This is a genomic window from Pollutibacter soli, from assembly GCA_029269725.1.
Taxonomy (GTDB): domain Bacteria; phylum Bacteroidota; class Bacteroidia; order Chitinophagales; family Chitinophagaceae; genus Pollutibacter; species Pollutibacter soli.
In genome coordinates, this window is the sequence record JARJHS010000003.1 from 446977 (window position 1) to 504647 (window position 57671).

The 57671-nt window shown below is 42.9% G+C and carries 39 protein-coding genes and 1 tRNA gene (2 of these 40 only partly in view); 11 read left to right on the forward strand and 29 right to left on the reverse strand.

What is annotated here, in order from left to right; translation table 11 throughout:
* The 4 genes from add to P2W82_RS10310 form a co-directional block, all read right to left on the reverse strand.
* Positions 1 to 986: the 5' portion of an adenosine deaminase gene (gene add / locus P2W82_RS10295; RefSeq protein ID WP_336515793.1), read on the reverse strand. 4 nt of this gene lie to the left of the window's left edge; only the first 986 of its 990 coding nucleotides appear in the window; the start codon lies at positions 984 to 986; its stop codon lies off the left edge, out of view.
* 70 nt (positions 987 to 1056) lie between these two features.
* Entirely contained in the window at positions 1057 to 3357 is a 2301-nt protein-coding gene (gene tamL / locus P2W82_RS10300; protein WP_336515794.1) for a translocation and assembly module lipoprotein TamL, read from the reverse strand.
* Complete coding sequence (locus P2W82_RS10305) at positions 3354 to 8426, reverse strand: translocation/assembly module TamB domain-containing protein (RefSeq protein WP_336515795.1); 5073 nt, start codon at positions 8424 to 8426, stop codon at positions 3354 to 3356. The genes tamL and P2W82_RS10305 overlap by 4 nt, the downstream gene beginning before the upstream one ends.
* Positions 8427 to 8647: 221 nt before the next feature.
* On the reverse strand, positions 8648 to 9952 hold the full coding sequence (locus P2W82_RS10310; protein WP_336515796.1) for an acetylxylan esterase: 1305 nt from the start codon (positions 9950 to 9952) through the stop codon (positions 8648 to 8650).
* Positions 9953 to 10270: 318 nt separating this feature from the next.
* On the opposite strand from P2W82_RS10310, the gene P2W82_RS10315 reads away from it, so the two are divergent.
* From P2W82_RS10315 to P2W82_RS10325, 3 genes are read left to right on the forward strand one after another with little or no spacing between them, the layout of a single operon-like run.
* Positions 10271 to 11008 (forward strand): (Fe-S)-binding protein, encoded by a 738-nt coding sequence (locus tag P2W82_RS10315; protein WP_336515797.1) that lies wholly within the window; start codon positions 10271 to 10273, stop codon positions 11006 to 11008.
* Between the two features lie 10 nt (positions 11009 to 11018).
* Positions 11019 to 12389, forward strand: coding sequence for a lactate utilization protein B (locus P2W82_RS10320; RefSeq protein WP_336515798.1), 1371 nt, complete (start codon positions 11019 to 11021; stop codon positions 12387 to 12389).
* A complete protein-coding gene (locus P2W82_RS10325) occupies positions 12386 to 12976 on the forward strand; it encodes a LutC/YkgG family protein (RefSeq protein WP_336515799.1) in 591 nt (196 codons plus the stop codon). The genes P2W82_RS10320 and P2W82_RS10325 overlap by 4 nt, the downstream gene beginning before the upstream one ends.
* Before the next feature lie 225 nt (positions 12977 to 13201).
* Here the strand turns inward: P2W82_RS10325 and P2W82_RS10330 are convergent, their stop codons facing one another.
* From P2W82_RS10330 to P2W82_RS10365, 8 genes are all read right to left on the reverse strand, one after another.
* Complete coding sequence (locus P2W82_RS10330; RefSeq protein ID WP_336515800.1) at positions 13202 to 14392, reverse strand: FG-GAP repeat domain-containing protein; 1191 nt, start codon at positions 14390 to 14392, stop codon at positions 13202 to 13204.
* A 254-nt stretch (positions 14393 to 14646) separates the two neighbouring features.
* Positions 14647 to 15423, reverse strand: coding sequence for a 3-keto-disaccharide hydrolase (locus tag P2W82_RS10335; RefSeq protein WP_336515801.1), 777 nt, complete (start codon positions 15421 to 15423; stop codon positions 14647 to 14649).
* Positions 15424 to 15436: 13 nt separating this feature from the next.
* On the reverse strand, positions 15437 to 16594 hold the full coding sequence (locus P2W82_RS10340; RefSeq protein WP_336515802.1) for a Gfo/Idh/MocA family protein: 1158 nt from the start codon (positions 16592 to 16594) through the stop codon (positions 15437 to 15439).
* A gap of 29 nt (positions 16595 to 16623) precedes the next feature.
* Complete coding sequence (locus P2W82_RS10345; RefSeq protein WP_336515803.1) at positions 16624 to 17661, reverse strand: sugar phosphate isomerase/epimerase family protein; 1038 nt, start codon at positions 17659 to 17661, stop codon at positions 16624 to 16626.
* A 334-nt stretch (positions 17662 to 17995) separates the two neighbouring features.
* A complete protein-coding gene (locus P2W82_RS10350) occupies positions 17996 to 19216 on the reverse strand; it encodes a hypothetical protein (RefSeq protein ID WP_336515804.1) in 1221 nt (406 codons plus the stop codon).
* A gap of 25 nt (positions 19217 to 19241) precedes the next feature.
* Complete coding sequence (locus P2W82_RS10355) at positions 19242 to 20321, reverse strand: aldose 1-epimerase family protein (protein WP_336515805.1); 1080 nt, start codon at positions 20319 to 20321, stop codon at positions 19242 to 19244.
* Positions 20322 to 20334: 13 nt separating this feature from the next.
* Entirely contained in the window at positions 20335 to 23058 is a 2724-nt protein-coding gene (locus P2W82_RS10360; protein WP_336515806.1) for a c-type cytochrome, read from the reverse strand.
* A 665-nt stretch (positions 23059 to 23723) separates the two neighbouring features.
* Entirely contained in the window at positions 23724 to 24161 is a 438-nt protein-coding gene (locus P2W82_RS10365; RefSeq protein ID WP_336515807.1) for a LytTR family DNA-binding domain-containing protein, read from the reverse strand.
* A 404-nt stretch (positions 24162 to 24565) separates the two neighbouring features.
* On the opposite strand from P2W82_RS10365, the gene P2W82_RS10370 reads away from it, so the two are divergent.
* Entirely contained in the window at positions 24566 to 25015 is a 450-nt protein-coding gene (locus P2W82_RS10370; protein WP_336515808.1) for a hypothetical protein, read from the forward strand.
* A gap of 418 nt (positions 25016 to 25433) precedes the next feature.
* Here P2W82_RS10370 and P2W82_RS10375 read toward each other — a convergent pair whose 3' ends face one another.
* The 12 genes from P2W82_RS10375 to P2W82_RS10430 form a co-directional block, all read right to left on the reverse strand.
* Positions 25434 to 26177 carry an RraA family protein gene (locus P2W82_RS10375; protein WP_336515809.1) on the reverse strand — a complete coding sequence of 248 codons (744 nt, stop codon included), beginning with the start codon at positions 26175 to 26177 and terminating at the stop codon, positions 25434 to 25436.
* Positions 26178 to 26205: 28 nt separating this feature from the next.
* Positions 26206 to 27063 carry an SMP-30/gluconolactonase/LRE family protein gene (locus tag P2W82_RS10380; RefSeq protein ID WP_336515810.1) on the reverse strand — a complete coding sequence of 286 codons (858 nt, stop codon included), beginning with the start codon at positions 27061 to 27063 and terminating at the stop codon, positions 26206 to 26208.
* A 5-nt stretch (positions 27064 to 27068) separates the two neighbouring features.
* Positions 27069 to 27842 carry a LamG-like jellyroll fold domain-containing protein gene (locus P2W82_RS10385; protein WP_336515811.1) on the reverse strand — a complete coding sequence of 258 codons (774 nt, stop codon included), beginning with the start codon at positions 27840 to 27842 and terminating at the stop codon, positions 27069 to 27071.
* Positions 27843 to 27861: 19 nt separating this feature from the next.
* Positions 27862 to 29130 (reverse strand): MFS transporter, encoded by a 1269-nt coding sequence (locus tag P2W82_RS10390; RefSeq protein WP_336515812.1) that lies wholly within the window; start codon positions 29128 to 29130, stop codon positions 27862 to 27864.
* A 6-nt stretch (positions 29131 to 29136) separates the two neighbouring features.
* On the reverse strand, positions 29137 to 31986 hold the full coding sequence (locus tag P2W82_RS10395; protein ID WP_336515813.1) for a glycoside hydrolase family 2 protein: 2850 nt from the start codon (positions 31984 to 31986) through the stop codon (positions 29137 to 29139).
* Positions 31987 to 32077: 91 nt separating this feature from the next.
* Positions 32078 to 32863, reverse strand: coding sequence for an SDR family NAD(P)-dependent oxidoreductase (locus tag P2W82_RS10400; protein WP_336515814.1), 786 nt, complete (start codon positions 32861 to 32863; stop codon positions 32078 to 32080).
* A gap of 12 nt (positions 32864 to 32875) precedes the next feature.
* Positions 32876 to 34066, reverse strand: a complete 1191-nt coding sequence (locus tag P2W82_RS10405; protein ID WP_336515815.1) for an enolase C-terminal domain-like protein — start codon at positions 34064 to 34066, stop codon at positions 32876 to 32878.
* A 9-nt stretch (positions 34067 to 34075) separates the two neighbouring features.
* Positions 34076 to 35404: an endo-1,4-beta-xylanase gene (locus P2W82_RS10410; protein ID WP_336515816.1), complete on the reverse strand. Its 1329-nt coding sequence runs from the start codon at positions 35402 to 35404 to the stop codon at positions 34076 to 34078.
* A 42-nt stretch (positions 35405 to 35446) separates the two neighbouring features.
* Positions 35447 to 36931: a RagB/SusD family nutrient uptake outer membrane protein gene (locus tag P2W82_RS10415; RefSeq protein ID WP_336515817.1), complete on the reverse strand. Its 1485-nt coding sequence runs from the start codon at positions 36929 to 36931 to the stop codon at positions 35447 to 35449.
* Between the two features lie 41 nt (positions 36932 to 36972).
* Positions 36973 to 39966, reverse strand: a complete 2994-nt coding sequence (locus tag P2W82_RS10420; protein ID WP_336515818.1) for a SusC/RagA family TonB-linked outer membrane protein — start codon at positions 39964 to 39966, stop codon at positions 36973 to 36975.
* Positions 39967 to 40176: 210 nt separating this feature from the next.
* Entirely contained in the window at positions 40177 to 40908 is a 732-nt protein-coding gene (locus tag P2W82_RS10425; RefSeq protein ID WP_336515819.1) for an IclR family transcriptional regulator, read from the reverse strand.
* A 278-nt stretch (positions 40909 to 41186) separates the two neighbouring features.
* The gene (locus P2W82_RS10430) at positions 41187 to 42455 is read right to left on the reverse strand and encodes a polysaccharide pyruvyl transferase family protein (RefSeq protein WP_336515820.1); all 1269 of its coding nucleotides are present in this window, start codon (positions 42453 to 42455) and stop codon (positions 41187 to 41189) included.
* A gap of 228 nt (positions 42456 to 42683) precedes the next feature.
* On the opposite strand from P2W82_RS10430, the gene P2W82_RS10435 reads away from it, so the two are divergent.
* Positions 42684 to 44588, forward strand: a complete 1905-nt coding sequence (locus P2W82_RS10435) for a glycoside hydrolase 5 family protein (RefSeq protein ID WP_336515821.1) — start codon at positions 42684 to 42686, stop codon at positions 44586 to 44588.
* A gap of 106 nt (positions 44589 to 44694) precedes the next feature.
* Here the strand turns inward: P2W82_RS10435 and P2W82_RS10440 are convergent.
* A tRNA-Ala gene (locus tag P2W82_RS10440) sits at positions 44695 to 44767 on the reverse strand.
* Positions 44768 to 45187: 420 nt separating this feature from the next.
* Between P2W82_RS10440 and rhaT the strand changes: the two genes are divergently transcribed.
* The 5 genes from rhaT to P2W82_RS10465 all read left to right on the forward strand — a co-directional run bounded on the left by rhaT (position 45188) and on the right by P2W82_RS10465 (position 51752).
* Entirely contained in the window at positions 45188 to 46243 is a 1056-nt protein-coding gene (rhaT, locus tag P2W82_RS10445; protein ID WP_336515822.1) for an L-rhamnose/proton symporter RhaT, read from the forward strand.
* Between the two features lie 19 nt (positions 46244 to 46262).
* A complete protein-coding gene (locus P2W82_RS10450; protein WP_336515823.1) occupies positions 46263 to 48383 on the forward strand; it encodes a bifunctional aldolase/short-chain dehydrogenase in 2121 nt (706 codons plus the stop codon).
* A gap of 66 nt (positions 48384 to 48449) precedes the next feature.
* A complete protein-coding gene (locus P2W82_RS10455; RefSeq protein ID WP_336515824.1) occupies positions 48450 to 49724 on the forward strand; it encodes a sugar isomerase in 1275 nt (424 codons plus the stop codon).
* Positions 49725 to 49887: 163 nt separating this feature from the next.
* Positions 49888 to 51234 carry an FGGY-family carbohydrate kinase gene (locus tag P2W82_RS10460; protein ID WP_336515825.1) on the forward strand — a complete coding sequence of 449 codons (1347 nt, stop codon included), beginning with the start codon at positions 49888 to 49890 and terminating at the stop codon, positions 51232 to 51234.
* A 185-nt stretch (positions 51235 to 51419) separates the two neighbouring features.
* Entirely contained in the window at positions 51420 to 51752 is a 333-nt protein-coding gene (locus P2W82_RS10465) for a DMT family protein (RefSeq protein WP_336515826.1), read from the forward strand.
* Between the two features lie 3 nt (positions 51753 to 51755).
* On the opposite strand, the gene P2W82_RS10470 is transcribed toward P2W82_RS10465, so the two are convergent.
* Positions 51756 to 52331 (reverse strand): YdeI/OmpD-associated family protein, encoded by a 576-nt coding sequence (locus P2W82_RS10470; RefSeq protein ID WP_336515827.1) that lies wholly within the window; start codon positions 52329 to 52331, stop codon positions 51756 to 51758.
* 113 nt (positions 52332 to 52444) lie between these two features.
* Here P2W82_RS10470 and P2W82_RS10475 point away from each other — a divergent pair, with 113 nt between their 5' ends.
* A complete protein-coding gene (locus tag P2W82_RS10475) occupies positions 52445 to 53563 on the forward strand; it encodes a PQQ-dependent sugar dehydrogenase (protein WP_336515828.1) in 1119 nt (372 codons plus the stop codon).
* 272 nt (positions 53564 to 53835) lie between these two features.
* On the opposite strand, the gene P2W82_RS10480 is transcribed toward P2W82_RS10475, so the two are convergent.
* The 3 genes from P2W82_RS10480 to P2W82_RS10490 form a co-directional block, all read right to left on the reverse strand.
* Positions 53836 to 55161: a citrate (Si)-synthase, eukaryotic gene (locus tag P2W82_RS10480; RefSeq protein WP_336515829.1), complete on the reverse strand. Its 1326-nt coding sequence runs from the start codon at positions 55159 to 55161 to the stop codon at positions 53836 to 53838.
* A gap of 318 nt (positions 55162 to 55479) precedes the next feature.
* Positions 55480 to 56559, reverse strand: a complete 1080-nt coding sequence (locus P2W82_RS10485) for an LptF/LptG family permease (protein ID WP_336515830.1) — start codon at positions 56557 to 56559, stop codon at positions 55480 to 55482.
* Positions 56560 to 56699: 140 nt separating this feature from the next.
* Positions 56700 to 57671: the 3' end of a heparin lyase I family protein gene (locus P2W82_RS10490; RefSeq protein ID WP_336515831.1), read on the reverse strand. It continues 1521 nt past the right edge of the window; 972 of the gene's 2493 nt are visible here — the last part of the coding sequence; its start codon lies beyond the right edge, outside the window; its stop codon occupies positions 56700 to 56702.

Genomic DNA, 57671 nt, shown 5'->3' on the forward strand with positions numbered 1-57671 from the left:
CCGATATATCCGTTTAAAATTTTGTGGCTGATCTTTCTGCGTATATCTTCCGTTGTGAACGCGTGACGCATCGCTTCCAGGTTACATCTAAGGAAATGCGACTGCTTCCAGTTGAAAATAGTTTTCATCACTTCATACTCTGATCCGAGGGTAACATCTGAAATCGTCCGCGCATCTGTGTTAATACTCATCGAAATACCCTGGTCAAATATTTTCGCTGCAGGATGATCATCCATCCTGTCAACGACATTCGTTTGCACGTTACTGGTAGGGCATACTTCAAGATGAATATCATTTTCCCTGAGAAAATTGATGAGACCTCCATCTTCTATACTCCTTATGCCGTGACCGATGCGGGTTGGCCTGAAATTTTCCATCGTCTCCCAAACACTTTGCGGCCCCCGCGCTTCCCCTGCATGAGCAGTACAAAATATCTTATTCTCCCGCACAAATTGAAACGCAGCGATATGACTATCTATGGGAAATCCAGCTTCATCCGCAGCAATATCAAAAGCGGTTACTTTACTACCTTCAAAATCTTTTACAAGGTACGCTGTTTGCATACTTTGTGACTCCGCATAGTGTCTCAGCGTACATAGAATGATTGAAGCTTCTATCCCCGTCTCTTCTATACACTTCACCACGGTATCATTGACTGTTGATACTACTTCATGTGCAGTCAACCCCTGCATTATGTGTTGTAATGGAGCAAAACGCAATTCTGCATAAACAACATTGTCTGCCTTCAATTGACGGAAAAGATCCATAGTCACCAATTGCAATTGCTCCCTGGATTGCATCAACTCAAACCCGTTGATTGCTCTTTTTATGTAGTCCGCAAGATCGATGCATTTGGGCGGTGCTATAAAGGACTGCCTGAACGCTTCGTAAGTAGTCCCAGGTTTCAGTTCCTTTACTATATCGTAACTAAGTGAACAGTCCAGGTGAAGATGCAGCTCTACTTTAGGAAGATGAGAAAAGTTCATGTGAAAAATGGTAATGAAAAAATTCGGGCATTGAATTTAAACAGACATTTTGAAACTTTCCACAATTAAATCAGAAAGGATATCCGATGGCCAAATTATATACAAGGTTTTCGCTCCTCCACTTCGGATCGCCGAACCTGATCTGGTCAAAAACCCAACGATCGCCGGCAGCAAGATAAGGTTTACGAAGCGGGAAGGCAACATCGATCCTGAGTACAAAAAAAGAAACATCAAAACGCAAACCCACACCGGTTCCTACAGCGAGCTCGCTCATGAAATTTTTTGTGAATTTGCCCCCAGGCTTTAATGGATCCTCATTATATAGCCAGATATTTCCCGCATCTACGAATACAGCTCCGTGCACGATGGAAAATAATTTCGCACGTAATTCTGAATTGAATTCCAAACGCATATCACCTGACTGCTCTGCATAAAAATTATTCTCGCCATAATTTGGAGGAAGATAAGTACCAGGGCCCACTGATCTGCTACGGAATGCACGTATACTATTATTACCTCCGGCAAAAAATTGTTTGATAAATGGAAGCGCAAGTGAATTTCCGTAAGGAACACCGAAACCCGCAAACACTCTGTTTGCCCATAACCCGTTTCCACCTGCTTTAAGATAATACCGAAGGTCACCCTGCAAACGGAAATACTGCGAGAATGCTGCATTAAAAATCTTTGCTTCCTTTCCTGCTTTTACATTCGCACCGGAGACAAGTCCCGCAATATTTCCCGAGAGATCAATATTTCCATTGAAATAAAAACCATTCATCTGACGTGTGCCAATAAACGGATCGTATGTGTAGGTATAATTTGCTCCGAGGATAAATTGTTTTTCCACTGCTTTTTCCAGGGTCGGATTTTTTGCAGCACTATCCAGGAATTCCTGGGTAATCGCAATCGGCTGCACATAGTTTATGCTGATTGGATTCAACTGATGTTCTTTGGCTAACGATTCTTTCCATACATACCCGTACTGCGCCCGGAAAGAATTCATCGTATATAACCGTTGCTTATTCAGAATATCATATGCGAGCTGAATATTTGTTTTTGGAACAAATCCGCTGTTTGTATTAAAATTAAAAAACGGTACAACAAATTTAGGCAGACTCAGTGTAGTCTCCAGTCCGCCACGTAACGTGTTATACCCTTTAAATTGCCCGCTTACCTGTATTTCCATACCTCCGTATGCCTTCACAGTTAACAACTCACCCGCGCGGAAAGTATTTCTATTTCGCCAGCTGATACTCAATTGCGAGCCCAGGAGATTATTTGACTTCGTATTTCCATTCAGTTCTACCCGCAGGGATTTTTTTGGCAGCGGAGTTAAATAATACCAGGTGTTCAGCATTGCAGAATCGGCATCATTCGCATCTTCAAAACGGTTTTTGACAAACTTGAAAAGTCCCATAGTGATCAGGCGATTGATCGTCATGTTGTGTTTTTCGCGATCATATATATCACCTGGTTTAAACAGGATCAGCTTGTCAAACATCTTTGGTTTGTATAGATTTCGCCGGTCCACGATATGCATTCCGTTATATAAGCTTGCATTCGTTGCCACAGAATCCGAAGGTGGATTTCTTAATGAGAAATTGGTGAAGATGTACACTTCGTTAATTTTATAAGCTCTTCTCGCTACCCTTGGAGTTTCATTTTTTACATTGACATACAGATTTACTTTATGATCGCCGATCGTACTGTCAACAGTAACGATAATATAGTCCGGATTGAAAAAATAATAACCCTTCTGTTTCACCATTGCATCAATACGCTCGCGTTCACTTTCGATCACATCGAAATCATAATTCTTACCCACTTTAAGGAGGCTCTTTTTTTCCGTTGCGCGGACTTCCTGGTTGAGCGCTGCCGTTCCACTATCAAAATAAACTGCATTAATGATATATTGATCACCAGTTTCTACCGTGAAAACTGATCTTGCCTTTTTCCCCTTCACAATAGTATCACCCGTAACAACAGAATTGAAAAACCCCTGGTTCTCCAGGTGGGATTTAAGCACATCCCTGTTAAAACCAAGATCAAGCTGACTCAGCAACACAGGTGCTTCACCTGTATTGTATTTTAATTTCCCAAGCAGCGAAGTTTCTTTTTTCGGTTTGCCTACAGCATTATAAATCCAGAGTTTGATCGGCATGCCCAGTACGCGGCGATTGGGCTTCGGGCGAACAAGCGATTCAAGTTCGCTGCGCAAAGCTTTCTTTTTCTTTTTTTTAACGGGACCATCAATTTTCACTTTTGTACCTGTATACAATGCGTCACCGGCTGGAATATTTTTTGTTGAACTGCAGGATACTGCAATGATCATTACAACGGGAACAAACCATATCAAAAATTTTCTGATCATAAGCCTTCAGACAGCTCCTTCTTCTGCTCGCGGGCCTTTCTGCGTTCTGCCCTGCGTTTTTCCTTCGCCTTCTGGCTCATGAATACTTGCCGGAACTTATTATAGTCTACAGTGATGATAAAACCAAGCCCGGTTTCAATGATATACCCCTCGAGAATTCCTTCGTAAACATTTTTCCGGTAACCCCGTATCATATATCTGCCGTCCTGGCTCAATGCGTAATTCAATGAAATGTTTCCCGCTACATTTGTGGAACGCTGATTGCTTCCCTGTACTCCTTCCAATTCAAAATTGCTGCCGACGGTCACAGTAAGGCGATCGTTAAGTAATCGTTTTGATAACTCAACATTTAAATCAGTACGGTTTTGCCGACGGCCAGTGGTATAATCCTCTGTTGATGCAACATCAAAATTCACGTCAACTCCCTGTACCAAACTTGCTGCGAGTTGATTCAGCTGATCAGTAAGTATTTTACTTACACTTGTGCGTGCAAACGATTCAGCAGAACCTGCAGTACTCGCCTGGAAGGGCGTTTCACTTACAAATCTTTTCAGAAGCAATAAAGCAAACACCTGTTTATTCAATTCTGAGGGTTCACGCCTGATCAACTCAAGTTTGTCCTGCACCGTTTGTACAACTTCCTTTCCGACAGTAATGTTGTCGTTTTCAGGAAGCGTAATATCAAATGAAATATCCGGCTTCATCAACTCACCTTTCATAATCAGGCTCACGCGGAAGGGAAGTTTCTGCCGGTAGGTGTTGCGTAAGGTAGCGTCAACACCCTCAAGTTGGTTTTCCACAAGATCTAACGGCGATGAATCAACTTTGTACACGGCCGTTATATCAACATCAGCCTCGGTTGCCTGCCCTTTCCAGATGATTTTACTTCCACTGTTGATATCGAATTTCCTTTTGATAAAATTGAATGTCAGCTCATATGTTCCTTCAGAAATCTCATAGGATCCCGCAAGGGTTAACTCACCACCCGGATCAATCGCACCACTCAGTTGCCCCTCTCCTTTCATTCGCAAATAATCACCATTACCTTCATCCACCACAAGCGTGAGAATCGCCTCTTTATTTATAGAAATATTTACGTTGATATCCATTCCCTGGAGCTCGGTCATAGCCATCGTATCTGCTAATATTTTATAGCTCGAGTCAATCCTCACGGAATCCATATCAAGAAACCGTACCACACCTTCACGTTGCTCGATCCCGGGCTCTGCAGAAGGAAGAACAACAGTAAGACTGGTGTTTTTATTAATCGTGATACTACCATCTACAGCCGGTGCAGTCGCTGTTCCTTTTATGGTAAGCCGCGCATCAAAATTTACCTGGCCATAATACAGCTTGTTGTCTTTTTTCGATGTGTTCATCGCTTTAAAATCATCAGCATTCAGTGCCAGATCAAACCTGTAATTGCGGTAATCATCAGTAAACGCAATTCCATTTAAAATGGCCTTGTTTCCTGTAGAGTCGTTAATAGTGAAATTCTTCAACTCCACTCCACGATCCGTAAAATCGATTCCCTGTTTGTCAAGACTGAAATAACTGTTCAGTAATCCAAGATTGAACCTTGTTTCATTAAACAATAATTTCCCATCGACAGAAGGATCAGAAAGGGTGCCGGCAATTTTCAATTTGCCATTCAGGTATCCTCTTGCATCGCGAATCATTCGCTGCGTCACACCTTCCAGTGTACTCAATTGTATTGCGCGGAAGTCAGCATCGAGATTCAGTTTGCCTTCACCGCCTGGTACAACCTGGTAATCACCAGTCACAGCAACATCATTTCCTTCACCGGATAGAGTGATATCTGCTTTAAAAAGATTTGCCTCTTCATTTCTAACTTTCAGGGCGAGCGTACCCAGCGTGTCTTTGCTGAATGCAAGATTTTCAACTTTCAGATCACTCGTAAACATGGGTTGCCTGAGCAGATTCATCAGCAATGCGCGGCCTGTAATCTGACCATCGATGGTGACGGTGTCCTGCTGAATAATATTCATCAGTGTACTTACTTCAAAACTCTGGAAGCTTACGTCGATCGGAGCGTTGAATGTATCTGAATAGCTGTTGATACTGAGTTCTTCATTGTTTCTTGTCAGTACAAATCTGTCGATATTGATTCCCTTACTTGAATACAGAATATTGTTTCCATCGTTCATGTACCAGGTTTTGTAATTCAACATAATCGGTTCAGGCCTGATCGAAAATGCAAGCAGGCCCTTTTCCGGGGTCGCTATTTTTGTTCCAAACCTGTACCGGTCTTTTCCAGCTTTATCTTTTGTCGCTACTGATGTATTAATAGTATTGCTGTCTATAGCGGACCTGATATCTGTTCTGTACATCTGTATCGTTCCGGCACTCAATCTTTCCATAGAAATATCTACACGTAAGGAATCTTTATCAGCGCCTGCATCCATTCTCAGATCGCTCAACAGTATTGAATCGTACAATAAGCGCGGCATACGCATATGCAATTCCGGCGCAGTTTCCGATTTCAAACGACCGTTAATAGTAATTGAATCTAATCTGTTCAGATCGGGAGTAATTGAATGCAGAATGGGATGATCAATAAGTTTAGCATACAGGGTAAAATCGTACGGCTGGACAATAACGGCAGAATCGCCATCAACCGAAAAATAAGGCTTGATAGTTTGTAATATCACATCGCCCAACTCTGTCAGTTTATATGTTCCTTCAAGACCTGCATGTAACGGAGCACTTGCAAAACGAATAAACTGAGCACTATCAGTGAAACCGGCCGTCAGTTGCATGGTATCCATGAATACCCGAAGTGAATCATTTGCAATGGAAGTATTGACGAGTTCTAAATGCCCGTCAAGACTATCCGGATGGACGTTATTAAAATCTGCACGAAGAGCTCCTTTGTATACCAGTGGCGTCGTACTTAAATTCAGTGCCTTTGCATTCAATGTATCCACGTTCAGATCTGCAATAAAACGCAGGCGCCCTGCAACAGAACCTTCAGCTTTCAGGTCGAAATTCAAGTTCGGATCCTGCATGGTTGCTTCGGCCCGGAACTGCTGATCGGTAATATTTCCATTCAATGCGAGATCGCGATATCGATATTGTTTGAGATCAATGGAATCAATCTTTCCGTTTAATTCAGCATTCATCGTTGCGGGTACATAACCTTTTCCCTTAACCGAAAAATCAGCTGTTACTTCCCCAAACAAAGAATCATTTTGAATCAGTGTTCCCAGCTTGAGTTGACGGGTATACACCGAGAGATCATATACTGCCTTTACAGAATCTCTGATCTGTATAAGGTTTCCTTTTACGCCTGCATCACCGAGATCAGAATCGATGTTCAGATCCACAAAAAGTTTGTTTATTCCACCCCTGAGTTTGCCTGCTATTGAAATTTTTTCCGGTACAGTGATATTCTGAGGAAGCGTACTATCTGGCAGAAATAACTGAAGATCACGTTTACTTGTGCGGACATTTTTAATTGTAAGATCAAGTTGCATTTTCTCCGTTTCCATTACCATCGCAGCTGTTCCGCTCAGGTCCACATAGGTATTGTTCATCCCGCTGAGACGAACTTGTGGAAGATCAAGCCTTCTGAGGCTTCCGGAAATCCTGGAGTCAATGCTCCACGTTGCGTTTCTATCGCGGAACATTTTCTGTTTCGCGAGAGCCGGTACAAAAATCAATAGGTCGCTGTTCTTAACTCTCGTATCATCCAGATCAAGATGAAGATTGAGCAACCCGATATCTTTGCTTAGTGCATCGATCGAAGGCCATCGGGCAGAAATCTCTTTACTGATGTGAGTGCCCGGAGTTTGAATATCCAAATCTTTCAGGTACGCTCCTGTATTCGTATACGCGAAATCTGTATGCAGCTGCTGAATTTTCAGCCCGCTTTTTTCACTCAGTCTGGCAGAGTCCATTTTTCCGGAAATACTGTCTGAACTGAAAATGAAATCTTTCAGTTTCACCGCAAGTTCTTTTACATCCAGATGTGAATAATCGATACCGTTATTCACCGGCTTCACATTATCATCATCATACCGGATATCATTCCTGGTTAGATCAATATCTTTTGCAGTAATTATCCAGGGTGCGGTACTACTGTCTTTGGGCTCTGTCGTATTTGGGTTAACGGCCTTTACAGCCTTCCCCATTTTTACAACGATTGCTGAACTATCCAGCTTAAATTGGTTAAGGGCTATCCGGTTTTGCGAGAGGTCAAGTTTGTCAATATCGAGCACTAGCTGATTGAGATCGATGGTATTGATCATGTGCTGCCCGGCGCTCTGGTACCGCCAGTGTATATCTTTCAAACTTATTTCTCTCAATCCCAGTGTAAGCGGTACGGAACTATCGGCGGCTTCTTCGATATCAGTAACGGTATTGATCAGCGGATCATCCTGGTGCAGTTGCGCAAATAAACCATGGATGCTGATCGATGGCGCTTTATAATTCATCGAATCAGGGTTTATTCCGATTTTCTCTATTTCGGCCTGGTCGAGTCTTGCATTGAAATTATTGCCGGATAAAACATCAGTATATATGAACCTGATGTCAGACAGCTCCAGCTTGCGCAGAAAAAACTCAGGAGATTTTGAAGTCGTAGAAAGAGAAGTATCTTTTGTACCGGACGAGAACGCATCAATAATAAACTGAAAATTAAACTGGGTGTCCGGAAGTGATCTCCTGATTTTTGAGTTCACTGATTGTATACGAATCAGGTCGGCTGAAAAATCACCGTGGATGAAACTCCACATATTGAGATCTGCCCGGATCAGTCGTGCGGAGAGAAGAGTATCTTCTGTCCGATCTTCGATGTAAACATTATTCAATTCTAAAGCGGTGGGAAATTTCACACGAAGATGTCCTATCGCGACTTTTGTTTCCAGTTTTCGCGACAACCAACCAACGGCTTTGTCTTTTGCCCAATTTTGAACACCAGGGGTTTGCAGCAGCAGTAAAACAATCAGTATAAGGAGAATGAGCGACCCGATTATCCACAGCAACACTTTACCTGCACGGCGTAAGACTGTTTTTACACGTATTTTTTTGCTTTCATTGAAAGGCATATCAACTCTGCTGACGACATTTTTTTGGCTGAATCCGACCGGACAATTCTCTTTCAGAACTTACCGGTGTGCAACGATCATGCTCGATCAACAAAAGAGAGAGACAGATGATTGCAGGTTCAGTTACTGCAATAAAAAAAGCCTGCCAGTAACAGCAGACTTTTTACCGAATATTGGAATAAAACGAACCTAGCTTAAAATCAGCTTCCGGGCACACCGGTTCATGGTTTCAGGTTCATTTTTTCTAGCAGCCAGGTGGTAATAATTTCACGTTGTTCAGGGTAGGTCCAGTGACCAGTTTCAGGTGCGAGGTACAGGGATTTTGGTGCGGTGATTACATTATAGGAAGCATACATTGACGTTGGGGGACAAGTTTCGTCATTAAAGCCCCACGAATATATACCAGGAACTTTTAACAATTTTGAGAAGTTAACCACATCATAATAACATACGGTATTGATTTTGTCTTTCTTATCATTGAATGCAAGATTATTGCCAGTAAAAAAATGGGGCCAGCCTCCTGCTCTTCCGTGCAGGTAGCCGGTGACGTCACTTAGCGCCGGATAAAATGCTCCAAGAAATTTCACACGTGGATCGAGTGCAGCAGTGATGATCGATAGTGCCCCACCCTGGCTGCCTCCGGTCACGCCCAGGTTCACACCGTCAAACTGAGGCATGCTGACCAGAAAATCGTTTGCACGAACACATCCGAGATAAACTCTTTTGTAGTAAAAACGGTCCCTGTCATCCAGGTTGTAATTCCAGTACCCAGCGAATGCACCGGCACCAAGATTTGTATAGACAATCGGATCGAGGTTTACAGGTATGCCATGAATACCGATCTCCAGTGTGATTACTCCTTTTTCTGCAACTGCAATATTACCGGCATAGGGTCTAACACCAGCACCAGGCACTGTAAGCAACGCTGGATATTTTCCTGGTTTTTTAGGCACGCAAAGAATTCCATAAACACGGGCAGTAGCAGGAAAATTCTGCAGGTTCAGGTGATAGACATCAACTTTTTCAGTACACCTTTCAGGCATGAGCGTCATGCGCGCATCCATAGGGATGGCAGCCAAAGCTGCCTTTGCAGAATCCCAGAAGGCAACAAAGTCTGATGGATTAGTAACTGTAGGTTGTATTTTCTCGGGGTCGAATCCTGCTGTTCCTGCCCATTTGTAATCTTTTCCATTAACCGTTGCCGTTACAGTACAACGCAGGAAGCCAGGCGTTTTCATGGTGCCTCCCTCAAGCACCGTTTTTCCATCTTTGAGTTTTGTTGAACCAGTCTTTGTTGCAGGCATTTTCTCCGGGCCGATTTCATATCTGATATCTGCATCCGGCACGGGATTCCCATCTTTTAAAACCGAAACTATAAACTTTACCGGCTCTCCTGTCTTGTACAACCAGTTGCTGTGATCGGGTGCAACCACCACCTTGTAGAATTGTTGCTGCGGTTGCGCAGTTAGGCGCACGACTCCACTTAAAAGGAATGCCCCAATTAAAAACAAAGCATGCTTTTTCATAAACAATTTTTACTGTTTAATAGATTGAATTTCCTTCTGAATAAAATTTTATTTCAGAACAGGATATCCGGTTTTGATCTTTGTTGAAAATCAGGTTTGACTTAGGGGTATTTTTTGTAAGGGCCAGGGCTATCAGTAGTCAGGGATGACAAATTAATTGAAAAAAAAATTAGTAACCATCGGAATAAATATTTTTTTCTTTCCACCGAAACTACATGCAGATAAAAGAATGGGCAGGATTCATCCTACAGCACAGGATGGTTTACAGAGGTTAATCGCTAATTTAGATTTTACAAAAGACGATTCAGCCAAGTTATTATGATTGCAGGATTGTTTGTGCCTTGCTATATTGATCAGTTTTATCCTGAAGTTGCCATCAATACATTGCAATTACTGGAAAAATTGGGCTGCCAGGTAAAATTCCCGATGAATCAAACCTGTTGTGGGCAGCCGATGGCCAATTCCGGATTCGCGCATCTGGCTAAGAAATGCGACGATCTGTTTATTGAAAACTTCGCCGGACTGGATTACATCGTTTGCCCTTCGGGAAGCTGCACTCTTCACATAAAAGAGCATCTGCATAGCAAAACCGATGAGGCAACGGCGACAAACCTGCGTAAGGTTGTATATGAGTTAACTGAATTTCTTACAGATGTTTTGAAAATAGGTCATCTTCCTGCTGAGTTTAATCATAAAGTGAGTCTTCATCAAAGTTGTCATGGTCTTCGGGGATTAATGCTGTCACAGATGAGTGAACTGATGGCCTCTCCATTTTCAAAGCCCACACAGCTTCTGAAAATGGTAAAGGGTATTGAGCTTGTTGATCTCGATCGGCCGGATGAATGTTGTGGTTTTGGTGGAACTTTCTGTGTCACTGAAGAAGCAGTCAGTGTGAAGATGGGAAAGGATCGTGTAATGGATCACTTGCATCACCACACAGAAGTGATCACCGGTGTCGATATGAGTTGCCTCATGCATATGGAGGGCATTCTGAAACGAATGAAAAGCCCGGTGAAAGTGAAACATATCGCTGAAATATTAAATCACCAATATTAATTGTTGCAAGATGGTGAATCATGCAGACCTGTCGGAGAAGTTTAATGTTGATGAGCCGAGAGTTAACTGGCATGATGAGACTTTATGGTGGGTCAGGCAGAAAAGAGATCGTGCAGCAAAACAGATTCCGGAATGGGAAGAACTTCGTTCTGTTGCGTCGTCGATAAAAGACAATGTCCTTTCTAATCTCAGTGAGTATCTCGCAGAATTTGAAAAAAATGCGAAACAAAACGGAGTTCATGTTCACTGGGCTGCTGACGCTGATGAACACAACCAGATCGTTCTTGAAATCATTCAGAGCCATGGAATAAAAAGCATAGTGAAGAGTAAATCGATGCTGACGGAAGAGTGCCATCTCAATCCGTTTCTCATTAAAAACAATATCGAAGTTGTCGACACTGATCTTGGTGAAAGAATAGTACAGCTTGCGGAAGAACCGCCCAGCCATATTGTGTTGCCATGTATTCACTGGAAAAAAGAGGAGATCGGAGATCTGTTTCATAAACACCTTGGAACACCTGCAGGAAATGCAGATCCCATTTTTCTCACGAGAGCAGCAAGAGCGCACCTGCGTAAATATTTTCTTTCTGCTAAACTCGCTATGACGGGAGTGAACTTCGCGATCGCTTCTACAGGCGAATTTGTTGTTTGTACAAACGAGGGCAATGCAGATATGGGGGCACATCTTGCAGATGTACACATTGCCTGTATGGGGCTGGAAAAAATAATTCCTGAAAGAAAACATCTGGGTGTTTTTCTTCGCTTGCTGGCAAGAAGTGCTACCGGGCAACCCATTACATCTTACAGCAGCCATTTCCGCAAACCTGCAGAAGGACAGGAAATGCATATCGTAATCGTTGATAATGGCCGCAGCCGCCAGCTTGGTCGGCTGGATTTCAGAAATTCATTAAAGTGTATTCGTTGTGCCGCATGTTTTAATACATGCCCGGTTTACCGGCGCAGTGGCGGACATAGCTATCACACAGCGATTGCAGGCCCGATTGGTTCTATACTTGCGCCCAACCTCGATATGCGGAATTATGCAGATCTGCCCTTTGCTTCAACATTATGCGGCTCGTGTTCAAATGTTTGTCCTGTAAAAATTGATATTCATCAGCAACTGTATAAATGGCGGCAGGTACTTGTTGAAGAAGGTTATGTAACGAAGGAAAAGTCAGTTGCAATGAAGACGATGAGTTCGGTGTTATCAAATCCTTCAAAATACCGGTTAGCGGGTAGGCTTGGACGTTGGATTTTACGCAATGCACCGTTTCTTGCAAAAAACAGATGGAACCTGTGGTTTAAACATAGAGAGATGCCAGAGGCTCCAAAGAACTCTTTCAGGGAATGGTACCTGGAAAATAAAGTGAATAAAAAATGAGTTCCAGGGACAAAATACTTTCAGCCGTTAAAAGTAATCAGCCATCTCGGGTACCGATCGCTGAAATCAATATTACTGTTGCAGATGATGAAGACCTGAAAAGTAAGTATCTGAGGATATTGGAAAGCATTGGAGGGAAAGGTCAAATCGTCGATAGTTGTGATGAGATTCAAAAAATATTGTCCGCTGATTTTGACCCGTCATCAAGAAAAATTGCGGTAGGCAGGAGCTGGCCCGGCTTTGCTGAAAGCTTTTCCGCCGCCATCGATCCACATCAGTTGGAAAATGTTGAAGTGGCCATTATTGAAGCTCATTTTGCCGTTGCAGAGAATGCGGCCGTATGGGTTACTGAAGATCGAATGGGATTCAGGGCATTGCCTTTTATCTGCCAGCATTTGGTGGTGATAATTCCTGAACAGCATATTGTTGCCACCATGCATGATGCATATCAGTTTATTGGCCATCGCGAATATAATTTTGCAACCTTTATCGCGGGCCCTTCAAAAACAGCCGATATTGAACAATCACTTGTGCTTGGTGCGCATGGGCCGATTTCGATGAGAGCGTTTTTGCTCAGGCAGGAGTGAGGAGCAAGGAAACAGGAGAGGCAATAGTAAGTAGGCAACAGGAGTTTAGAGTTGGTAGTTATAGGACCGTTCGATGATAAAACCCATCCGATATTTTAATTGAACTTTAAACGTTAACCTCGGTGTATTTCTACTACAAGGATTTCTAGAAACAAAAATCTGGCAGCTCCTATTTCCTCCCCACTATTGCCTGTTGGCTGGCTGTTTCTCCTGCCTCCCTCCTCCTCACTCCTGCCTGACCTGTTCAAACACAAACACGCCCTTCTTATTCGAAATTATAATATCCTGCAGCTTGTCTTTATTGATATCTTCTACATTAAATTGAATGCCAACACCTGAGTTGTTATCAATTTCATGCCTGATCCACGAGGGCTGTCTTCCAGGTTTGAATTCGTACCAGTTCAACATTGAAGCATCATATGCGCCCCGGTCACCACCATTGTGAGCAAAATATCTTTTACCTGTAGTTAAATCAGGGTGACCATCGCCGTTAATATCTTTCAGAATAAGTGAATGAGTTTGTGAAACACTACTATCAATGAGATGAGAAATAAAGTTTGATGAAGTGCCATCGTTAACCTGCTCATACCACCAGATTCCATAGTCGTGTGCTGAAGATGCAAACACATCCATATCCTTATCCCCATCAACATCATAAACGATCATGTCGGCGCAATTGGGACCCAGCTTTGCCGGATGAAATTTCCAGTGGGATGATGATTTCGGATCTGCAGGACCTTCCCACCAGCCGGTATTGATAATTACATCCTTGCGACCATCTTTATTCAGATCACCATATCCAAGACCATGTGTGTATTTATGTGTTCCGATGTTCGGATCATTACTGATCACATATCTTGTCCAGAGGGTATCTCCCTTTTTAACAGGAGCCCGGTACCAGACCACCTCCTTTTTTTCATTATCATTACAAAGCACATCCTTTCTGCCGTCACCATCCACATCAACAAACTGAGGTGCTTCATTTCCTGCCGTCGGAAGAATCATCCGCATGGTCCAGTGTTGCTCTTTGTTCTTTGGATTTTCATACCAGACCATCTCCTGACCGGGTTGATCCATGCGGATAAGATCAATCCATCCGTCGAGATTTACATCCAAAGCAAAATTCAGAAATGTGGTGCTGTAGCCTTTGTCGTAAGTGAAAGTATCCGGAATGGCAAGTTCATGTTTTTTCCAACCGGGTGCTTCCCACCACCATGCACCCGCAAGAACATCTGTTTTCCCATCTTTGTTTACATCTGCAACGGCTACACCTTCTGAAACAAAAACTTCGCTAAGTACATTTTTTTTGAAAGCAACTGTCTTCGTCCGAAATATTTTGGTAGCAGAAAGAATCAACATTATCAATATGAATATCAGCAGATGAAAACCAGAAAACAACATGATACGTTTAAGCATATACAAAAAATTGTTTTCAATGAAATCCCTGATTTCATTGAACGGGACACTCCTATCGGAGCGGGAAATTGGAAACTCGTGTGTGATAATCTTCTACAAACAGGTCGCTACTAATGGAGCTGAAAACAAATCCAGCACAATATGATTGCATAAACAATACCCTTTGCATGAGAATTGATTTGTTTTCACGGAAACCAGATAGGCCCAGCATCCGCATGAACTTACGTTTAACTTTAAACTTTAAACCTTCAACCCTACTGCCTGATTTCAATATTCCTATACTCCACTTTCATCGGCGGACCCACATGCACCTGAACCCCCAGCAGCCCTTTGAATTTTCTGTTGATTGTATCTTCATCAGTTACATCACTCATGAGGATGTCGTTCACATAATGCTGCAAACGATTTCCTTTCACAATTAGATGAACTTTATTCCAGTCTTCATATTTAATCAACGCTTTTAAAGAATCACTGCTGCCCAACGAACCGGTCACTTTTCGCAATTGCCAGGCATTGTTTTTAACATTACCGGCAATCTGTCCGGAGTCCACTGTAACAATCTCTCCGCGATAAGCAAGCGTTGTTCGTCCGCGTTCTTCATAATTCTGACCCGTGTAACTGATCTTTCCATCGATATCGGCCTGGTAACCTTTCAAGGCGTTTGGCACATCGGGAAAAATTTCGCTGCGATAGTTGATTCCGCTGTTGCCATCTTTCGAAATTTTCACTTCGAGTTTTAGTTCAAAATCTCCGGGCTCACCACCCTGCCAGACAATAAAAGAATTCGTCTTCAATAGTGTTGCAGGTGTAATCTCTCCAACCAGGTTGCCGTTTTCTACTCGCCAGTATACAGTATCACCTTTCCAGCCATCAAGATTTTTGCCGTTAAAAATGGACACGAACGCTGAAGAATCTTTTTTAACCTCAGCCGTTGTCTCTTCCGCAGGTTTTTCCTCAGGGGATGAACAGGATGCATTTAACATGTTTAACGAAGCAAGGACTATCGTTACCGCACAACCGAATATTTTCATTTGTTTGATATTTTTATTTGGAATTCCAGACAACGCCGGTATTCTTCCAGGACTTGTCTTTGGCAGAATCGATAACCGACTGACAAACTTTTTGCGTTTCAAGTGCGTCACGGAATGTTGGCGCGCATGAACTTCTATCTTCAAGACTCTTCAGAAAATCTGCTGCCTGGTGAACAAAGCTATGTTCATAACCGATGATTAATCCAGGAACCCACCATTTGTTCATGTATGGCTGATCACCATCAGTGACCAGTATGGACCGCCATCCGCGAACTACTGAAGGATCGCGATGATCGAAATATTCAAGACGATTCAGATCATGCAGATCCCAGCGGATGGACGCGTGCTCTCCATTGATTTCAAAGGTATATAATGCCTTGTGCCCGCGTGCGTAACGTGTAGATTCAAATAAGCCGAGTGAACCATTTTCAAAATGGCAATGGAAAATACAGGCGTCATCAATTCCGACTTCCTGCTTCTTTCCGCTTACCTGGTGTACTCTTTCTTTGATAAATGTTTCAGTAACTGCAGACACATCTTTTATTCCACCGTTGAGCCACATAGCAGTATCGATACAATGCGCAAGTAAATCTCCGGTCACACCTGAACCTGCTGCATCCACATCAAGTCTCCAGGTTCCTGCTCCACCCTGTGGTACATCCGGACTGATTGTCCAGTCCTGCAAGAAATTTGCGCGGTAGTGAAATATTCGTCCCAATTTCCCTTCATCGATAAGTTGTTTTGCAAGTGTTACCGCAGGAAGACGACGATAGTTGTACCAGACAGTATTGGCAACGCCAGCTTTTTCAATTTCATGTGTCATCGCTTCAGCAGCATCAATCGTCGATGAGAGCGGCTTTTCACACAACACCATTTTGCCGGCTCTTGCTGCAGCAATCGCAATATCAGCATGCGCGTTATTCGGTGTACAGATATCAACAGCATCAATATCCGGACTTGCAACCAGTGCTTTCCAATCGGTTTCAAACGAAGCATAGCCCCATTGTTCAGCAAAGGCCTTTGCTTTATTTCCATCACGTGCGCAAACGCGCTGCAGCACTGGTTTGTAGGCAAGCTCAGGAAAAAAATGACTCACCCTGTTATATGCATTGGAATGGGTGCGACCCATAAATCCACATCCGATCAATCCGATTTTCAATTCTTTTTTCATCTTCAGGCAATAATTTGAATTGCGAAAAATTAATTTGACCATCCGTGAGCTTCTCTCACTTTGATCATCACGGCCAGGATATCATTCCAAGTTTTTTGCTGAGTCATCACTGCGTTTGGAAACATGCAACCATCCCAGCAGATGTGCATGAATTTCTTTGTGAGATTATCATTCTCATCACGCAGCCAGAATCCTGCATCACGAACAATATCCATTTTTCCATTGGGATCTGTAGCCAGGCAATGTCTTCCTGTTTTATCATGCGAACCTGTACCATGAACGGTTCCATCATTCTGTGCAACATGGAAATCGATCGTCCAGGGCCTCAGTGCTGCAGTCAGGGTCTTCATAGACTTATCAAGTGTCTCACGATCGTTCCAATCAAAGTTTTCAGGAAGAATTCTGTCCTCAGGACTATTATATCCCAGGAGAAAAAGAAAGCTATGGGCCATATCTGCCTGGTATCCGATGTTCGGACGGTTCACAGCTTCAAGTGTTTCAACCACGTGACGCCAGCTGTGCATTCCACCCCAGCAGATCTCACCTTCAATCGCAAGCTTCTCATCAAAATCAGCTGCAACATCACATGCTTCTGCAAATGTTGCTGCAATCTTCTTTGTATTGTTGACCGGATCTTTCGACCAACTACCGGGGTCACACGAAGAATCCATCCGGATCACACCGTAATGACGAACGCCAAAATCCCTCAGCAATTTTCCAATTCTGCAGCTCTTCTTTATCTGGGTTACAAACTGTTTGCGCTCTGTATCCGATCCCATGGCCGAGCCACCACCAGTGCCGCCCCATACAGGAGCAACAAGACTTCCTATATTCAAGTTCCGACCGGCAACCTGTTCAGCTAATCTTTTGATATCATCGTCACTGCTATCGATATCTGTATGTGGCAGTGAAAGAAAAATATCGATGCCGTCGAACTTAACGCCATCTACTTCTGCGGCAGCGGTCATTTCAATCATCTGATCCTGTGAAATCACCGGTTCAGAGCCTTCGCCTTTACCAACGATACCGGGCCAGGCAGCATTGTGAATTTTTGGGAAATGATTCATATGAAGAAGTTTATAGTTTTTAGTTTACAGTTGAAAGGGAGTTCATAGTTCTTAGTTCTTAGTTCTTAGTTCTTAGTTTAAACAGCCGGTTGTTCGTTGTTCGTTGTTCGTTGTTCGTTGTTCGTTGTTCGTTGAACAGCCAGTTTTCAATTCTATGTTCCCATAAGTTGTCGGTTGTCAGATCAGTCGCAATCAGTTTTTTCATTAGCAATTAGTCTCATTGCAATTTTTATCTTGCGTTGCCATAAACCTCTATTACCTATTACCTATTACCTATTACCTATTACCTATTACCTGGCTGTTCCCTTCGTCCACCGCCATTCGGCCTTTGGCCTTACTCATCCACTTCCATATCCGGATTATCCGGACCGAAATGTTTCAACATTACGATCGGATCGGTTTTGGAATGATTTGTTATCACCACGCCATCCTTCGCAGCTTTTTCTGATACAAAATATTCATCGTGCGTAAGCTGACCGTAACGTATAAGCGCCGGCGTTTCGATATCCCAGACACCCATTTTTCCATGCCCCTGCATCATGATCATTCCATATGCAGCATTGTCCTTGATCGTCACAGTTTGTCCAGGATGTACTGTGAGTTCCTTGGCACCATAGTCGTGCGATTTGTAACAGATCCAGAGTTCACGATAACCTTCTGCATCAGTTTCAGCAAAAGGTCTTACCGGTTTTGGCTCCATAAAACGATCATGCAACAGGTTAGGATCAGTATTTAGCTCCCAATCGAGTACATCAAGCAATGCCTGGTAATCACCAATACTTTCTTTCGGAGTTCCGTTCCATAAAAGTTCTTCAGGAATGACAGCATTGTTCACCAATGATTGATACATCGCAAATACATCCGACGCTTTCTGTGGCTCATAAGTACACAAACTGCCTGGCGCATGCAACAATCCCGGAGGTACATCCCAACCTGTTCCAGGCTGCAACCTTGCAGCCTGGGAGTAATTAGTGATCTTATTATCCCCCTTAGTAAAATTTTTTAGACACTCAAGAATCTGATCCTTAGTTGTGCCTGGGGTTATCCCAAAGAAAGTATATGGGAAATCACCGCCATGATTATTTACCTGCGGAGGAAAATAATAAGCTTCCGGTTTTCCAAGCTGACCAATCAATGCTGCTTTTTCATCATTGTGATGAACGTGATGCGGAAGTGGTCCGAGGTTATCGAAAAATTTAGAATACATCGGCCACAAGCCATATTTTTTCCAGAGACGATCACCGATAAGGTCGCCCTTTAATTCACCAACTGCATCTCTGAGCAAAACTCTTTTGACTTTTCCACCATCGTTGAATACGATCTGGCTCAAACCTTCATTCTCTCCGGTCAGCGGACCATTTTTCGCAGGCGTTGTGGATGAAAACCACCTTTCGTCTATACCACCCCGTACTCCCCCCAAAACATAGTAGTCATCGGGATGAAGTTTTATCCTGCGACCTGGTACGCAAAATGATCTTGGTACCCAGTTAGGCGCAAGTCGTACAATTCCTTTTCCCTGTTCTAATGCGCCTGATGCTGATTTAGCGTATTCCATATAAACAAATTCAGTTTATCGTTGATTAATTAAATGAGTTCCTGAAATCATTAAGTTTATCCTGATCATGAATCAATTCAAATTCCATTTCATATTCTCTTGATTCACTCGGTGTAAGAAAGATCAATTTATTTGTAGCTCTCGCTTCTTTCTGACCAATAGGAAAATTGGTCGCAGGCTCAAGTCCTGTAACATATTCACCATATCCCCAGTGTTGCCAATTGGTCAGACAGGGCATCTGTGATTTTTTATACCTCACTGCGAACGCAACTCCAATTTTCTGATTGAAAATTCCGCAGGTAACAATTCCATCAGCATCGGTACCAGCATCAATATAACAGGCAGCCTCACCCGAACCTGCATGCTCACTCAATGGAGGCTGGCACTGGTGGAATGAAAATTCGTTGTTGAAAATTTTTTCTGATACTGTTTCTCTTGCTTTCCATGATCCTTTCCATAATATCTCAGCGCCTTCATCCACCAGGGGCCATCCGAAGTTGAGATGATATAACAACATATGTGGAGCGTCCTGGTTTCCGGCATTGACAACTTCATCATGAATCCGTACTACAGGACTACCAAGTTCACCGGAAATCGTACGGCGCATTTCCAGTTTATGTCCGAGCGCGGAACTTTCTTTTATAATACCGCAAATTTTCATTTGCATATTTCCTCTCAGCAGGTCAGGTTGTACAATGGAAGTTATTTCAGCCGGAGTATTGCTGAACGGACCGTGAAGCCCGCGTTCACCAAATTCATCGGAATCAGGAACACCGGCATGTGATATTCCACAGGTAGTCATCAATCCACCTGCAAAACTTCTGAGCCAGGTGATACCATGATCGGAAAAAGGTTCAGGTGCCGTTATTCCAGCGTGACTAATCCATGCGAGACTATGTGCATTAAAGAAAGCGTCGACTATATCCAATCCACGATCGGGAACAACTTTAAATCTGAATCCTGTGCCGGTGTCAAACCATGCGATCCTGGTGTTACGACCGGGACCGTTATCGAGAACGGACGTTTCTATTCCACCCAACTGCGTTACATGCGCAACCCTGCCTTTCCATGCAAAGTTTTTTTCTGTTCCGGATGATAGCGCCATTTTTTTCCTGCTGCTATTTCGATGCGGTGGTCACTTTTGCTTTATAGATGGCATTGTCCTTATTTCCCCCTGCTCTCAGATAAGCTATCAGGTCTTTCAACTCATCAGGGTTCAAACCATTGATCATTCCAGGTAACATGATCGATACCGGCGAATTTTTTACATTGCTTACATCTGTCTTCGGTATCTTTTTCAGTGCTGATGGATCGAATGGATTCTGAGAAATGACATAATCATTATCCGTCTCACTCATTTGCCTTCCCATTACTGTGTTTCCAGATGTTAAAGTATACACTTTTGCTGTATACTGATCAGATATCGTTTTGTTCGGATCAATGATCGCTTCAAGCATATCTTTCGCAGAAAAGCGCGTACCCAGCTGCGTTAGATCCGGACCAACCGCACCTCCTTCACCATTCATACCATGACAGGAACTGCAGAGCGTCGCCGTAAATAAGTTCCTGCCTCTGTCATAATCACGCGTACCGGAATCTGCTTCTACTATGGGCAAGGCTTCTTCGACGGTCCATCTGCGACCGGGGCCTTTTGGTCTTTCTGCACCCGCCACGGCAAGCAATCTACCTTGCGGACTCACCAGCGCACTGCCGGAAAGGGTATCCATCGCATGGAAATCAGCTTTTGAAACATGTGCGAGCGCCATCTTTCTTGCTTTGTCAATAAATCCGATATAACTGTTTCCACCCTTATACCCGAAAGCCCCGTAAAACCATTTGAAATACTTTTCCTGTGCAGGGGCTGTCCAACCGGTTTTAGCTTCGCTCAATACAACGGCGTAATATATCTGTTGCGCTGGCGGAGTTTTAGACAGTGTAGAAGCGATATCCATTCCATACTGGAGGTTACGCATAATGAGGTCAGAAGAATTGGAAACCGTTTCTGTTCCTGTGGTATCATCAACCGCTTTCTCCATCAATGCCATTGTTTTTGAAACAGCATCAGGTGCATCGAGATACACCAGTATTTTACTGAAAGATCGGTTAAGCAGATTTGTCGGAGCCGGATAGTGTGCATCCAGTTTGGCGATGAGATCTGTTTTCTGCGCACCATCAGGTTTTCCCATCCGTGTAATTGCCAGCTCAACTGCTCTCAGGTAATCGTTTTTAAATTCCTCAGTTAGCGCAGCATAATCGATGCTCAACAATGCTTTATACAAATCATTTTTCACTGCCGGAGTTGCTGTACGCGCAAGTGCAACTGAAGCGTAGATCAGCTTAACAGGATCTTTTTCCTGCAATGCCTTTGTCTGCCAGCTGGTCAAAGGCTGATGTTCTACAGCAATACGTGCAGCATACCTGATAAAGCGATCAGGATTATTCAGATAATTCCACGCATAAGATACTGCACCGGTATCCTGTTTGGAATGGTACTGTTCAATATCATGACGCAGCTTACGGGCATCCGCACCTGCTGAATTAGCAGCGGGAGCCTGGGGTGTTGCTTCATCTTTACCAGTATAGTAAACACGATAAAGATCAGATTCAAGTCTTCTTCCACCAGTCAGGAAATACAACGCCCCATCAGGCCCGATTACACCATCAGTTAATGGAAGCGGTGAACCTGAAATAAATTCTTCTGCTTTTGCAGAATATGTGGCACCATTGGGAACAGGCTGAATTGCATAGATGATTCCAAAACTCCAGTCAAAAGCAAAAATAGATTTCCTGTATTTCTCGGGGAATTTTGCATTTCTTCCGCTTACCAGGTTTGTTGGCGATCCTTGTCCGATATTGATTACCGCAGGAAGATCATCTGCAAAAGTTGGAGGCCAACGGATACTGGCAGTACGCCATCCATATTCACTTCCGCTGGTTACATGGCAAATCCTCGTCGGTTGATACCATGGCATACCAAAATCCCATTCCATATCCGAATCGTAGGTGAACAATTCACCATCTTCATTAAATGCAAGGTCAAACGCATTTCTGTATCCAGCACTCACCAACGTCCAGTCTGTTCCTTCAGGATTTATTCTTGCAACCCAGCTGCCGGGTGCTGTGCGATCAACCGCGTGACCGTTCGGATCTACAATTTTTGGGAACAGATTATCTTCTTTCCAGGTTTTGGGAAGAAGATAAGAATTCATTTCCGGGAGATCTGTATAGTTTCCTGCAATTAAGTAAAGTGATTTTCCGTCGGGGGCGAGAATAATACTGTGCGGCCCATGCTCACCTTCGCCCTGCATGGCTTTAAGCAAATCAATTTTATCAAACTGGTCATCATTATCGGTATCGGTTAACCTGTACAAACCACTTCCCTTCTGAAAAGCGGAATCGCTGCGATGATTAACCATTACATACAAACTGTTGAATGCATACAGCAAACCCTGCGCATAACCCATCTGAACAGCTTTTACCAAAGAATCTGAAGCAGGGGTTCCTGATGACCTGATTGTAAGCTTTTCTATATCAGGTTTTACGGCTGCTGTATCGTTACTGATAGCAGGAATTTTTAACCTGTACAATGATCCGTACTGATCAGATACGATCATTCGTCCTTTATCGTCGAAGGTCATTGACACCCATGATCCCTTTTTATCTTCAGAGGGACTGTACAGATGTTGGGCGGTAAAACCCGGCGCAAGCTTCAGTTTATCGATTTTTGGATTTGAGCTCCTGACCTGCTCTTCATGCTTTTCGTTTTTACAACTGACAAGAACCATCAGTGAAGAAATTAATAATGCTACTATCAGGCGGGAAACTTTGGTACACGACCTCATTGCGTATTGGGTTTATAGCTAACAATCGGGTGCTTAAATTACTAAAGAAATCTTAAACACCTAAGAAGCGCATAAATTGCTGAATTCATTCCGGCTCTCCACCCTGTACTATCCTGCAATAGCCGCAAATCCCTGAATATTCCCACCTGTAATTGTAAAGTTTAAAGTGGGATTTTTAAAGTTCAAAGCAGAACAGCCGTTTTTACCATATTGCAGATCGTCTTTCGTTAAAAAAATGTGATAAGGCAGAAGATTTATATATTGATGCAACAGAAGAATATAATTGGTGGTCAACTTCAAAAATGACACGACAGATGGGAAAGTTGATAATGATGATGGCGGTTTTACTGCTTCTTTTCTCCTGCAGAAATAACAGGACCAGCGGAGTATCCGCGGTGAAGAGTTCAGGAATGCATTATGCCAAGTAGGTTTAACGTTCAACGTTGAACGTTGAACGTTAAACGTAAGCTCTTGCGGAGGTAAATTGTATCCGTGAACTTAACATCAAATTTTCAAATAGCTTTTGTGCAAAAGGTTCACCTCCATATTTTAAATGTTGGATGCTAAAGAGTGGACACGTCATTTTGGATAAGCCTTCTTACGTCAACCAAAACGAAGAAATCCTTCCACCGAATAGGCGTACGTTAAACGTTCTACCTTAAACGTTATACGTTAGAGATCCACTCCCGAAACCGGGGTGCCCTGTACTGGCTGATATGGACTTCCTCCTCCAGCCATTCCGGCTGCACCAGGTCCACAATAATCTTTCCGAATTCTACAACACGGAATAACCGGATAGCTTCGAAATGCAGAATAATATTCCTGTTGACGCGAAAAAAAACATTGCTTTCAACTGAAGTCTCGATATCAGTAAGACTTTGATCTATATGAAAGCGATTTCCGGAGAAATCGATTGCAATTACTTCTTTCTTTAATGAATAAAATACAGCAATCTGTTTCGCTCTTAATGGGATGAAAGTGTTGCCTTCCCTCGCGATCAGCGTTGTTCTTGGTGTGTTTGCAGAAATGTTGCGTGAAAGTGAATTCGTGTAGCCGTTAGTGTTTAGTTCACTACTGTCATTCTGGTTCATCTGAGTACTCATGTCCGAATAATTTTTCTGTTTTTTGAAAAATTCACTAGGCAGTTTTCTCAGATGGTGTACCCGGAAATAGTCACCGGTGCGATAGAAGAAAGGGGTTTCTTAGTTACTGGTACAACGATCAGATGATACAATTATTATCCTGTAATGAGTGGCCCGTTCTTTCTTTTACAAATAAACTGCACTTTAACCAGAGGCAAATACCGCTTGTGTAAATCGGAGTGAAAAATGCGTTAAAGGAATCTTAACAACTGCTTATTTCAGGTCGCAAAAAAAATAATTCGGGACTGGATTATGATGCTTGGGGATCGATTGTTTCCTGTACGATTTTTCTGGTAAAACCATCGATATAAAGCGGCTTGCTTTCACTTTTTATCCAGTATACCTTGGTAGTAAATTTTAAAATTATGAAACTACTATTCATCATCTCCCTGCTGCTCTCCGGAAGTTTTTCCGCAGATAACCTGTTCGTGCGCGACAAAGTGAAAATCAATTTCGACAAAACTTTCCCTAACGCAAATGATGTTGTTTGGGTTAAGCAGGACAACAACAATGTAAAGGCTGTACTTATCCAGGATGATATTAAAACGCATATCACTTATAACCCTGATGGTACAGTGAATCAATGCCTCCGTTATTATGCCTGTAAACATCTTCCCGCACACATTCGTGCAAGGGTGTATGAAAAATTCCCTGATTCAGAAATCATCGGCGTAACTGAAGCTTTCAGCGATAACGCATTGAACTATTACATTAATATTAAATCAAGCGCAAAAATTTACGAATTGCGTTCTGATCCATCAGGCGACATCGTGAAACTGAAAAGTTTTAAAGATGGTTCACTGGCCGGTGAGTAAAGACCAGATCCCTGCGAGTAAAACTACCAGCAAGAAAATGAAAGTAGATTCTAAAACCAACGATTGCCGTAGCCAAAATTAAAAAATGAACGCTAAATAAATGTTCAGGGTGTTAACCGTTGCCGGAGATTCATTCGCCCTGCAGACCCGGGCGAACAGAAGCCGGCAATTTTTTTGAAAATGATCTGACAAATTAAAAATGCTTCAACGAAACAAACTTCAGCTGCAAACAAACTTGCCTCCATCTTGCCTGTAGCTTTAGTTTAAATAAAAAAGACAGGACGAACCTGTCTTTTTTTTGTGACGTACCAAAAGGAAAAACCAACTCTTAATATGTGATACAGTCAACTATCTGAAATAACCCGTTTTATCTACATGGGATATTTTAATAATGATGTTTGCATTAAACGCATGGCCATCAAAAATAACCGCCCTTCTGAGTGATATCCTGGACTGACTGGCCTTCATTTACCCAGCCAAAAATCAGTTTCTCATTTTCTTTTATTTCTTCTGCCCTGATCAATACTTCATATGCGATGTTCCGCGGAACCACCAAAACGCCGTCGATATCACCGAGGATAACATCGCCCGGTTTTATGGTTACGCCTCCGATCGAAAGAGTAACCTCGTAATGGGTAATCAGGCATCTCCCAAGACTTCCATTTGAGATCCTGTATTTATAAAAAACAGGAAATCCGGCTTCGAGAATCTGGTGCGTATCCCGAATTCCACCATCAATACATGCTGCCTTTACTTTTTTTGCTTTTGCGGTTGCAGTCATTACCCCACCCCATAGCGTCGCCTGCGTGTCGCCTGTAGTATCCCAAATAACGAACGCGTCTTCCTTCATACTATCCAGCATCTTCACCCGATATTCCATCTCACCGGAGATCATAGCATTAGGCGAGCTTTTCACTGTGAATGCAAACCCGGCAACTGTCCGGTATTCCCTTAAAGGAATTATATGTCCTGGCAATGCCTGATTGAGTAAACAAAACTCCCGCAGCACATCGTTTACAGCACCTGTATACAATTGTTCAAATCGCGTTAGCAATTCTTTTTCTGAAACCGGAAATTTTTCATTTGACACTCCTTCTCGCAATTCAATTAACTGCTCAAGATTCATCATACCCACCTCTTTCTTGTATTGATCGACGCTCATAGACTTATATTTTAAAAATTACAGGTTATCATTTTGCGAAAAGCATCTGACCTTTTTTACCGGTATCAATGCTATATAATTTTCCTTCTCCTGCTTCCGTTACTACCAATCCCAGGTCACCCCTGGTATCAAAAGCACAATTTGTTGGATTAAGAGACGGGAGATGAATATGTCTGAATACGTTTCCATCTATGTCGGCAACTCTCACGGAACCTGTTCCATAAACAGCCACATATAAATTTCCTTCTTCATCAAAAGCCATCCCATCGGGCCCGCCAGGGCCCTCAGGACCACCAATAGTACACCATGGCTCTTCTTCTGACCAAAAGCCACTCTCATCGTCCCAACGACCTTTCCATAAGCGATGCTTATAGGTTTCAGCCATTATCAGATATTTTCCGTTTGCTGTAAATGCAATTCCATTCGGAAAATATTTACCTGTTGTTATTTTTTTAACGGTACCGTCTTTCATCAACACACATGCATAACCGCCTGGCTCCTTCCGTGATTCCCCCGGACAGGTGAAAACCAGGTTGCCGGCTTTGTCAAATACGAGATCATTGGGTTTATTCAGTGGCTCACCTTTCACCTGGTTTATCAAAACAGAAACCTCTTTTGTTATCGGATTAAACATCCTGACTTCACCAAAAAATGAATCGCAATACAGGATCATTCCCGACGCATCTATGGCAATTCCATTAGGCGCTCCACCTACATGGAATCTTTCTATTTTTCCCTGACGAAAGTTGACAAGGCTTTCTCCTTTCATCTCTACCAGCCACAAACTGCCGTCTGGAGCAAAAGCGGGACCTTCGGGAAATTTCAAGTCTTCAGCAAGTATCCTGATTTCCGGAATGGAAATATTTTTCATTGCCACTGTCTCCATCTGTTTCAGGCTTTGGGTAAGGGGAAATCATTATGCAGTTTTTTTATCTCCGCCGCAGTCAGCGCGCGGTCAAATACCGCCAGGCCGCTGATCTGTCCCACAAAATCATTGCCCATTTCAGAAGAGCGATGAACCGCTGCCACAGTAAAATCGGAGCCATCTTTTCCACCATCAAAAATTCCGTCATCATACCTATATGGGTTACGTCCTGCACGCTCATCAAACTCGCCATTGTAATATGACTTTATCAGGTGACCATCATAAGTGAACGCGGCAAACGTCCACTCGTTATACCCCACTTTTTTTTCCCCTATTGATACATCCATGCACCAGCGTTCGCCAGGGGTTGGCCCACCTACGCCTGAAATATGGCCACATACCTGGTCACCACTCTCATACAATTGTATATCCAGAAACAGACAATACTGGCGTTTCTTATCTGTTTCGTTCCACATACCTGCCACTGCTTCGCATTGCGAAAACGATTTCTTTTTTCTTTTCAACCAGGCCAGCACAGTCACTCCAGCATTCTGTCCATGAATATCTAACGCTCCGCATTTCTCACGCGGGATGAAAAGATATTCACCCTCCCTGATTTCGACTGAACTATTCCCGATCACACCACCTTCTACTATTTCCGGATTACCTTTTCCTTTTTCCAACTCATATACATATGTACCTCTGGAAGTAAAGGGATGTGCCCTGTTGAAATCCCAGCAACAAACCAACCCAGGGATGCTGAGAATGTTTGAAATGTCTTTATCCAGTTTATTATGCATTATCACGCTTCTTAAAAATTTATACACTGCTTACCTGGTCTTTTCTAAAAAAGAAAATAACACCGAGAAATATAAATACACTCCCGAGAAAATAGCTCACCCATAACCAGGATAACACTGCAGAAAGTCCCGTCGTTGGCTTTAATAACCCTAAAAAATAGGGTGAAAAAGCACCGACAAGAAAAGCACACATCAGCATTAATCCTGCAGCAGAAGATCTGATCGCTGGTTTAACCACTTCGAAAAGGGATGCAAAAATGTTGGAGTCGTAGGCGCCACGAAAAATTCCAAAAAGAAACAATGCGATATATGTTCCCGACGAGGTTGATGCTGCTCCCATCCAGTAAATAAATGGAGCACCGCATAACAACGCCACAGCCTGCAATACGAGACGGTTGCGTGGATTTATTTTTGATAGTCTGTCAGCGAGGGCACCACCGATAATAACACCGATAAAGGCGCCGAGATGATGATAGAACATGGAAGAAAATCCGGCATCGGTAAGGGAAAGTTTAAATTTATCTACAAGCAAGGATGGCATCCAGGTAAGGTAACCTACATTTACAAAAACCATACATGCAAATGCTGCTGTAAGTAAAATGATTGTTGGCTTTTTACCAACAACTTTTGCCGTACTCATTATGCTTACCTTTTGCACATCCTGTGCGGGCGCATCTTTTCTAAGTCTGAAAAAAATAATTATAGCAATCAGGATGCCCGCGCCACCAAAAAGATAAAATGCATTCCGCCAGCCATATTGCTGACCAATATATCCGGCAATAAGTCCGCTTAAAATAATTCCGAAATAAACTGCAGTCTGATGTATTGCCAATGCAGAAGAGCGTCCTTTTTTATGCTCTTCGCTGATCAACGCATTTGCTGCCGGAGCATAAAAAGCTTCTCCTCCACCTGTAGCAATTCCCCGCAACAAAATAAACTGAACGACAGTACTGCTGATGCCGGTAGCCAAAGTTGCAACACTCCAGAATAAAAGACTGGAACCGATGATCGATTTGCGACTCCAGCGATCTCCAATAAATCCGGCAACGGGAACAAGCAGTCCGTAAGTCCAAACCAATGAGGAAGCGATTAATCCCAACTCACTATCTGAAAGACCCAGGTCGTTTTTTATCAATGGCAGCACAACGCTGAAGATCTGCCTGTCAGCCTGGTTCAGAAAAAATGCAATCCACAACAGCACCAGCATTTCCCATTTGTAAAATCTGGAAACAGACGCGGCCTGCGCAGTTTCAGTCAGTGGGCGATATGTTTCCGGTATTCCCGACATGGGCACTTATTTAACTGATACTTTTACGGGTGAAGCATTCCACGCACTCAGTTCCAGTTTTGCATTATCCTTTTTGTCCCGCCATAATACATGCACAGTGATTTGTTTTGTTTCACCAGGTTGCAACCATATGAAATTATCCGAAGCATAAAATGCACGCTTTACACCGGTGACATCAACCTTCGTCATAAAAGCAGGAACAGGACCCGTATTTTTTATACTCACTACCAGATCAGATTCTGTTGATGAAAGTTCTTTCTGTGAAAGCAGCGTTACTGAAAGTTTAGTTTTCGTGGCTGCTGAAACCGGTTTCAGCCAGGGGCCTTTATCCAATGTTATCCAGGCAATTGGTTTGTTTATATACTCCTCGTAAAATGTTTTGTCTTCCATTTTACTCAAAGACCTTGGAAAATAAACAGAACGGGAGAAAACGGTTCCATCTTCAGCTTTCAGTTCAGCCACAATAAATATAAACCGGTCACGGTAATCTGAGGGGATCGTGAAACTGCCGGAGGCAATTTCAGTAACAGCTGTTTCGGCCGGAACAATTGCCGTGCTTTCCTTCTCCGCCAGTTTTTTAAACCGGTCGTCATATACGGTTATAGATGCCCGATAGTTAGCCCCTTTTGGTGAAACTGCGTTTGTGACCTTAAGGTTCAGATCCATTTTTTCACCGGGAGCCCAGAGAAGTCTTGGTATGTCAAGTGCGATATGTGTAGGTTCGTATGTCCTTTTCAGAAAATAATACGGCGCTCCTGCATGCCCGAACCAATCCATCATCTGGATGGCAATCACCGGCCAGTGCCGCTTGAATACCCAGGGCATCAAACCGGTTGTAACCGGGTAATTGCCCTGCATTTTTTCGGACAGGATCTGGTAAAATTCGCCGGCGCCGATTTGTGATGCTTCTGTAACGGATTCTATTGTCGGGTCATGCATATCGCTGATATGCGATGCACGACTCAGCATACGAGGTACGCGGCCCGGGCCGTATTCGGTAAAATGATGAATGAATTCGGGATGTGAACGTGCAAAACCGGTATCCCACATTCTTCCCAGTTCTTTGAATTCCTTGCTATCAACTGTTTCATAAAACAAGCCTGCTTCAGGCATACTATGCATCCCGGTTTCAGAAACCCAGGCTTCTTTTCCATAGCTTCGGTTATACCATACCGGATCCATATCCGGATACACGTGAATGCTTCCGCCATCGGGCGTTGTACGCACAAAAAAACGCGAGGGATCAAAAGTTCTCAGGTTTCTTTCCAGGATGCCAATCGACATTGCGTTTCCGTAGGAATACGGATTGAACTCATTGCCTCCACACCAGATCACCAGGGAGGGATGATTGCGTAACCTGAAAATATTCTGTACTACCTGTGCTTCCCATATATCCTGTGGGTACTCAGGTGTATCCTGGTTACCGATAGGAAAATCCTGCCACACCATAATTCCCATCTCATTACACAACTCAAATAGAGTATTGGTCTCCAGCAGACCTCCCCCCCAGATGCGTATCAGTTGAACACCCATTTCCTTTGCAGCACTTAAAGTCCAGCGATAACGTTCACGTGAGGTTTCGAGAAGAATATCCTGTGGGGTGAAATTCATTCCCTTAACAAATATCTTCCGGCCATTGATCACGAATTGCCAGTTTTCAAAATTGTCCTCTGTCCGTGGACCAGTACTCACTACCCTTTCAATTGTGCGGATTCCGTATTCAAATTCATTTTTGTCAATTACGCGACCATCTTTTTTCAATGAGAGCCGTATTTTGTATAGATTCGGTTTCCCGAGACCGTTAGGGTACCATAGTTTCGGATCCGGAATAGTAATATCTTCTTCCATCCAGTTTCGTCCCTCATATACTTTCAGCGGAAACTCTTTCTGATATTTGGGAGAACTATTTTCAACCAATTCAACAAGAACCGAAATCGTACCATCCACAGGTTTGAATTTCACACCGTATTCATTCGGATGGCGGATCTGAGCGTTAGACCAGGGATGCAATCGTTGCTGCAATGAATGTTCATTTGCCAGTACTTCAGCTGAGAGATGAAGTATTGCTTCTCTGGTGCCGATGCTTTTTGTAACCAGGTAAGGTCGCTCCAGCTGAATTTTCGGAGCGATTTCCAATCTTGCTCCCTGCCACATGCCCAACGAGAAAAATGCTTCGCCACCTGAACCGCCGGAAATGACCCACGGCTTTATGATTCTTCCGCTGGCTCTTGGATTATAACCTTTTCTTTTATTCAGATCTATTTCGCCGGTACGGGTCCTCGGTAAATTCTGATCCTGATAGTCCGGTCGATTGTTCCAGTTCCCTGCCATCAGTTCAACAACGATCCTGTTTTCTTTACCGGGTTGAATAAAGCGACTTACTTCGATATTCGGTCCGCCAAACATACCTTCGTGCACCCCGAGAAGGGAATCGTTGAGCCATACCCGTGAGAAATAATCAATTCCGTCGAAACAGAGAAAAACATACTGCTCCTTTGCAGATTCCGGTACAATAAAGGCACGTGAATAGTACCACACTTTTGCATCTGTCCACCTGTATTGTTCTGAATTTAAATGATAATATGGGTGCGGAAGTTTACCAGCCTTATTCAACGACCAATGTATGGAGTTCGGAACGGTGGTGATGAAAGGATCTTTTCGCTGTGATAGATCTTTCAACCCGGTTATCTGCGAATCCAGGTATGAAAGCTCCCATTCTCCGGAAAGATCCAGATGCTGACCAGTGGCACGGGGTGTAATATACCAGGGTTGCCAAAGTTGTTTGACTTGTTGCTGACCGAAACCTGCAAATGCATAACAGGTCAGCAGCGCTGAAAATAGAATTTTTCTGTACATCAATTTGTTTTTAAACAGGCCCTGATTATCTATCGGTTGCCGGCATTAACATTGATTCGTTGTAATGTTCCGAACTGATATTTCCATTAAATCAGGATGTATATTTTTTTGACTTTTCGTAGCCATGTTTCAGCAACCATCCCCCGTCAATTGTAATTGTTGATCCCGTCATATAAGTTGCAGAAGCAATAAGGTTTGTTATCAAAACCGCAATCTCTTCCGGCTGTCCCAGTCTGTGCATCGGAATATTCTCATTGACCAGCGCCAGTTTCTCCTCATCACGCCATACGTCTTCATTCATCGTCGTTTGAATTGCACCGATAGCCAGCGTATTCACTTTTATATTGTGTGGTGCAAGCTCCAGCGCAACGCCTTTCATTAAGGTTTCAAGCGCTCCTTTACTTGCTCCGTACACGCTCTGTCCTATACCCGGCTGTATAGCGTTGATAGATGTAATTGTATAAATGTTTCCCTGGATATTGTCCGCCACCATCATTCCTGCAATGGTTTGCGTGATAAAAAAAGTTCCTCTGAAATTGACATTCATGAAATGATCGACATCCGATGCGGTGAAATCAAGAAAATGTTTTTTGTATGAAACACCCGAATTGTTTACCAGGATATCGATCTTACCGAAAGCCTGCCACGCAGTTTTTGCAATCGTCATTGCACCTTCAGCTGTACCAATGGATCCCTGGATTAGTTGAACCTTTACATCCGATTTAATTATTTCAGTTGCTGTTTCCTTTGCAGCATCTTCATCTTCCAGGTAATGAAGAATGATATCAGCGCCTTCTTTTGCCAGTTGCAATGCAATGGCTTTTCCAATTCCTCCGGAAGCTCCCGTCACCAGAGCCTTTTTTTTTGAAAGCCTCATTCTTATTTATTTTTAAATACCACCTACAATAGGGTACCATTCCGGCCTGCGTGGATCCTGATGAAATCTCGCGTAGTAATCACCCTTTTCTTCATAGTATTTTTCGTAGAATTTCATTTTATCCTCATCAAGCGTAACACCCAATCCCGCACCTGAAGGCACTTTGATACAACCGTTTTTGTACTGCATCAACCCGCCTTCGATAATATCATCTGTCAGGTAATGATAATGCGCGTCGCCTGCAAATGTCATCGTCGGAATAGTAGACGCTGTGTGTAACATAGCAGCGAGTTCAATTCCAAACTCTGCACCACTATGCATAGCAATACCGAGGTTGAATGTGTTGCAGATCGCAGCGAGATCCTTCACGCCTTTAGGACCTTCCCAGTAATGAATATCTGTTAAAACAATATCAACAGCGCCCATGCGTATCGCAGGTGCCAGGTCATCAAACCTTGCCGGATACATATTGGTAGCAACAGGAATTCTCACCTGCGACCGCACTGCAGCATTACCCTGCAAACCCCAGGAAGGATCCTCAAAATATTCCAGGTTCAGATCTTCCAGGCGCCTACCAATCTGTACTGCTGTAGGAACAGACCATACGCCGTTGGGATCAATTCTCAATCCGAATTCGTCTCCGAGTCGCTTTCTGCACAGTTCAAGAACACGCGCTTCTTCCGATGGTTTTTCAACGCCGGCTTTCAGCTTCATAGCATTTACACCAAGTGTTTCATGCAGCTCAACACAATAGTCGGCAAGATCTTCGGCAGAGGCATCATCACCTCCGCCCGGCCGATCATATCGCCAGAACAAATAGCCAATCATCGGCATTTCCTGCCTTACGCTTCCACCCAACAAATCGCTCAAAGGCCGGTTAAGCATCTTACCCTGGATATCCAGGCATGCCATTTCTATTGCAGCGTAAAGCCTAGCATTAGAGAGATAATAAATACTGCGTAATACTTTTAATTTAATTGTTTCAAGATGAAACGGATCAAGCCCGATGATGCGCGGTTTCAATTTCTGCAAAGCACCACGCTGATCACCTCCGCCGACTTCTCCCAAACCAATGATTCCTTCATCAGTAACAAGCTCAAGTATCGTCCTTAAAAAATAACCAGGATGAACGCCGGTGTTGTGGCGCAATTGTGCATTCAGTGGAATTGCTACACAACGTGTTTTCAGATCAACAATTTTCATATTTTGTTTCTATAAGATGGTGGCTGAATGCTTACCATCTTTATTGAAAATAATTTTTTGTTTTGTAATTTTCTTACCCTGCTTAACGGTAACCTCATAAGAGCCGAAAAAACCCTTAAAACTGAAGTTATCCCCTGTATTCAGTTTCGCTTTGATATTCGTTTTCCATTCCACGTTGATCAGCTTTTTCAATTCATCATACGCTGGCTTTGGAGAAAAATCGTTGTTTACAAAACCTCCGTTCCATTTGTCTTCACCCTTTACTGCGGTACCATCTACTACATTCCACCAGATGATTGCTTCGACGGCAGGATGACTGAACCATAACCTGTAAAAATTGCGTGTCAGCTTTGCCTGGTTTTGCTGACCTGTCGCGTTGTTAGGCAAACTTGGAATCGTGATTTCAGAAATATGAAGAGGTTTGTTGTATCTACCGTACAGATCCAGAACAGCGAACATTTGCTTTGGCTGCATAGCCTTCCCTGCAAGCACATCATAGTGAAGTTGCTCATTAAAAAAATGAAACTGTAAACCGATCGCATCAATCTTTGCTCCACGAAGAAACAGATTGCGGATAAGCATATTGTAAGGACTGTATTCATGCACGTTACCCTGCCAGACTGAAGTGACTTCATTGATCATCAGCTTTGTTGATGCGGGAAATACCTTTGCAGCCTCAACAAATGAACTGTATACGTAGTCCTCAGGCATAATGACCTGGGGAAAATGATGTAGTGATTCATTCACCACGTCCCATGTCTGTATAGCAGAATTCCCGTAATGCTTTGCGATGATATCGATGCGGTTTTTTATTGCAGCCTGAATCTGCAATGTATCTTTTGACAGCCAGTCCGGCACTGAATGTGTTGGATTGTTCCACACAAGGGTATGCCCCTTGGGAGTGATGTTGTATTTTCTACAGAACCCGAGAACTACATCCGGCGGTGGTCTGCGATAAATCGGTTCACTTGTTGAATCAAAACGTAGTTTTCCAGGTTGGGGCTCCAAAGTCTTCCAGTAAAACGGTACCGTAGCAAGGTTGAATACCGATGCAAATATTTTTTCATACTCCAGGTTTTTTTCTTTGGTATCGAATCCCTGCACCATAAATCCATTCGCGCCAAAAAAAAACTCGTTGTCCAACTGGTGAATTTCAATTTCAGTTGTTCCCTTGTATTGCGGGAACTGAATTGAAAAATCAGCCATACGATTGTTTTCAATACCCTTACGAATACGCTGTTCAACGTCAGGATCATTCCATAGTGAATCCAGTGCCGTCTGCGAATGAAGAGATACTGATAAAAAAAGACAAAGAATTCCGGAAAGAAATTTTTGCATATACTTTATTGCCTTGGTTTGTAGTTGCAGAAGATGTCGTTATTAATATCCCGGATTCTGGTCAGCCACGGGATCAAGTGCTTTATTGTAATTCATTTCTGAAACCGGAATCGGCCACAGATAAAATTTATCAGCGATGGTTTTACCTTTAACTGCCTGAATGATTTCTGCTGCTTTCCCGGTTCGTTTCAATTCCAGCCATCTTTTTCCTTCGTATTGAAATTCGTACCCACGTTCTTTTATGATCAGATCGATAAAAGTCGTTGCATTATAATCTGCGATGTTGAAATCAACATCGGAAGGAACAGTTGGCAATTTGCCATACGCCCTGCGATGCACTTTATTCAGCGCTTCCATTGCTTCAGGTGTCGGTCCATTCGCTGCACGACTTGCAGCCTCTGCATAAATCAGCAACAGATCAGCATAACGGTACCAGGGCTGATCGTTTCCGGCTCCGAGGTTTCCTGAAGCGGTGGGGTCAATAAATTTTTTGTTCAGGATAGAATTCGAACCTAAACCAATATTCCAGGAATACCAGAGCCCTTTTCTCAAATCCGCATCACTCTGTCCTGCATAAACCGCATTTGTTTTATCACTGTATTGGGCGAAAAATCCACCAGCGCCATGAAATCCGGTTCCAGGATGATTGGTGAACATGGGATAATAATTTCCGAAACCTGCCTGTCTTGCACATTTCACATAAAATATTTCTTCAGTCGTGCGCACAACGTCCGGGCCGAAAATTTTCTGCCAGTCGTCAACAGTCGTTACAGGTACAAGCGAGTATTTATTCGAAAGGATAACCTCATTAGCTTTGTCACGTGCCTCACTGTTTTTTCCTAGTTGCAGATACACGTGAGCCAGTAAAGTTTTTGCAGCCCATTTGGAAGGCCTGCCACCCTGCGTCGGATTTTCAGGTAATTTATTTTCTGCATCCAGCAAATCGGCCTGGATCAATGCATAAACTTCATCTGCTGTACTGCGTTTGAGATCGCGCTCTGTCATATTCGCTTCTGTCCGAATGGGTACGCCACTCCAGTTTCTTACGAGGAAAAAATAATCAAAAGCTCTCAGGAATTTTGCTTCTCCAACAAAACGATCGATATCTGCCTGGGAAATAGAACTGCCGTTTGGCGCATTCGCGATTACGAGATTGGCGTTACGAATACTGAGGTACAACATACCCCACATAGATTGGGTACGTGTAATGTTTGTAGGATCAAGCCCGGCAAAATCATTCAATATGGCATAACTCCCGCGGCCAAACCCGTAATCAACATAGCTCTCTACCTGGGCAAGGAAAAGCGCGAGCCCTTCTCCCGTCTGGATATAAGGCACATAAATAGCGTTCACCGCAGCTTCCACTTCAGCAGCGGTATTGTAAAATGTTTCGACTGCGAGCGACTTCGGCTTTTCTTCCAGTTCTTTACTGCACGATGTAAACATCAGCAGTGTAAAAACCATCATCATTTTAATTGCAGCAGTAACCGAAGTGCGATAGCTGCCGATTATATTCTGATTTTTCATTTCTATTTTTTTCAATGGCAAAAAATGTATTATTCAATTGATTAAAATCCTGCCCTGATTCCGAATGTTACCATTTTGGAAGGAGGATAACTGTAGTAGTCAAATCCCTGTGAAGTGGAATTTGCTCCACCATTGGAATTCACTTCAGGATCCCACCAGGAGTATTTGGTGATCGTGATCAGGTTCTGACCACTCACATATACCTGAAGATTTCTGATCCAGCTCTCGGCAGATTTACCAAAACGGAAATTATATGCCAGCTGTACGTTTCTCAAACGCAGATAAGATCCATCTTCTATCCAACGGGTAGAAACATTCGAAGCTGCAGTACGACTGATGATGGGATATTTTGCATTGGTATTGGTAGGTGTCCAGTGGTTCAGGAATACATCCTTCGGCATATTCAATCCAAATCCATAATCGATCGTATTGTTGATAGAACTCACGTTGAAAAGGTCGTTGCCCTGAGAACCCTGGATAAAGAAATTGAAATCAAAATTTTTATATGACATAAATGAATTGAAACCATAAATAAAATCAGGATTCGGATCGCCGATATAGGTTTTATCATTGGCGTTGAATGCGCCATCTTTATTGATATCAACGTATTTAATTTTACCGGCATCATTATATCCGTCTTCCACATAACCCCAGAATTGTCCCACGGGGCGGCCTACCCGAAGAATATTGGCATTGTCGTTGACCGCTGTCACACCTACGAAACCGCCGAGGATATCCTCATTATTATACAGTTTCACTACTTTGTTTCTGTTGAAACTGATATTGGCATTTACATCCCACCGGAATTCCCCCTGGAAAATGCCTGCCCCTACAGTTAATTCAACTCCTTTGTTTTGTATCTCACCAACATTCTGCACCGTGCTGGTAAATCCAAGTGAGGAAGGCAGCGCTACTGTATTCAGCAGATCGCGGGTATTCTTCACATAGTAGTCTGCTGCCAATGTTAACCGGTTTTTGAAAAACGCGATGTCGATCCCAATATCTCGTTGCTCTGTGGTTTCCCATCTCAGGTTTCCCGGAAGGACTGTACCTGGCGCATATGAAGTAAACAAAGCGGCATCAAATGTTGCTTTATTTGCAAACAACTGGTTGAGCGTTGCATACGGATTGATGGCTTCACTACCGGTCAGGCCCCAGCCTACACGCAGCTTCATATCAGAAATCACTTCAACATTTTTCATGAATTTCTCATTGGAAATTCTCCAGGCCAACGCACCGGAGGGGAAATAACCCCATTTGTTTCCGGCACTGTATTTCGAAGAACCATCTGCTCTGAAACTTATAGTGGCGATGTATTTATCATCCAGGATATAATTGGCCCTTCCCAGCCAGGACATGATGACAGATTTGGTATACGATGAACCCGGCAGGCCTGGTGTTGCTGCAGGAGCAAGGTCATAGGTCTGGGTGTTATCACTGATAAAACCTGTTCCGCCCGCACTCAATGACGTATTAAGAAAATTCTGGTAGGTGAAACCAGCCACAGCAGAAACGTTATGCCTGCTGCCAAAAAGTTTATTATAGCTGATGGTATTTTCACTCAGGAGACTAGTTGACCGTACTGTGCTTACGTTTGCAACACCTTGTGAGTTGATGTACTTTTTTGTAGTGTACTGATCGGTACGGTCATCGGCATTTTCAATACCACCCAGGAACTTAATTGTTATTTCAGGGATCGGTCTGTAAGATAAAGACGCATTTGCAAGAACACGGTTGGCACGCACTTCATCCGTTTGCTCATTGATAAAATTCAACGGATTGGTCATTACATTGGAGATAAACGGGTAAGCTGTCGCAAGAACGCGGTAGGTTCCGTCATCATTATATGGTGTCAATGTCGGTGGTGCAGAAATAGCAGCTGAAATCATCGAAGCACCACGGTTACCACCTCCGTTATTTTTCCGGTCGGTATTGATCCTGCTCAATACACTGGAGACGTTGAAGCTGAATTTTTTGCTGATCTCATGATTGAGATTAACGCGAAGAGAATAACGATCATAATTGCTTCCCTTAATAATTCCCTCCTGTCCGAAATATCCACCTGATACGGAGAAATTAGTTTTTTCATTGCCGCCGCTTACAGTAGCAGACAATGTTTTCATTGGAGCATTCTGAAATACAAGATCCTGCCAGTCGTAGCTTTTGTTGGCAAATTCAGCGATCTGCGCTTCTGTAAAATAAGGAGCTATATTATCATTTGTTGCCTGCAGATTGTAAAACTGCGCGTATTCCTGTGCGTTCATCAGGTCCAGCTTCTTCCTCAACGACTGAATGCCATAGCTGGTTTCAATATCAACATTTGTTTTCCCTGATCTTCCTTTCCGTGTCGTAATCATCACTACCCCATTGGCTCCTCTCGATCCATATATTGCTGTAGCCGATGCGTCTTTCAATATTTCTATTGATTCGATATCGGGGTTGTTCAGAATAGTTGGACTCCCTGACACGGGAAAACCATCCACAACATACAACGGCTCATTACTTCCCCGGATTGAATTCGCACCACGTATTCTCACACTCACTCCTGCACCCGGTGCGCCTGTATTCTGCAAAACCTGAACACCTGCAGCGCGACCGGAAAGGGCCTGCATGACATTCGTCGCAGGAAATGCATTGATATCCCTTCCCTTGACTGTAGCGACGGAACCACTCAGATCTCTTTTTCTCCTGGTTCCATAACCGATCACTACCACATCCTCCAGTTTATTATCACCAGGGGTGAGAGAAACATTAATAATCGTGCGCGAATTGATCGGCACCTCCAGATCACCATAACCAAGGTTACTGATCACCAGAAATCCGTTGGGAGTTGGTGAAGTGATTTTGAAATTTCCTTCAGTGTCGGATGTGGTACCGGTTTGTGTTCCTTTTAAAATTACACTTGCCCCGCTGATAGGCTTCTGATCAGCAGCAGAAGTGATTTTACCAGTTACTACAACCGACTGACCATACGTGTGTGCAATGGTAAAGCCCAAAATTATAACCAGGCTTAGCAGCAGCTTTTTTAAACTCATGGCAGCAATCTTTGATTTTATAATGTAAAATTATATTTTACAATGATAAAATTATAATGCAACTCCGGTACAGCCAAATTTTTTTTTTGAATATGCTGACTTCAGGCAATTAGAATACAGTTAATTGATTCTGCCCGTGTATAGTACAGATAATATTATGTCAGCGGAAAGGTAGACACAACAATAAATGGAGAGAGAGTGGATAGCAGCCTATAACTTTTTACTAATCCGATCAGCGGATTTGCGGATTTGTTTGATCAGATCAAGCTTGTTCATGTTGTTGTACCTGGACACAGGCATATACACACTTAAAGACGCTATTGTTTTTTTTCCTGAATTGATCGGTAACGCGATTCCTATAATCTGATTTCGTGTTATCTGTAAAGCATAACCGTCTTTACGGATCTTACTTATCTGCTTCAGCAGCCCTTTTTTGTCAGCAGCGCCCTCCCATTCTTCTTTTGACGGAACGCCATATCGCTCTATAAATTTTTCTATCTCCTCATCAGTCAGCATTGACAACAATAAGCGACCAGAGGAAGTGTCATACACTCTTTTTTCCCTGGCCGTATTTGCCTGCAGATCATTGTCGCTTTGCACTTTAAAAATGACCACCCTTGCATCGCCCTTGATAATGCATAACAATGAGTTTTCATTCAACAGACTGGTCAATCCTTCCATCTCTTCCCTCGCAGCGTCAACCAGGGACTTGTTATAACCTTCATTTCCAGAAATAGCATAAGCCATCGGTCCCAGCAGATATCCCTTTTGCTTATCCAGCTTCTCGATGTATTTGCGATCAACCATTGTTTTGATGATATTCGCACAGGTTCCTGCATTCAGATTAAGCTTCTCAGCAATCTCGCCGAGGGATTTTGCTTTTTCAGGGTCTTTGCTGATGTACTCCAATATGTCAAATGCACGTTGAATAACCTGTATCACAAAATTCGTGTTGTCTTAAATTTTAAAAGACTAAATAACCAATAAATTTTATAATATAAAAATCAGCGTTCAATTATAAAACCGGGTTATCGACGGAATTGGAAAGAATTAGCACTGGTGAGACCATGTATGCAATATTTCGCTTATCCATTAAATTCACTTTTCGTCACAAGTATGCGGCCACTTTTTTTTGCCACTGCAGGCTGTTCGATTAGCGAAACCTGCGGTTATTCGGATCATTGCAACAGCAATCTGAAGTCTGTTGGTCTCGCTAATAGCTAAGACAAACTATCCTTTATTAACTCCATCGTTTGCCTTTGCCGTTTTTCGACAAAGGCCTTTGCTGCATTTGCTTTTTCCCTCGCTTGTTTTGGATTCTTTGCAATCCAGAGAACAGTGGGTGCAAAGCGGGTAATATCATCCTCATTATCCATATTGAATAACCAATCCCGCAGTCCGATATCCTGCCACATAAAGCCTTTGCTTGTTTGTTCAAAAAACCGACCTACCACTGCCGGAATTCCGTTGCCGATACACATTATGGGTGAATGCATCTCCAGGCCGAATAAACCTGCTGACCGGATATAAGTGCTCACGGCTTCATCAGTGAGCCAATAGCGATCACGCCAAACCACTTTTGCCTGAACATCTGCCGGTAATTTATCAAAGAGGATTTCCTTACCCAGTTTTACCTGGGTTTCATCTTCCGGACAAATCAGGATTTTCAGACCGGTTTCCCTGGTAACTGCAATAATAGCATCACGCAGGGGTTTATTATCATGTTCCCTCATCGCCTTATTTCTATTATCCTTTACCTGGTTAAAGGGTGTGTTTTTACCGGCAATTTCCCAATATGGTGTAAATCTTTGCCGTGGAATTACACACATAAACTTTCCTTCTTCCAGTCCATGTGTTTTAAGAAATTCAATCGCTTTTGCATCATTTCTTACATCCACCGCGAATGCGCCATCAGGACAAAACTCCATTACCGGGCACTTCACCTCACTATCTTTTGCAAGCTTAAGTGAAACCGAATCTCTGAACAATGCGAAACGCGCTTTATTAAGCAACTCTGTATCCAATGGCTCTGGCTTAACCGCCACATTCGGATCCTGGCTATAGATTCCCGGAAATGTTATACCATAAACACCAAAAGGTTTACCCGTTTCTTTGTACCACTGCTCCATCTGATTACGGCCCACGAGTGAAGGGCCTGAGCCATGAAGAAAAAAGTCGCACTCTTTTATTGCTGCCTTAATTTTCTCAGCCGAATCAATGATCGATACTTTGGGAAATCTACTACGAAGAAGCCGTTCCACACCATTGTCCACACTGGATGGCCAGAGCCTGACTTCAACATCGGGTAAATATTGTTCAAGTAACCTGAGTACGCCAGGAGTATGACCTATGTCCCCGATATTCACAGTCTGCCATGATGAACGAAGGACAATCGACTTTGACTTTTGCATTTGTGCCAGCGCGGGAATAGTGGCGAGCAATGAAATAAGAGCGGGTGTTTGTTTCAAAAATTCTCTCCGATCAATCATGCTAAACATTTTTTTGATGAATTCTTACCTCGGCCTTGTTTGAATTTATTTGCAATCGTTTTTAAAAAATACAGAATTTTTAGAACACACTGATCACCGGCCAAGCGACCAGATTTTTATTTTTTTTCATATTTATAAAAGTTCAGTAATTTGTCAATGCAAAGTATGATTTTATAATATAAAATCTATTGTCAGTCCATTCTCTATTTTCACCGATTAAAAAAGCAAATGCATAGCATAAGGGTTTCAATCTCATTTTTAGTTTGCTGTACTTGGCTGGTAACTGCTGCGCAGGAAAAAACCTTTGAAAATTTCATATCGCGTCATGAAGATCAGTTGATGGAAGGCGACCGTGTCTTCAGATTTATTGGCGTCAACACTCCCAATATCAATGGGCATTACGATGGATACAGGAACACAAATCCCGACAGTAAATATGCCTATGATCCGATAGAACTCTCCTTTGAAATGGAGAATTATTTTAAAGATCTTGATCAGATGGGTGTGACAGTAATCAGAAACTGGGGTATTCCCGTCGCCGATGGTTCAGATGAATATGAAGCAGTTGTAGAAGGCCCTGGAAAATACAATGAAACCGCATTGCGGAGAATTGATAAAATGCTGCAATTATGCAATCGCTACCGGATCAGAGTGATTTTATGCCTTGTCAAAGAGAACAGGATATTTGGCAGTACTTCGTCATTCGCTCAACTATATGGCGGTGGGGATTATTATAAGTCGAAGGCGGTTAAAGATGGGTATAAGCAATTACTGGAAACCATGGTCAACCGGAAAAACACCTACACCGGAGAATTGTACAAAAATGATAAGGCTATTCTTGCCTGGGAGTTTGGTAATGAAGTACCGAACAGTAAAGTGGAATGGCTGATTGAAATGACGAACTTTTTGAAGACAATTGATCCCAACCACCTGATTGCCGATCCCCGGCGTGCCAACGGACCAGGTCAGATGGATACCCTCGTTAACGATGTGATAAATAAAATTCCCAATATTGATATTGTTAAGACGCGGCAATACCCAAACTATCGGGGATCAGTAGCCGAATTGTGGGATCAATGCAAGGGTAAACGTCCGATGATCATAGATGAGTTCCAACGTAAAGAAAACTTTGAGAACATTTTAAAGGAAATAGTGGAGACAGGCACCAGTGGCGGACTCCTCTGGAGCCTGATGAAGAACCAGTATCGCGGAGGAATCGGTGGTCATGCATTGTTTCATTCCTATAGCTGGGGTGGAAGCCGCTGGCCCGGCTTCAAAAGCGGTGATTATTTTAATGAGTCTGAAAATTTGATGCAGATAAGAGCTTACTCCTATAAAATCCGTGGGTTGGATACTCCTCCACTCCCTCCGCCAACCGATAGGCCTTTTTTATACCAGTGCGAGGAAAAGGGAATCGCGGCTCTTAAATGGCGATGTTCTTCAGGATCTAAATTTTACCACGTTGAACGATCTTCATCACCAGGCGGGCCCTGGACGATCATTGCTGACAGCATCGATATAAGCTACGATTTATATTTCTATCCCATGTTTAGTGATACGGGTGCTGTAGCAGGCCAGGCGTATTATTACCGGGTAGCAGGCAAAAATAAATCTGGTATTTCACCTTCATCAAATATTGTGGGACCCGTAATATCCACTCATCATATGCTGATGGACAACTTAAGCAATCTGCATTTTGTTTTTTCGAAAAGTGACAACCTCTCGGTCAGTGCAGAAACTTATCCACGTTTACGACAGACCGAAGAAGATTATTTTCAGCTGGTCCGGTTACCCGGTAGCCCAGCCGGCGAACTGATTTACAAAGCTGATCAGATAAAATCTATTAGCGTATTTGTATTCAATGATACCATTGATCAGGTTTCTCTTCAATATTCATTTGATGGAAAAAAATGGAAGTCTGCAGATAAGCACGTCACAAAAAAACTCAGACCCGGATATCCAAGTCCAATTTCAGAAATGAAAGATAATAGCATTAACAAATACACTTACACAGTTGATAAATTTCCAAAGAAAACCAGGTACGTGCGGATCAGCACTGGGAACGCCGGGATGATGAATTCCTTTCCGTGGATCGGTAGGGTTCATTTAGTATATCAGGGAAGAATAAACTAACCGGATATCAACACATGAATAACTAACGCCGTCAATTAATTGGTCAAAGAAAGAATCAATCCATGCCAGTGAATAAAAAAACCCGCAACTCATGCGGGTTAAAAGGTGGAGGATACCGGGATCGAACCGGTCACCTCAAACATGCCATGCTTGCGCTCTACCAGATGAGCTAATCCCCCATTTTCAGTCTATAGGCAGGAGTGGGGAGTCAGGAGCCAGAAGTCACTCACAGGTTTCTGTTTCTGTTTTCTGTTTCTGATTTCCCTTTCTTCCTGAGTCTGCAAATATATCGCTGGTGGGACTTCCTGCAAAACTTTTCCTTGCAACAGCTTAGTTGTCGGTTATCAGCTCTGATGTAGTTAACGTGATAAAAAGCCGTCATTTCTAATTTCTCCCAGTTTTCCGTTTTCAGTTTCCTGTTCCCACCACTGTTTCTGCTCTCTCTCTTTCTGTTTCTGTATTCCAGTTTTCCGTTTTCTTCTTCTTCCTGTTTCTGCTTCAGTATTCTCTTTCGTCCGGGCATGACAGTACATGATTCGGGTTGGATTACAATGGCTACCTTTAAAACCGCTTTTTATTTTAATCAGTAATTGCCTGTCATGCACGGTATCCTCGGTATTTTTTTCCATTTGATTGGTGGTTTTGCGTCCGGCAGTTTCTATATGCCATTCAAAAAGGTAAAGAAGTGGTCGTGGGAATCGTACTGGATCATCGGTGGGTTGTTTTCCTGGTTGATTGTTCCTCCGCTCGCTGCATGGCTCACAGTTCCCGGGTTTGCCGGTATCATCAGGGAAACGCCTTCACATATCATCGGAATCACTATTTTATTTGGAGTTCTCTGGGGCATGGGCGGATTGACTTACGGACTTGGTGTCCGTTATCTGGGTATGTCCCTCGGTAATTCTGTGGTGCTTGGATTTTGTTCGGCATTCGGCGCTCTTGTTCCCTCTTTCTACTATAATTTTTTTCCTGCTCCGGGGAAAACCTGCTTCAATGACCTGCTCACAAAGGGTTGGGGGCAAATCGTTCTCGCAGGAATCGTTCTCTGCCTGATCGGAATTTATATATGCGGACGAGCCGGAATGATGAAAGAAAAGGAACTAACGTCGGCGGATAAACTAAAATCTGTTTCCGAGTTCAATCTCCGCAAAGGACTAATAGTTGCCGTATTTTCCGGTATCATGAGTGCATGTTTTAATTTCGGTATCGAAGCTGGTAAACCCATGGCTGACACAGCAGTTTCACTTGGCATGAATCCATTGTACCAGAACAATGTTACTTATGTGGTCCTATTATGGGGCGGACTTGCAACCAACCTGATCTGGTGCATGATCCTCAATGCAAGAAATAAATCATTTAAAGACTACACCAATAAAGCCACTCCCCTTTTCAACAATTATTTTTATTCGGCGCTTGCAGGCACAATCTGGTTTATGCAATTCTTCTTTTATGGAATGGGAGAAAGCAAACTGGGTAATGGTGCAAGCTCGTGGATTTTACATATGGCATTTATTATCCTGATCGCAAATCTCTGGGGAATTGCGTTGAAAGAATGGAACGGTGTAAGTAAAAAAACTAAAACAACGATTACCCTTGGCATTGCAACTATTATCATGTCTGTTCTGCTGGTGGGTTTTGGAAATTCATTGAAATAATTAAAACGACTAACCAATTATGTCAAATGCATTAACCGGTCAATTTAAACATGTGAGTTACCTGTGGGATGAATCTAAAGCTGCGGAGCTTGCGAACGATGAAGTAGGTCTGCTGATCTATCGCTCAAATCTTCTCGGTGCAGACCTTCGGTTAACAAATTACGGCGGTGGAAACACTTCCTGCAAAACCATCGAAAAGGATCCGCTCACAGGTGCGGAAAAAGAGGTGATGTGGGTGAAAGGTTCGGGTGGAGACCTTGGTACATTGAAAAAGAGCGGACTTGCCGGATTATATATGGATCGCCTGATCAGTCTGCAATCAATTTATCGAGGACTGACTTATGAAGATGAAATGGTTGAACTATTCAATCATTGCATTTTTGATCTGCAGTCAAAAGCGCCATCGATCGATACTGCTTTACATGCATTTCTTCCATTCAAACATATCGATCATCTTCATCCTGATGCAGCCATTGCAATTGCAGCGAGCAAAGATGGTAAAGAAATAACCAGAGAACTTTTTAAAGGGACCATCGGATGGGTGGAATGGCAAAGGCCCGGTTTCGATCTTGGCCTTCAACTGCAAAAATGTGTTGAAGAGAATCCAGGAATCAGGGGAATCATGCTTGGCTCACATGGTCTGTTTACATGGGGAGATACTTCCTATAGCAGTTACATAAATACGCTGGAGGTAATCGAAACCTGCGCACAATATCTGGAAAATGCATCTGTGGGAAAAGAAAATTTCGGGGGACAGAAATTGCAGTCGCTTGATAAAGATTCGAGGTTGAAACAGGCAGCGACAATTGCTCCTATACTTCGGGGATTGTGCATTACCAAACAAAAAATGATCGGCCACTTTACGGATGATGACAGAGTGCTGGAGTTTATTAATTCCAATGAACTCGACAGATTGGCGCCTATGGGCACCAGTTGTCCTGATCATTTTCTCAGAACAAAAATTTCTCCTTTGGTAATTCCGATTGCTGCTGATGCAGACCTTAGTGATACAGCTGCAGTTCTTCAGCAACTCGAGCGGCCTTTTGCAGATTATCGTAAAATGTATGCTGAATACTACGAAAACTGCAAGCGTGCAAATAGTCCTGCTATGCGTGATCCCAATCCGGTGGTTTTATTATATCCGGGCGTTGGTATGTTTACGTTTGCAAAAGACAAACAGACTGCGCGTGTTGCCGGAGAATTCTATATCAATGCTATCAATGTAATGCGCGGCGCAGAAACAATCTCTTCGTATATCGCATTACCGCGGCAGGAAGCATTTGATATCGAATACTGGTTGTTGGAAGAAGCAAAACTTCAGCGTATGCCTAAGCCAAAACCCCTTTCGGGAAGAATCGCGTTGGTAACCGGAAGCGCAGGTGGAATAGGAAAAGCAATCGCTAAAAAATTTGCAGAGGAAGGAGCTTGTGTTGTCATCAACGATAACGATTCACAAAGACTCGAAAATGCAAAAGCGGATTTTAATAAATTATTCGGCCGTGATGTATTTATCGGCGATCTCCTTGATGTAACCAAAAAAGAAACCATCACGCAACTGTTTGAAAAAACAGCGCTTGCTTTTGGCGGTGTCGATATAGTGGTAAACTGTGCCGGCATTTCGATTTCGAAACCATTGGAAGATCATACAGAGCAGGACTGGGATCTGCTTTACGATATCCTTGTAAAGGGTCAGTTCCTCATCAGCCAGGCAGGAACAGCTATTATGCGTAAGCAAAGATCGGGTGGTGATATTCTGAATATCGTAAGCAAAAACGCCTTGTTCTCTGGCCCAAACAATGCCGGATATGGTTCTGCAAAAGCCGCACAACTTCACCTGAGCAGATTGAACGCTGCAGAATTAGGTAAAGATGGCATCCGTGTAAATGTTGTCAATCCGGATGCAGTAATTTCAGATAGTAAGATCTGGGAAGGAGCATGGGCGGAAGGTCGCGCTAAAGCATATGGTGTAACTGTTGCTGAGTTGCCGTCTTATTATGCAAAACGTACATTACTCAACCAGATTATTCTGCCTGAAGATATAGCGAATGCTTGTTTTGTATTTGTCGGCGGACTGATGAATAAATCGACAGGTAATGTTTTGAATGTCGACGGTGGAATTGCAGTTTCATTTGTGAGGTAAGCAGAAGGCAGTGGGAAAAGATTGATTTACTAACGACATCCTATAGGCCAAATAAAGAATTTATAAATGCGGTTGACAACAACTGATATCCTTGAGTGTAACGAAGACCAGCTTAAACAGCATGGCCGGGCATTTGATTTTTTCTCTTCGCTTCATCTGAATGCAGAAGCTATTGTTGAAAAAATCATGCTGTTCCAGGTAGCCATTCCGAGTTGGGCATTGGGAAATGGAGGTACCAGATTCGGTCGTTTTCCAGGTGGTGGTGAGCCGTCGCGCCTGGAACAAAAAATCGAAGACATTGCATTGCTGAATACGCTGAATCGCTCAAGCAATGCTATTTCATTACATATTCCATGGGATATACCAGAGCGACCTGATGAGATCAAATCATTCGCAGCCGAACTGGGGATCAGGTTCGACGCGATGAACTCAAATACTTTCCAGGATCAACCCGGTCAGGAGTTTAGTTATAAATACGGGTCCTTACAGCACACAGATAAAGCCGTAAGAAACCAGGCCATCGAACATAATATTGAAGTTATCCGGTATGGTCAGGAATTAGGATCCGATTCAATTACCGTGTGGCTTTCTGATGGTTCCTGTTTCCCAGGTCAGTTGAATTTCCGAAAAGCATTTTCAAATGTCTTATCAGGATTGAAAGAGATTTATTCGGCACTTCCTCCTGATTGGAAAATGTTTGTTGAATACAAACCTTACGAACCGAATTTTTATTCGACGACGGTGGGAGATTGGGGACAATCATTTCTGTATGCAAATAAACTTGGTCCGAAAGCATATACATTGGTTGATCTTGGTCATCATCTTCCAAATACAAATATTGAGCAGATCGTATCGCTTTTGCTGATGGAAAGAAAGCTGGGAGGTTTTCATTTTAATGATTCGAAATATGGTGATGATGATTTAACTGTGGGTAGTATTAAACCTTACCAGTTATTCCTGATATTTAATGAGCTGGTCGAAGGCATGGATGCACAGAAAATGGATCATGCAAAAGACCTGGCCTGGATGATCGATGCATCGCATAATGTAAAAGATCCGCTGGAAGATTTGCTTCAGTCTGTTGAAGCTATTCTAATCAGTTATGCGCAGGCTTTACTTGTGGACAGAAGATCATTGGACGAGGCACAACAGGAAAATGATGTTGTGAGATCCCAGGAAATTCTCCAGTCTGCATTCAGAACTGATGTAAGACCGTTAATTGCGGAAGCTTCGTTGAGAGCGGGCGGTGCTTTGAAACCAATAGACGTTTTCAGAAAATTAAAAGTTCGTGAGCAACTGATAAAAGAGAGAGGAAGGGTCAGTGTTGCTTCAGGACTTTAAGCAGCCGTGATGCAGGAGTTGGGAGGCGGGAGACGAAACAGCCAAAAGCGCAACTAACCTGCAGGAAAAGCTCGGCTTCCTAAACATAAGTTCCCTTGATGGTGTTCCCACGCAAGGGCCATTTAATATAACCACTGATACGGGAACACCAACAAGAAAACTGATGATTGCCATTTTCGATATTGGTAAGACGAATAAAAAACTTTCGTTGCTGGATGAACAGTATCGTTTCATATATGAAACATCTGTTCAGATTCCGGAAATAAAAGATGAAGATGGTGACCCCTGCGAAGATCTTGAAGCTTTGATCGCATGGATAAAGGCCGGTTTTGTATCGGTTATTGGTGATCGTAAATACAAAATTGCAGCGCTGAATTTTTCTTCCTACGGCGCGAGTTTTGTTCCCATAAACAGTACGGGCAATCCTGTTTCGCCTTTATACAATTACCTGAAACCATTTCCCGAAGCACTTCACAATCAGTTTTATCAGACTTACGGAGGTGAGCAACAACTCGCGCTGGAAACGGCTTCGCCTATTCTCGGACATCTCAATTCAGGATTACAGCTGTACAGGCTGAAACACATGCGGCCGGATATTTACGCTGACATCCGGTATGCACTGCATTTGCCGCAATTTCTGTCGTATATATTCACGCGGCACGCATGTTCGGACATGACAAGTATTGGATGTCATACCCATCTTTGGGATTTCAGAAAACAAAATTATCACCACTGGGTTCACGAGGAAAAGATCACAAAAATTCTGGCACCGGTCGTTGGTGGTGATAAAACCCATGTAACCGAATCCATTGGCCAAAAAATAAAAACTGGCATCGGTTTGCATGACAGCTCATCAGCATTGATACCTTACCTGACCTGTTTCAAAGAACCATTTCTGCTGATCTCTACAGGCACGTGGTGTATCAGCATGAATCCTTTTAATCAGCAGCCGCTGACAGCGCAGGAACTAAAATACGATTGTCTTTGCTACCTCACCCACGATGCAAAAGCAGTAAAATCTTCGCGCCTGTTTGCTGGTCATTGGCACGATCTTCAAACAAAAAGAATAGCAGAGTATTTCAACGTTCAAAGGGATTATTATAAAAAGGTTGGCTGGGAGGAAGGTCGTTACCAGCCATTACACCCATCAACAAAATCTCATTACTCAGAAGCCTTCATTAACTCAGGTCATCTTACATTTAACGATGTTGACCTTAAAAATTTCTCAAGCTACGAAGATGCATATTACAAACTCATGGAGGAAATAATTGCACTCCAGGTTTGGTCATCCAACCTTGTACTGAACAACATTGTTGAGAAAATATTTGTAGATGGAGGCTTTGGCAGTAATCCATTGTATATGCATATGCTGGCAAAAGCATATCCTGGCAAACAGGTTTTTGCAGCATCAGTACCACAGGCTTCATCCATTGGCGCAGCAATGATCCTGCACAATGTCTGGAACAGAAAACCAGTTCCTTCCGACATGATCTCGCTGAAATCTTTTTGATTTTCTTGCCTTTGGCTCACACGATTGAAATCGTGGGTTATAAGATCACTTTCCCTTTGGGAATTGAATGACTGTTATACTTCATTCCGTTTTTCTGTTCGAAACAGTCGGCTGTTTCCGTTTGCCTATTGCCTTCTTACTATTGCCTAAACTCTATTTCCTATTTTTGAACGCAAATAATCACAATGCTAAAAACAATTCTGCTGCTCACCTGCTCTAATGTATTTATGACAATTGCCTGGTATGGTCATTTAAAATTCAATTCACTTCCACTCTGGAAAGCGATCCTGATCAGCTGGGGAATTGCACTGTTCGAGTATTGCCTGATGGTGCCAGCCAACCGTGCCGGCTATAGTGTTGGTATGAGTGGCTTCGAATTAAAAATGACACAGGAAGTAATCACGCTTGTTGTATTTAGCGTGTTTGCCGTTGTTTACCTCAAAGAACCTTTTCAATGGAAATACCTCATCAGTTTTTTATTCCTGCTCGGCGCAGTTTATTTCATGTTTAAAAAATAGCGCTTAGACCAGCCTGCGATTTTCTGCAGCTTCACTAACAGCCAGCGCTACACGCTTTTGTCTTGTTTCTTCTCTTTTGGCCAACAAAATCCATTGGTAGGTCCACTTTTTCGCAAAGGGAGTAAAGGCTTCAAAATTGGCCGCGGCTTTTTTGTTTTTCTTAAATGCTGCCACCAGGTCTTCAGGCATTTCCCATGCTTCCGACTGGTCGATTCTTCCCCAACTTCCATTTGCTTTCGCCAGCTCAATACTCACTAAACCCGCAGTTTTCATTTGCTTTTTTCTTATCAATTCCTCTACTCTTTTCTTGTTAGATGCACTCCAGACTCCGATTGGTTTTCTACGGGAGTACAATTGTGCGTAGAACTCATCGTCTGATTTCCTTGTTACACTGTCAATCCAGCCGACACACAAAGCTTCCTGTACTGCATCTTCATAAGAAATGCCTGCCGATTTTGCACTCTTTTTTTTTAGTAAAACCCAAACCCTATCTTTTGTTAAATGGTTTTTTGCCAGCCAGCTCCGCCAGGCTTTTCTGTTGACAGGCTTAAATATTTCCAGGTCGTCAAGTCTTGCCATATTGTAAATTAAAAATTTCCACAATTGTTACCGGGTACGGAAAAAAATTTATTAACAGCCATTTATAACCGGTTTCCCATCTCAGTTCCGGCAAATAAGTTAGATTAGGTAATATGAAAAACCTTATGATCATTGCTGGCACATTACTTATTGTTTTCCTGACAGGCGTCTCCTGTAATAAGGATACTGAAGATGATTCTATTCCAGATCCGACAGATACAACATCGACAACGCCAATAAAAATCCTGCGTAACAATCTTTCTTATCCCTGGGAAATATTGTGGGGACATGATGATCATATCTGGATGACTGAACGCGCGGGAAAGATCAGTAAACTAAATCCTTCAGATGGCTCCAAGATATTCAGTACAACGATCGATGAAGTAGAGCCCAGAGGAGAAGGTGGGTTGCTCGGAATGGCACAGGATCCTGATTTTCTTAACAACGGATTTCTTTACGTGGTGTATAACTATATCAAATCCGGAAACTACACTGAAAAAGTTGTTCGTTTGAAATTCAGCAATGATGCGCTCTCTGATCCTTTCACTCTTATTGATGATATTCCGGCTTCGAATATTCATAATGGATCACGCATTTGGGCATCGGATGATGGAAAATTATTTATCAGCACTGGTGATGCAGCTAACAGCGCCAATGCGCAAGATGCCAATAGCAGATCAGGAAAAATTCTGCGGATAAATAAAGATGGATCAATTCCTTCCGATAATCCTATATCCGGAAATCCGCTCTGGAGTTTTGGTCATCGCAATCCGCAGGGAATGGTAATGGTAAATAATGTTTTGTACACTTCGGAACACGGACCAAGCGTGGAAGACGAAGTCAATATTATTCAGAAAGGAAAAAATTATGGCTGGCCGCAGGTAAACGGTCCCTGCAATGGTTCGGAGACTTCTTTCTGCTCAGCTAACAGTGTCGTGGAACCGATCTGGTCAACGGGGGGATCTACTTTTGCACTCAGCGGCATGGATTACTATAATCACGATCGAATTCCTGAATGGAAAAACAGTCTGCTTGTAGCTTCATTAAAGAATACGACATTGTATGTGCTGCATTTAAATAGTCAGAGAACGGCGGTGAATTCTTCGGATGAATATTTCAACGGACAATTTGGAAGACTCAGGGATATATGCGTTTCACCAACCGGTACAGTCTATATCTGCACGGGCAACGGTGCAAATGATGCGCTGGTTGCGATAACTGCAAGGCCATAGGCAGAAGACTCCCTCAGTACTGCGGGGGCAGTAGGAAACAGCCAACCAATGAGGTGGAAATTGATTGCAAAATGAAAGAGATATTTTAAAATCAGGCATCACGAGCTGACAATCGAACTTTTAAAATTGTATTATCTTTTTATCAGTAAGATAATCCTCCCAGGCTCCGGCTCTATCTATTGCCTCCTTACTATTGCCTGTTGCCTGGCTCTCCCATGCGCCCTTCGTCCCTGACTTTTCAGTTCGCACCTTTTACCCCTTAGTCCTAAAAATCATCCTTCCCAGATTTCTTCCTTACCATCCAGCCAGCTCTTCACCAGTTCAGTAGTAACAGATTTTGGTCTTTCGAGTGCAAAGCCCAGGGCTCTGTCCCAACAAAGACTGGCGAGTACGCCGAGTGCGCGGCTGACTCCAAAGAGAACTGTATAGAATTCGTATTCTACCATGCCGTAGTGAACAAGTAATGCGCCGCTATGTGCGTCGACATTCGGCCATGGATTTTTTACTTTACCAAGAGAACTTAAAATATCAGGAACAGTTTCATAAATTCTCCAAACTGTCTTAACCAGCGGATCGTTTGGCATGTGCTTTTTTCCAAATTCCATTTGCGCGGAGAATCTTGGATCTGTTTTGCGCAGTACAGCGTGACCATAACCGGGAACAACTTTCCCTTCACCCAAAGTTTTCTTCACATAAGTTTCCACCTGCTTTTTAGTGGGCAACTCAACATCGAGTTCCTTCCTCATCTCAAATATCCATTTGATTACCTCCTGGTTAGCAAGGCCATGTAATGGACCGGCAAGTCCGTTCATACCAGCTGCAAGACTTAGGAACGGATCACTCAGGGCAGAACCTACAAGATGGGTGGTATGCGCAGACACATTCCCACCTTCATGGTCTGCATGAATGGTCATATATAAACGCATAAGCTCTTTAAAACTCTCGTCATTATAACCCATCATGTGGGCAAAATTTCCGGCCCAATCAAGCAAACCATTCGGTTGAATATGGTCGCCGTTTTTATATTTCCTGCGATAGATATATGCTGCGATCCTTGGTAGACGCGCGATCAGATCCATCGTATCATCGAATGTCGCACTCCAGTAATCCTTTTTATTCATTCCTTCGGCGTACTTCTTAGCGAACTGACTGCCGGTCTGCAGCGCCATGATACCAACCACAAACTGCGTCATCGGGTGCGCAGAAACAGGCAAAGCCTCGATGGTATCAAAAACATAATTGGGTACGTGGGAACGACGTTGCCAGTTGGCAGTAAGCATATTGACATCCGCCTCTGTTGGCATGTCACCAACCAGCATCAAATAAAATAATCCTTCGGGAAGTGGTTCACTCCCACCTTTTGCTTTCGGCAGGTCCTTTTGCAATTCCGGAATGGAGTATCCGCGGAAACGTATTCCTTCATTTGCATCCAGCAATGAAGTCTCTGTCACTAGTCCGGTTATTCCACGCATCCCCTGGTAGATCTGCGATAGGGTTACTTCACCAATTTTCTTTTTTCCATGTGTTTTTAAAATCTCCTTGATTTCAGCTCCCAGCTCTTCCGCTTTAACCTTAAACCTATCCTTGATCTCTTCCATGTATGAATACTGTTTGATCTAAGTGAATTGGACTATCCTTACCGTATAAAGGTAGCTAAAAAGGTGAGAAGAAAGAAGGAGGAAGTAAGAAGCAGAAGGCTAAAAAAGTCAAAAAAGGCCACGAATTAATTGAATTTTAATTGCTTTATCCGTTTAATCAACACTGTTATCAGAAGTATGAAAGTCGAATTGCAAGAGGGCATTGACCAAGCCCTCTTATTAATAATTTTTTACCTGCATATGGGGATCCTTGCAATACGATTAACGGTTATCCACTACATCACTTCTGTACTTCCGGCTAACAAGTGCTGACAAAGTCTATTTAGGTGCTTTACGATACAGATATACGGTAACTCCTGCGAACAACACATTGGGTATCCATGCCGCAATATTGGGATCGAGATTTCCTTTGGTACTAAAAATGGTGGAGAAACGATCGGAAAGAATAAATACGGCGCATATGATAATGCCAATCGCAAGGTGTGCTCCACTACCACCCCTGATTTTCCGACAGGCAAGAATAGCACCGATCAACGTGAGTATAATTACAGCAACTGGTGTTGCATTACGATGGGCTTTTTCCATCATCAGATCTTTTACGGATTCTGAACCTCGTAACTTATCAAGTTCAATCATCCGGTTAAGTTCGGGTGTCGTCAATCTTGACTGTACATATTCATCTTTCTGCAGATCGGTTGGCTTGAAACTGAATTTGCGATGTTGTTCTGTGTAGAACTTTACATCTTCTTTCAATGAATCAACTTTTCTTTCCACCACACCGGTAAGCTTCCAGCTTTTCTTTGCGGTATCCCAGGCGATATTATCAGCACGTAAATTGTAAACGACTTTATGATTAATCACTTTTTCAACAAAAAAACTTCCACCGGATCTCGATGAAGTGTCATAGTAACGGATGCCCGCATAACTGAAAGAATCGACACGCATGTACACACTACGGGAAACTGGTGACATATTTGAACCCTTCACATATTTCAGTTCAAAACTGGTTCTGATCGCGTTTGCCTTCGGAATAATGTACCAGTTGCTCACCCATAACAAAATTCCAAGTACAGCGCCACCAACTACATAAGGTCTGAGAATACGTCTCAGGCTCACACCACTGGCGAGTATTGCGATGAACTCCGATCGGTTCGCCATCTTGGATGTGAAAAATATTACGGAGATAAAAACAAACAGTGGAAAAAGAAGTGCAACGATATAGGGTATAAAACCTAAATAATAATTCATGAACACATATCCGGCTTCCAGGTTGTTCTTTACAAAATCATCTGTTTTCTCACTCATATCTATTACCGTCGAAATAACGGTGAGCAGGATAACAGAAAAGAAAAATGTACTCAGGAACTTCCAGAATATGTACCAGTCGATTTTCTTCATCAAAGCAGATTGCAAATAGTCAGAGGAATTTCCTGTGAAGCAGCAAAAATAAATCAAATCTTCAGGCCGGGGAAATCATAACATTGGTTAGCCATCTGAATGCAATCGATTTAACAAAATTGAGTGATTAAAAGTGATAGTTATTTGCCTAAAACGGGATAAACAATCTTTGTGCCTTCATCGAATTCACCCTTGATCGACATGGGTCGCTGGTCGCGATATTCATAGGTGTATATAGTTGTCCACCCAGCTGCAGGATAATAAGTCTGCAAGACAAAAGCTGAGCCAACTCGTTTGATACGTATCAAAGATTTTTCAACGACAACTGTATCCAATTTTTTGAAGACCTGCTTTCCACCAATCACATCGCCAACAAAATACCTGCTTTCAAGCCTGCCGAGGTATATGAAATTGTTGATTTTTGAAATCGAATCGTTATTCGGTATTTCATATAATGCAGTATCGCTATCCAGGATTAAAACGCCTGAAGTGCCAAGACTGTCCGGTATAGTCATCTCAACCCAACCATTGCCAACCAGCATCTGTTTTGAACTCATGGCAATTGTACCTGCTCCATTGGATTTCCATATACCCATTGGCGATTGAGTCAGCTGACCTTTTATCTTATCAAAATAGACCAGATCACCTTCTGATGAAGTAGCTGGTGGTTTTGGATTAGATGTCGAATCGAGGGTAACAAAATCTTTAATGTTTGCATTGTATCCACCGAACTTAAACTCATCATAATAAGCTTCGATCGTACCGTTAAAACATGGATAACCCCAACCCATACCCGTAGAATCAATCCATGGCCATTTGTACAAGCCCTGGTGGATATAAGCTTCAGGGGCACGGCCCGGTCCCAGAACCCAGTTGGGGCCAAATCTTTCCCAGACAAGTACACCATTGCGGTATAGCTTTATATACCCCGAATCCTGGTTTGTAAAATTGCGATGTAACGCCCAATCAACCCACTGCCCTTTTACCACCGGACCTATATCAGAAGTGAGTTCGCCCTTGGGCTTTCCATCCGAAGAAATGTTCACAACAACTGCATACATTCTGTCTTTCAGTATTTGTAATCTGAAAGGTGTTGAATAATCATCCGGAGA

Bases quoted from the DNA above. Each gene is read 5' to 3' on its own strand.
- tamL (WP_336515794.1), bottom strand. From the start codon at position 3,357: ATGATCAGAAAATTTTTGATATGGTTTGTTCCCGTTGTAATGATCATT.
- P2W82_RS10305 (WP_336515795.1), bottom strand. From the start codon at position 8,426: ATGCCTTTCAATGAAAGCAAAAAAATACGTGTAAAAACAGTCTTACGC.
- P2W82_RS10310 (WP_336515796.1), bottom strand. From the start codon at position 9,952: ATGAAAAAGCATGCTTTGTTTTTAATTGGGGCATTCCTTTTAAGTGGA.
- P2W82_RS10315 (WP_336515797.1), top strand. From the start codon at position 10,271: ATGATTGCAGGATTGTTTGTGCCTTGCTATATTGATCAGTTTTATCCT.
- P2W82_RS10320 (WP_336515798.1), top strand. From the start codon at position 11,019: ATGGTGAATCATGCAGACCTGTCGGAGAAGTTTAATGTTGATGAGCCG.
- P2W82_RS10325 (WP_336515799.1), top strand. From the start codon at position 12,386: ATGAGTTCCAGGGACAAAATACTTTCAGCCGTTAAAAGTAATCAGCCA.
- P2W82_RS10330 (WP_336515800.1), bottom strand. From the start codon at position 14,392: ATGCTTAAACGTATCATGTTGTTTTCTGGTTTTCATCTGCTGATATTC.
- P2W82_RS10335 (WP_336515801.1), bottom strand. From the start codon at position 15,423: ATGAAAATATTCGGTTGTGCGGTAACGATAGTCCTTGCTTCGTTAAAC.
- P2W82_RS10340 (WP_336515802.1), bottom strand. From the start codon at position 16,594: ATGAAAAAAGAATTGAAAATCGGATTGATCGGATGTGGATTTATGGGT.
- P2W82_RS10345 (WP_336515803.1), bottom strand. From the start codon at position 17,661: ATGAATCATTTCCCAAAAATTCACAATGCTGCCTGGCCCGGTATCGTT.
- P2W82_RS10350 (WP_336515804.1), bottom strand. From the start codon at position 19,216: ATGGAATACGCTAAATCAGCATCAGGCGCATTAGAACAGGGAAAAGGA.
- P2W82_RS10355 (WP_336515805.1), bottom strand. From the start codon at position 20,321: ATGGCGCTATCATCCGGAACAGAAAAAAACTTTGCATGGAAAGGCAGG.
- P2W82_RS10360 (WP_336515806.1), bottom strand. From the start codon at position 23,058: ATGAGGTCGTGTACCAAAGTTTCCCGCCTGATAGTAGCATTATTAATT.
- P2W82_RS10365 (WP_336515807.1), bottom strand. From the start codon at position 24,161: ATGAGTACTCAGATGAACCAGAATGACAGTAGTGAACTAAACACTAAC.
- P2W82_RS10370 (WP_336515808.1), top strand. From the start codon at position 24,566: ATGAAACTACTATTCATCATCTCCCTGCTGCTCTCCGGAAGTTTTTCC.
- P2W82_RS10375 (WP_336515809.1), bottom strand. From the start codon at position 26,177: ATGAGCGTCGATCAATACAAGAAAGAGGTGGGTATGATGAATCTTGAG.
- P2W82_RS10380 (WP_336515810.1), bottom strand. From the start codon at position 27,063: ATGGAGACAGTGGCAATGAAAAATATTTCCATTCCGGAAATCAGGATA.
- P2W82_RS10385 (WP_336515811.1), bottom strand. From the start codon at position 27,842: ATGCATAATAAACTGGATAAAGACATTTCAAACATTCTCAGCATCCCT.
- P2W82_RS10390 (WP_336515812.1), bottom strand. From the start codon at position 29,130: ATGTCGGGAATACCGGAAACATATCGCCCACTGACTGAAACTGCGCAG.
- P2W82_RS10395 (WP_336515813.1), bottom strand. From the start codon at position 31,986: ATGTACAGAAAAATTCTATTTTCAGCGCTGCTGACCTGTTATGCATTT.
- P2W82_RS10400 (WP_336515814.1), bottom strand. From the start codon at position 32,863: ATGAGGCTTTCAAAAAAAAAGGCTCTGGTGACGGGAGCTTCCGGAGGA.
- P2W82_RS10405 (WP_336515815.1), bottom strand. From the start codon at position 34,066: ATGAAAATTGTTGATCTGAAAACACGTTGTGTAGCAATTCCACTGAAT.
- P2W82_RS10410 (WP_336515816.1), bottom strand. From the start codon at position 35,404: ATGCAAAAATTTCTTTCCGGAATTCTTTGTCTTTTTTTATCAGTATCT.
- P2W82_RS10415 (WP_336515817.1), bottom strand. From the start codon at position 36,931: ATGAAAAATCAGAATATAATCGGCAGCTATCGCACTTCGGTTACTGCT.
- P2W82_RS10420 (WP_336515818.1), bottom strand. From the start codon at position 39,966: ATGAGTTTAAAAAAGCTGCTGCTAAGCCTGGTTATAATTTTGGGCTTT.
- P2W82_RS10430 (WP_336515820.1), bottom strand. From the start codon at position 42,455: ATGATTGATCGGAGAGAATTTTTGAAACAAACACCCGCTCTTATTTCA.
- P2W82_RS10435 (WP_336515821.1), top strand. From the start codon at position 42,684: ATGCATAGCATAAGGGTTTCAATCTCATTTTTAGTTTGCTGTACTTGG.
- rhaT (WP_336515822.1), top strand. From the start codon at position 45,188: ATGCACGGTATCCTCGGTATTTTTTTCCATTTGATTGGTGGTTTTGCG.
- P2W82_RS10450 (WP_336515823.1), top strand. From the start codon at position 46,263: ATGTCAAATGCATTAACCGGTCAATTTAAACATGTGAGTTACCTGTGG.
- P2W82_RS10455 (WP_336515824.1), top strand. From the start codon at position 48,450: ATGCGGTTGACAACAACTGATATCCTTGAGTGTAACGAAGACCAGCTT.
- P2W82_RS10460 (WP_336515825.1), top strand. From the start codon at position 49,888: ATGATTGCCATTTTCGATATTGGTAAGACGAATAAAAAACTTTCGTTG.
- P2W82_RS10465 (WP_336515826.1), top strand. From the start codon at position 51,420: ATGCTAAAAACAATTCTGCTGCTCACCTGCTCTAATGTATTTATGACA.
- P2W82_RS10470 (WP_336515827.1), bottom strand. From the start codon at position 52,331: ATGGCAAGACTTGACGACCTGGAAATATTTAAGCCTGTCAACAGAAAA.
- P2W82_RS10475 (WP_336515828.1), top strand. From the start codon at position 52,445: ATGAAAAACCTTATGATCATTGCTGGCACATTACTTATTGTTTTCCTG.
- P2W82_RS10480 (WP_336515829.1), bottom strand. From the start codon at position 55,161: ATGGAAGAGATCAAGGATAGGTTTAAGGTTAAAGCGGAAGAGCTGGGA.
- P2W82_RS10485 (WP_336515830.1), bottom strand. From the start codon at position 56,559: ATGAAGAAAATCGACTGGTACATATTCTGGAAGTTCCTGAGTACATTT.